Below are 52,610 nucleotides of genomic sequence, written 5' to 3'. Positions count from 1 at the left end.
GCCTAAACTAGGTAGAGAAAGTGATAATGAAGCTGCACATCAAGACTTAGAAGATTTTGTAGACTTAGGCAGTGTGTGGAAATACCGCCATTTAATTTTAGGTGCAGTAGGTATTTTTGTTTATGTGGGTGCTGAAGTTGCTATTGGTAGTTTTTTAGTTGGTTTTTTAACTTTAGATAATATTGCTGGTTTAGCTGAAAAAGAAGCCGCTCACTATATTAGTTATTATTTTGCCGGTGCGATGGTTGGCCGTTTTATTGGCGCTGCTGTGATGCAAAAATTTGATGCGGGCAAAGTGCTTGCGTGTCATGGCTTACTTGCTGTGGTGTTAATTGTGATCGCAATGACAGGTGAAGGCAGCCTGGCTATGTGGGCGATTCTTTTAGTTGGGCTTTGTAACTCAATTATGTTCCCAACTATTTTTAGCCTTGCGCTTCATGGCCTAGGTAAATACACCTCAAAAGGTTCTGGTATTTTGTGCTTAGCGATTGTTGGTGGCGCAATTATTCCATTATTGCAAGGTGTTATGGCTGATGCTATTGGCGTGCAACTGGCGCTCTTTCTACCTATCGCATGCTACTTATACATTACTTATTTTGCGCTAGTTGGCTCAAAAGTATCAACTCAGACTTCAAAGGTGTAAATATGAAATTGAAAAATACATTCACCCTCGGCTCCTTAATGATTGCAAGTATGGGGCTGTTAGGTTGTGCTGAGCAAGAAGTAACAGTTAAAGAAAAAGTGAAACAAGAAATCTGGCCACATATTGAAACCGGGATCGCTGAAGACCCTGAGCTTGAAGCTAAGATTGCGAAGATGTTAGCCGGTATGACGCTTGAGCAAAAAATTGCACAAATGATCCAACCTGAAATTCGCGATATTACCGTTGAAGATATGCGTAAATACGGGTTTGGTTCTTACCTTAATGGCGGTGGTGCATTCCCTAATAATGACAAACATGCCAAGGCGTCTGATTGGATTGATTTGGCTGAAAAAATGTATCAAGCCTCAATTGATGACTCATTAGATGGCAGCAAAATTCCAACCATGTGGGGCACCGATGCAGTACATGGTCACAACAATGTGATTGGCGCTACATTATTTCCTCATAACATTGGTTTAGGGGCAACAAATAACCCTGAGCTAATTGAGAAAATTGCAGCCGCTACTGCACAAGAAGTAATGGTGACGGGCATTGATTGGGTGTTTGCACCAACAGTCGCCGTTGTTCGTGACGATCGTTGGGGCCGTACTTACGAAGGCTACTCTGAAGACCCTGAAATCGTTAAAGCATATTCAGCAGCCATCGTAAAAGGCTTACAAGGAGCTGTTGATAAAGATTTTCTGTCTGATAAACGAGTGATCAGTACTGTTAAACACTTTTTAGGTGATGGCGGTACAGAAGGGGGCGATGACCAAGGTAATAACACCGCGTCTGAACAAGAGTTATTCGAAATTCATGCACAAGGCTATGTTGGTGGTTTAGGTGCAGGTGCACAAACCGTGATGGCGTCATTTAACAGCTGGAATGGCGAAAAAATTCACGGTAGTAAATACCTACTTACTGATGTGCTAAAAGGTAAAATGGGCTTTGATGGCTTTGTCGTCGGCGATTGGAACGGTCATGGTCAAATTCCTGGTTGTAACAATGCAGATTGTGCGCAAGCTGCAAATGCAGGTCTTGATGTGTATATGGTTCCAACAGATGCATGGAAACCATTATATGAAAACTTAATTAAGCAGGTTAATAACGGCGAAATTGCGCAAAGTCGTATTGATGATGCGGTTACCCGTATTCTTCGTGTAAAAATGCGCGCAGGCTTATTTGATAAGCCAAGTCCTGCTAAGCGCCCGCTTTCTGGTAAAACAGAGATCATTGGCAGTGCAGAGCATCGCGCAGTTGCAAAACAAGCGGTACGTGAATCACTGGTTCTTCTGAAAAATAAACAGCAGCTGTTACCATTATCACCAAAAGCCAATGTACTAGTTGCTGGTTTAGGTGCTGATAATATTGGTATGCAGTCAGGTGGTTGGACTATCACATGGCAGGGGACAGGCAATGAAAATAGTGACTTCCCTGGTGGTACTTCAATTTTTGATGGTATTAAAAAGACCGTTGAGCAAGCCGGTGGCCAAGTTCAGTATGATCTAAATGGCGAATTTGAAACTAAGCCAGATGTAGCGATTGTCGTGTTTGGTGAGCAGCCATATGCTGAAGGTAATGGTGATTTAGACAACCTTGAATATCAGCGTGGTAATAAAACAGATCTAGCCCTACTTAAAAAGCTAAAAGAAGCGGGTATTCCCGTGGTATCGCTATTTATTAGTGGTCGCCCAATGTGGGTGAATGCAGAGCTAAATGCCAGTGATGCGTTTGTTGCAACTTGGCTGCCAGGTAGTGAAGGTGACGCCATAAGCGATGTGCTTTTTAAAAATGCAGATGGTTCAATCAATCATGACTTTAAAGGTAAGCTGTCATTCTCATGGCCAAATGATCCAATCGGCAATCAAAACCGTGGCGATAAAGATTACGCGCCACTTCTGCCATACGGCTTTGGTTTAACATATGAAGATGAGAATACCCTAGCTGACAATCTTGATGAAACTTCTCAGGTGACAAGTGAACTTGAAGATCTAGTAATGTTTGAGCGTGCAATTAAGTCGCCTTGGTCACTTCAGTTGCAAAGTGGCAGTGAATTGCAAGCAATGACGAGTAGTCGAGCTGCTGTAAATGCAGTAAGTGTAAAAACCTTTGATAAAGACGTACAAGAAGATGCTCGTGCCATTAGTTTTAACGGTAAAGAGCCTGCATCAGTGCGTTTAGTGGCTGCGTTTCCGTCAGATTTACGCTCGTACGTTGAGAAAAATGGTCAACTTGAGATGTTAATTAAAGTGGATAAAGCGGCTGATGCTCCTTTAATGTTAGGTATGCAATGTGGTGAAAACTGTGAAGGCCAGTTTGATATTCGCGAGCGACTAGCAGGCACGGCCGAATGGCAAACTATCTCTGTAAACTTAGCTTGTTTTGCAGATAAAGGTGTCAATCTAGCGCAGGTATTTTCGCCTTGGCAGTTGGCAACCGACGGAGCATGGCAGGTGTCGATTGCTCATTTAAGCGTTGGTGTGACCGATAACCAAGAATTGACGAATACTTGTAAGTAACAACTCCTCCCTTACGTCCTTTTGGTTAACAGGTGACATACTGCCTGTTAACCACTTTCTCTTTATCAAGAGCTTTACTCTGCTAGATAGTTTAGTACTGTTGTCTTTCATCTTCAGTTAGAATTACTTAATGATATACGTGTTTGCCTAAGTTTTACTTAAAAGGATCTGGTTATGCATTCAGTAAAATTAGCCTCTGAAGAATTTACACCGAGTAAGATAGTCTGCGTTGGACGCAATTACGCCGAGCATATTGCCGAGCTAAATAATGAAACTCCTACCAGCATGGTATTGTTTGTGAAACCTAATAGTGCAATTTCGCAACAGCTCCATGCCGAGCATAATGGTGAAGCTCTACATTATGAAACTGAGCTTTGCTTTCTGATAAAAAATAAACAGTTGGCTGGAGTTGGATTAGGTCTCGATTTAACTAAGCGCTCGTTACAAAGCGCATTAAAAGAAAAGGGATTACCTTGGGAGCGTGCAAAAGCCTTTAATGGCGCAGCGCTATTTACTGAGTTTGTTAGTTGTGATGAAGCTTTGGCGTATCAATTTAATTTGCAAATAGATGGTAAGGAAGTGCAGTTTGGTGATACTCAGCTAATGCTGCATGATGCACAGCAAATTTTATCCGAAATTAGTGAGTTCATGGATTTAGAAGATGGTGACATCATCATGACCGGCACCCCTAAAGGTGTAGGTAAGGTAACCTCAGGCGCTATATTTAAGGTGACTTTGCAGGCGGCTGAGCAGACTCTTTTGAGCCATCAGTGGCAATCACGTTAAGCGGCTCTAATATATAACGCTGATAATGGGACGAAAACTCAGGAAAGCTTTGCTCTAGCCAAATGCGTTGGCTAAGTTGATATTTTTCATCAGCTAAAATCTTATTTTTTAGTACAGTGTTTATTTTTGCTAAAACTTTTTCGGCGTAATTGTTTGGTGCACTAGATGAGCAACCTATTGCACCGAATATCATATTTTTTTCAGGAATATTTACGGCCAATTTTTGAATATTCTTTTGGTTTGTCTGATTGTAGTAATCAGCAACAAAAGGGTATTCAATGGTGTAATCAATATAGCCATGTTCAAGCTGGGAAAGCAGTGCGTAATTAGCATTACTACCAGTACTACTTAGTGCAGCACTCTCGTATAGCTTTGTATTAATTGCAATAGTGTCTATCAGGTTACCGAACTTACGAGCATCATTTTGACCATAAATGAAGTTGGCATCGGTCAGTAAAGAAATTAATGAGACTGGGTTGCCGTGTTTTTGCGTAATCTTTACTGCGGTGTCAGGGGTACTTAAAACACTAAATGGAGGATAGACCGTCGTTGGAATCGAGTAGGTTGCGCGATTGGTCTTTTCCTCACGGTGGATCATACAGGCATAACACGCCATATGGCCTTCATCGAGGTATTTACTGCCTCTTTTTTGCGGCAACATCACCTTGGTGTGTTTAATCTCTGGTAAGGCTTCAATCAACATATCGGTGATTTCGTTGCACAAGCCGCCATACGGGTTAGCTTGGCTTTTCTCTATATAGAATGGTTTACCATCATTTTCAAGCCAAGTAATTGAAAGTTGTTCTGAGGCACAAGTGATTGGGGTAAGCAATATACCAGTAACAATGCATAATACTTGTTTTACGTATTTACTCATCGATAACCCAAATACTAAAGTACTGTTAATAACTATACACTAAAGTATGGATAAATTTGTAGATAAAACTTTAAAACAATAAATAAGTGCTAGTGAGTCTACTGAAGGTAGACTCACTAATATTTTAGAAGATAGCTTAGAATGGCATCGGATAGCGGTTAAATACGTCAGCGATTTTATCGTTAGCTTCATCGCTTAATTGCACCGAGAAAGCATCGATATTTTCTTTTAACTGCGCCATCGATGTTGCACCAATAATCGTTGAACTCACACCATCTACTTGATCACACCAAGCAAGCGCGAGCTGTGAAGGCGTTAAATTAAAGGCGTTAGCAATTTCAACATATTCAGCAATTGCAGCTTGCGATTGTGCTGTGTCTCTAAATAGGCCATTACGTTGTACTAGCGTCCAGCGGCTACCTTCTGGGCGCGCACCATTTAAGTACTTACCACTTAACATGCCACCACCCAGCGGTGACCATGGTAGGTAAGCAATATCTTCATGAATACATTGCTCAATCAAATACGGCCAATCTTTGGCATGCAACAAACTAAACTCGTTTTGAATTGATACCATACGCGGAAGGTTATGTTGTTCACTTAAACGCAGGTACTGGCTAATGCCCCACGGAGTATCATCAGATAAACCACAGTGTTTAATTTTACCTGCTTTAACACAATCATTCAGACCTTCGAGGATATCTAACATGCCAGCGATATTTTGCTCGGTGTCAGCCTCCGAGAAGCGCACTTTACCTGGCCACTGTTTACCAAAGTGTGGCGAAGTACGATTAGGCCAATGTAACTGGTATAAATCGATAACATCAGTTTGTAAGCGTTTGAGTGAAGCATCAACAGCTTCAACTACTGCCTGGCGAGTAATGTCGCCCGCATCGCGTACCCAAGGCAAACCGTTACCTGCAATTTTAGTGGCAATAACAAGGTTATCGCGTTTGTCTTTGTTACGAGCTAACCAGTTACCGATGATCTGTTCTGTTTTACCATAGGTGTCAGGAGAAGGTGGCACTGCATACATTTCTGCAGTATCGATAAAGTTAACGCCTTTATCTAATGCATAGGCGATTTGTTCATCGGCATCGGCTTGGTTGTTTTGCATACCCCATGTCATGCTACCTAAGCAAACACGAGATACATCAATACCACTTCGACCAAGTGGGCTATAAAGCATAATAGATCCTTGTTAATCGCTAGAATGGGCTTTAAGTGCAGCTAATAACTCATCATTTAACAGCGCTTTTTTACCCGTTTTAAAATTAAACATTACCACTTGTGATGAGCCAATGGTTGTTACAGCATCTTGGCTTTCACTAAATACAGTGTAATGCATCATAAAACGATCTTGTTCAATGTCACTAATCTTAACACCAACATGCACTGTATCAGGAAATGTTACCGGGCGTTTATAGCGAGCATTGTTTTCGCTGATCACCGGGCCAACACCTGTTACTTGTAAATCTTTAAGAAAACCTAATTGAGTAAAAAAATCGATACGGGCTGTTTCGAAGTAGCGAAAATACACTACATTGTTGACGTGTTGCAGGGCATCCATTTCACCCCATGCAACATTGATTTTTGTTCTGATAGGATGTTGTTCTATAAACGATTGCATAGTAAATCTTCATTGATTGTGAGATAACTTAGGTTAGCAATATGCAGCTTTTAGCTCAAGGTAATTAGAAAGCTCAGTATATTGTGCTAGATTTATAAGTTCACGCTTACGTAAAGTGTGCACTGGTTTAACACACATTGAAGGATCTTAATTATGCAGCAACTCACTTTGAAAGCGGCTAAGTGGATCGCTCTTTTCATCCTCCTTGCGCTCGCTCTGCTGTGTTACAGCATGGGCACAATGTCAGGATTCATCGTCTTAATTGGTGTAGGGTTGCTACTTGAGGCGGCATTCTGGCTGTTTGGAGCACGTCTTGTTAGCCGGAAAAAATCATCACGGCAAACAAACGAGCAAACAAGTTAAATTACCTAGCTTGCACATTCGGGTCATTTAAATAATAATAACTGTATAAATAAACAGTTGTTGTATGTTAGATGAAAAAATTCATTCATATTGATATGGATTGCTTTTATGCGGCCGTTGAAATGCGTGATAACCCGGCCCTTGCCAATGTGCCACTGGCTATAGGCGGAAATAGTCGTCGCGGGGTTCTTTCTACAGCCAATTATATTGCCCGTAAATATGGTGTGCGTTCGGCGATGTCGAACTATCATGCCAAGCAACTGTGCCCCGATCTGGTTATCGTGCCCGGACGAATGCAGGTTTATAAAGAAATCTCCACGCAAATTCGCGCCATTTTTGCAAAGTACACTGATCTTATTGAGCCGTTATCGTTAGATGAAGCCTACCTAGATGTAACCGACAGTACAGCATGCAAAGGCAGTGCAACACTGATGGCGCAGCAAATTCGCCAAGAAATCTATAACACCACCGGGCTGACAGCCTCCGCAGGTGTTGCTCCGATTAAGTTTATTGCCAAAATTGCCAGTGATGAAAACAAGCCAAATGGACAGTTTGTTGTATTGCCAGAGGAGGTTGATGACTTTTTGGCGAGTTTACCGCTTGGTAAAATTCCTGGTGTAGGTAAGGTGACATTAGAAAAGTTGCAACTGAAAGGGCTTTACACTGGGGCTGATGTGCGCGCGAAAGGGGTTAATTGGATGCAGCAACACATTGGTAATTTTGGCGTGTCTTTATACCAAAAATGTGCAGGTGAATACGTTGGCAAAGTGTCAACTGAGCGAGTACGAAAGTCACTTAGTGTTGAGCATACCTATGAATACAACAAAAATAATTTAGACGAATGTTTAAGCCAGTTACCCCGCTTGATGGAGGAATTAACTCGCCGTCTTGATAAACAGCAATTAAGTAACCGCATCAATAAATTATCGGTAAAAGTAAAGTTTGCCAACTTTGTTGTTACCAGTGCCGATCAAAGCCATCACCAATTAGACGAACGCATTTTTTCTGAGTTAATGAGTAAAGCCTATGAGCGAGGCAACAACCAGCCAGTACGCCTGTTAGGGATAGGTGTCGGAATAAAGAGTCAAGCTCACGAGCATTTTCAGCTAAGTATATTAGACTAAAGGTTAACACCTTGGTGCTTGAAAGTTTGTTAGTGTCTAGTTGGGGTGCTAGGCCTATCTAGTTCAACACCTTAGACAACATTATAACTTAATAAGAGAGATGACTATGCAATCGGTCGTAATCGTGCTGCTCGGAATAGTCGGTATGTTGTTCGGATGGTTCTTTTATTCGAAATTCATCGCCGAAAAAATATTTAAAATGGATGATAATTTTGTCACACCTGCTCATGAACTTGAGGATGGTGTGGATTATGTGCCAACCAACAAAGTTGTGTTATGGGGGCACCATTTCACTTCTGTTGCAGGTGCAGCGCCAATTGTTGGCCCTGCGATTGCCGTATATTGGGGCTGGGTGCCTGCGGTACTTTGGGTGGTATTTGGTACTATCTTTTTTGCTGGTGTTCACGACATGGGGGCTCTATGGGCCAGTGCGCGTAACAAAGGCAAATCAATGGGCGCTTTATCTGAAAGCGTAATTGGTAAACGCACCCGTGCGTTATTTATGATTGTGGTGTTTTTAGTACTGCTGATGGTGAATGCGGTATTTGGTGTGGTAATTGCCAAATCATTTGTATCTCAACCTAACGCTGTTTTTCCTGCTTGGTCAGCGATTGTCGTGGCGTTAGTCATTGGTCAGTTGCTACGCCGTAAAGTGTCGTTAATTCCACTTTGTTTAATTGGTGTGGGGATCCTTTATTACACTATTTATCTTGGTAGTAGCATGCCAATTGCATTACCTGATGAAATGTTTGGCTTAAGTGCTAATGCGAACTGGATCATCATCTTATTTATTTATGCGGCAATTGCTTCATTACTCCCTGTATGGATGCTGTTACAGCCACGTGACTTCATCAACGGTATGCAGCTATTAGTGGGATTAGTACTGCTTTATGGTGCGGTATTTATTTCAATGCCTGATATCACAGCGCCTGCTTTCAATACTCAAACGGCGGTAGATACACCAAGTATTATTCCATTGCTATTTGTGACCATAGCCTGTGGTGCGGTATCTGGCTTCCACGGTATTGTCTCTTCAGGTACTAGCTCTAAGCAGCTTAACAAAGAAACTGATGGCCGCTTTGTTGGTTACTTGGGTGCGGTAGGCGAAGGTATGCTTGCGCTTATTACATTGGTTGCAGTAAGTGGTGTTGCACTTGCGGTATCACCAGAAGAATGGCACGAAATTTATAGCCACTTAGGTGCCGGTAGTGTGAGCGCCTTCATTAATGGTGGCGCTAATCTAATTGAAAACGGCTGGGGTATTTCGCAAGAAGTTGCCTCGACATTACTTGCCGTAATGGTGGTATTGTTTGCGGGCACTACGATGGACTCTGGCGTGCGCCTGCAGCGTTATATCATCCAAGAGTGGGGCGATATTTATAATATCAGCATTATTCGTAACGGTATTGTTGCTACACTCATTGCAGTACTTAGCTGTTTATTGCTTGCCTTTGGTGCTGGTGGCGCTGACGGTAGCGGCGGTATGATCATTTGGCCATTATTCGGTTCGACTAACCAAATCCTTGCAAGCTTAACCTTACTGGTTATATCGGTAATGCTTATTAAAGCGAATCGCCCGGCAAAATACACCTTGATCCCAATGAGCTTCGTATTAGTTATGGCGTTCTTTGCTGGGGTTATTAAACTGGGCGAGTACTACCAACAAGGTAACTGGTTACTGGTGACACTTGATTTGTTAGTGCTGGTAGTGAGCGTACTGGTTATGCTTGAAGCTTGGTCTGTGATTGTTAAGCATCGTAAAGACTCAGCACACATTACAGAGCAGTAAACTTAGCTTGCCAGCCATATCGTAAGCTGTCTTACTTGGCTGGCAATAGCGCTCTAAATCAATGATAATAAGGTCCTATGTTTCTAACAGCAGGACCTTTTTTATGGCATACCCTCATGCAGTTGCAGCCCCTCAATTAGCGGATGCAAATCACGATGCATTGATTATTATCGGTGATGATTTTTCTTCTTTAGCAGACGCAAGCTTAAGCCAAGCTATTAGCGCTCAACAAGCCGTAGACGCACGTATTGGTAAACAAGTGACATTACTTGTCATTGACTCTAAACGCGTGATTTTAGCGCCTACAGGCCCTCTAAATCGTGATTATGATGATGTACGTCGTTACTTTGATGCAGCGAAGCAAGGTGTACTAGAAGCCAAAGCATCGGGGAGCACTCAGCCTGCTATTTTACTTGCTAATATAAATCAAGACAGCCGTTACAAGCATGCCCTTGAAGTGGCGTATTTAGGTGCTTGCCAAGCACTGTGGCAACCACTTGAAGCTCGTGAGTACCATGGTCAGGCGATTGAACCAATTAGCCAAATTAGCCTAGTGGGCGCAGATGCAGCGATGGTTAAAGCAGTGAATGCCATTGCTGCGGGTCAATACGCTGCACGTGACTTATGTGGTACCGAGCCTGAGCGTATGGCACCACCTCGTTTTGCAGATTATTGCGTTGAGTTATTTGCAGGTAGCAAAGTGTCTGTAGAAGTGATTTCAGATATCAACACTATCGATAAAGATTACCCAATGATGAGCACAGTAGCGCGCGCATCTTATGCTGTTGAGCGTCATCATCCGCGTGTTGTAAAACTAGAGTATGTTCCTGAAGGCGACGTTGAGCGCACCTTAATGTTTGTTGGTAAAGGTTTAGTTTACGATACCGGTGGTGCTGACCTTAAAGTGGGTGGCTTTATGGCTGGTATGAGCCGTGATAAAGGCGGTGCAGCTTCGGTTGCTGGCTTTATGAAATCAGTGGCTGACTTTGCACCAAAAGGCGTAAAAGTGATTGCTTATTTAGCCGTAGTTCGTAACTCAATTGGTTCTGATTGTTTTGTTCCTGACGAAATCATTACCAGCCGTGAAGGCGTTCGTGTTCGTATCGGTAACACAGATGCTGAAGGCCGTTTAGCAATGGGTGACTTACTAAGCGAAATGAAAGATCGTGCTTTAAACGAAGTAAATCCAGAGCTATTCACTGTTGCAACACTAACAGGCCACGCAGCACGTGCTATGGGTCCTTACAGCGCATATGTTGAAAATGGTCCAGCTCGCGCAGCGAAAATTTCGCGCCAAATTGCTGACTTAGGCGATTTATGGGCAGATGGCGCCGAAGTATCTCGTAGCCGCCGTGAAGATTATGACTTCATTCGTCCTCGCACGTTAGCTGATGATGTATTATCAAGTAATAATGCAGCTTCTGCAGTGACTGCTCGTGGTCACCAGTTCCCAATGGCATTCTTAGCAATTGTTGGTGGTTTAGATAAACATGGCACTGAATCAGCGCAACCATTACCGTATGTTCATATGGACATCGCAGGTAGCGGCGTAGAAGGCGGTGATTGGCAACATGGTAAGCCTACCGCAGCAACAGTAAGCAGCTTATTCGCTCGTTATTGTTTATAAGCTAAAAGCTATAAGTTTTTAGTTTTAAAAGCCCCGCACAGCAGTGTGGGGCTTTTTTGTGGTGCTTAGTTTTAGTGAGTTAGTTGTTTTTTATTGCCAGGTAAATATAACGCAATAAATTAATCTGTTTTAATGGCTTTTTAATTTTTATCTTTTGTTTTATTTGGTTTTGTCTTGTACGCTAAATTTGTAAATGGATTTTTATATATGGATATGGTCTTGCACTCAAATAAGATTTATTTTCTTTTTATATTTTTTCACTTCTTGTGTAGTTTAAGTTTTCATGTTCTTTATTGATTTATATTTTAAATTCAAGTTTTTAATTTTAATTAATTATCTCTAATTTTTTAAGGGATATATAAAAGGAAGTGATTATGAATAAACTATTTTTTCTATTCATTATAGGGGGTGTTTTTTCTACTAATGCTAAGCAGGTATATGTACCACTTGCCAGCGATGCCAATGGTGAGGTTGTTGTTATTGCTAGTATTCAGCAGACTGATAATTATAGTGGACAAGGCTTACTGACAAAAAAGGCACCAAGTAAAGAGCTGCAAGCACTGCAGCAGTATTATCGTTTTGCAAAAGCTGATAACACAAAACAATTACTGACCACTCTTTTTGAGGGAGATGGTACACGGGCTAACATTAGTAAAGAATTGAAACGCAGGCCCGATAAATTTTCAAACTACAACAAGCTAAGTGCTCTTGAGCTAAATAATAACTACCTATGGGGAGAGTATGCAGTGCTCTCACTTGATTGGGGAATTAATGGTAAAGCAATGAGTTGGTACGATGCAGTCTATTGTAGTCAACAGCGAAGATGTGCAGTAAGCGATATGATGGTAAGGGGAAGTGATAACTCTGGCATGGTATCAAGTGTTATTGCCTTAGCTGAACATAAACCACATTTTAAAAGCACAAAAAGCTTTGATTTTACAGTGGATTACTTTCCTGATTACGGCGTTAATAAAGTAAACCCCGTTACTGTTAAGTTCGATTTAACTCCTTTAGCTTCTAAAGTTACCTTTAGCAAAGGTAGCTCTGCAGAGGTTAATGTAAACAAAGATAAGGGTTTGGCTAATATAAACAAATATATTCAAGCAGTATGGCAACATAGTAAAGATACAACAGAATTTTGGCACAATTATGATCCACAAGTATTAATACCTGTTATGTATGGTGAGCAGGATATGAGTATTAAATATTATACAGCGACAGCGTACATGCAGTTTATTGGTAATATAAGTGAAATAAAATTTGTGACGACACTAAAAACAAAAGAAACAATTTATTATATTGCTAAAGTAAAGCATGCTGAATTTTCAAACTACATGTTGTTTGCAGTAGATAAAAAAAGCCATAAATTAAAACATTCATATGATGAACCTCTATTTAGCTCTGTACTTACTAGCCGCGAATTTTATAACAAGTTAAATGCAACACAATTTTAGAGGGATTTATGTTCAAAGAAGGTGAAGAGGTTTTAACTTTTAGAATGGGGGGGGGAGCTAATTTTAAAGCCGCTTTTTTGCTTGCTTGTAATGAGAAGGTATATGTGAAAAAAACTTTTCTAGGTAGTATGTTTCCTTATTTTTTTTATATTCCACTTATCCTTACTTTTTGTAAAATATCATATGAATTTTTTATTATGGAGGAATATAAACTTATTGTTGTATGTTTTGTTTTTTACTCCTTTCTTGCTAGTTTTTTTATTTTTATTTTTAGAAAATCTCGAGTAAAAAAAGAGTTCGACTTTGAGTCTGGCTATTACAAAGAGGGTGGCAAAAAGCTTGTGCGTATTGAAGATATCAGCCAGTTTTTAGTTATTTCTCACTATTGTTCAAGTAGTAGTGGTTCGCCTTATACAGCTTTTCAGTTTGGCTTTTATTGCAAGGAAAATAAAGGGTATGTGTTAATGGATCATAGTAGCTATTCGAGTATTAAACGTGATGTGCAAATGATTTCTGAACGGTTGAATGTGCCATACGAAATTCTAAATGAGCATGATAAATATAAGCCTAATCCTATAAGAGCTTTTTAATAAGTTAAATGCAACACAATTTTAGAGGGGTTTATGTTTAGAGAAGGTGAAGAGGTTTTGACTTTTGGAATGAGTGGGGGGGCTAACCATAAATCAGCTTATTTGTTTTCTCATAATAATAAAATATATGTGAAAAAAACATTTTTATATAAGATGCTCCCTTATTTTTTTTATAGTCTAATTTTGTTTACTTTTTGTATTGTTTCATATCAACTGCTCAGAAAGGCGGAGTATGTGGGTTTTATTATCACTTTGGTTGTTTATTCTTTATTTTCATACATTGTTGTTTTTATTGTTTTTAGAAAATCACGAATTAAAAAGGAATTCGACTTTAACTCTGGCTATTACAAAGAAGATGGCAAAGAGCTTGTACGTATTGAAGATATCAGCCAGTTTTTAGTTATTTCTCACTATTGCTCTGGCGGTAGTAGTTATCCTTATACCGCTTTTCAGTTTGGGTTTTATAGTAAACAAAGTAAAATGTATGTGTTAATGGTTCATAGCAGCTATTCAAGTATTAAACGTGATGTGCAAATGATTTCAGAGCGGTTGAATGTGCCATACGAAATTCTAAATGAGCATGATAAATATAAGCCTAATCCTATAAGGGCCTTTTAATTAAGGTACTACTATTTATTCAATTAGCAGCAAGCTAATTCATTGTAAAAGCCCCGCACAGCTGTACGGGGCTTTTTTGTGGCGTTAGTCGAGCTTGAAGCGGTTTACGACATCACTTAACGCTTGTGAGCTTTGCTTTAAGTTTTCACTGGCGTTCGAAAGTCCTTCGGTATTCGACAGTGATTGCTCGGTTGATTGTGAAAGCTCATTAATCCGTAAATTAACCTCATCTGCGGCGCTGGTTTGTTGCTCAGTAGCGCGGGCGATTTGGCTGTTCATATCTTTGATAATGGTGACAAGTCGCTCAATCTCACTCAATGAGCTATTTGCTTCACCTGCCTGTGAAACCGTTTCAGTTGATAACTGTTGGCTTGCCGATACAGCATCAACAGCAGCTTGTGCGCCGGTTTGTAATTTACTGATCATGGCTTGAATTTCGTCAGTGCTTTTACCTGTACGACTTGCTAATGTTCGTACTTCGTCAGCTACTACGGCAAAGCCTCGACCTTGCTCGCCAGCACGAGCTGCTTCAATGGCAGCATTGAGTGCCAGTAAGTTGGTCTGCTCAGCAATGCTGCGGATAACATCAAGTACTGAGCCAATGTTGTTACTCTCCGCAGCAAGATCCGCCGTTACCTTACTCACTTGTTCAATATTATGCGACAGTGTCTCAATGGCGGTAATGGTCTTGTTAAGAACCTGCTTGCCCGCTTCGGCATTTTGCGCAGCTTCATTAGCGGCATGCTCAGCTTGATCGGCATTTTGACTAACATCGTGAATTTGATGAGTCATTTGTTCCATTGCGGTTGCTACCTGAGTCGAGCTGTCGTTTTGTAGCTCAATAAAAGAGTGATTTGTTTTACTGGCATCATCAACACTATGGGCAAACTGATTTACTTGCTCGGCATTGTGGGCAACATGTTTCAGTGACTCACGCATTTTTGCGGTGTACAAATTAAAGTAGCGCGATAAACGAGACACTTCATCATTGCCATTTTCATCAAGCTTTTGGGTTAAGTCGCCTTCACCTTGCGAGATGTCTTTCATCATGTCGGCGGCAAGTTGTGTCGGGCGCAAGATGCTATTGGCAATGAGGTAGCTTAGTGCAACTAGTAGGGCAATGATCACTACCGCGATAATAATCACATTGTTACGTAGCGAAGAGAATGCTTCTTCAATAGTATCAATATAGACACCAGAACCAACAATCCATTGCCATTTATCAAAGCCTTTTACGTAGGCAATTTTATCAACCGGCTCGTCTTTACCTGGCTTTGGCCACTTATAAGGAATAAAACCTTCACCTTGTTTTTTGACGATATTAACCATATCGACAAATAACAACACGCCATCTGGATCTTTACTGCCCGCTAGCGATTTACCATTTAATTCGGGCTTAAACGGGTGCATGACCATAACGGGTTGATAATCGTTGATCCAAAAGTAATTGTTGTTGTCGTAACGAAGTGCTGAAATTGTTTCGAGGGCTGCTTGTTTTGCTTGTTGCTCACTCAGCTTACCTTGCTCAAACAACGCATAGTTATGCTCAATGATAGAGTAAGCAGATTCAACAAGGTTTTGGGTTTTAATGTATTGCTCATGTTTTAGCGAGCTGTATTGCTGCGTTAAACTCGAGACGCTTAAAAATATCAGCCCTATCACGACCACACTCACTAACATGGCGAGGCGCTGAAAAATTGTAAAACGGCGTAAATTCATGTGTGTTCCTTCGTCATGCTCATAGGAGCAATGTATTAAGCGTAGCCAAAATAGGTCGAAAATCTAGTTAAATAGTAGAATACATTGAGACAAAAAAAAGGCTGATTTAACAATCAGCCTTTAGTCTAAGTTACCGAAATAAAACGTGATTACTCAACGTTAAAGTGTCGGTTGAAGAAACTTGTGATGGTTTGGTGTAAGTGCGTTTGTACGCTCTTACCACGTAAACTGTGTTTTGAGCCCGGATAAGTCATCATTTCGAACTGTTTTTCTTGATCTTGCAGTTGTTTAAATAACTTAGTGGCATGAGTAAATAACACGTTATCATCAGCCATACCGTGGTAAATCATCAGTGGGCCTTTTAAGCCTTCGGCATATGGGAAAACTGCACTTGCTTCGTAGCCTTTTGCGTTAGTTGCAGGGTGACCTACATAACGCTCAGTGTAGTGAGTGTCGTAAAGTGCCCAATCAGTTACTGGCGCACCAGAAACACCGGCTTTGAAGTAGTCGCCCGCTTTAAACATAGTCATAAGCGCCATGTAACCACCGTAGCTGTGGCCATAAATACCAATACGCTCAGGGTCAACGTAATCAAGGGTGCGTAAGAACTCGACACCTTTAATTTGGTCTGCCACTTCAGCCACACCTAAGTGCTTATAAATCACGTCTTCAAACTTTTTACCACGGTTGTATGAACCACGGTTATCAAGTTGAAAAATAACATAGCCTTGTTGTGCCATGTACTGGAAGTATAAGTTTTTACTACGCCAGCTGTTCGTTACACGCTGGGCATGAGGGCCGCCATAAACGTTAACAATAACTGGGTGCTTTTTACCATCTTGGTAATTAGTTGGCTTGAATAAACGGTAATGCATGATTTGTCCGTCTTCAGCCTTTAACGTGCCGTATTCAGGCGTGATCAAATCAGCTAGGTAAGGCGTTAATGGGTGTGACTTATCTAACTTGTTTTCTTCAAGCCAAGTGATAAATTCGCCATTAATTTTACGTAATGCTGCTGAGCCAGGCTTATTCACTGATGAGCTGTTATCGATAAAGGTTTTGTTATCTTTAGCAATCACCACATTATGGTAAGCACCTAGCTCAGTTACGCGCTTAATTTCACCTTTTTTGAATAGCGGTACACTGTAAAGATGGCTCTCAAGAGCTGTGTCTTTACGACCCGCAAAATAAACAATGCCTTTTTTCTCGTCGATACCTTTTAAACTATCAACAACCCATTCGCCTTGGGTGATTTGACGGATCATTTCACCATTTGTGCGATACAAATACAGGTGTTTAAAGCCGTCGCGCTCAGATGCCCAAACGAAATGTTTCTTATCGTTTAAGAACTGCAAATCAAAGTGCAAGTTAATCCAAGTATCACTGGTTTCTGTTAGGGCAACTGTTTGCTTTTTAGTGTCGCTATTATAAAAACGTAACTCTAAGTTATGTTGCGAACGATCTTGCCACTGGTAAGAGAGCGTTTTGTTATCTTTTAACCATTTTGCACGAGCGATATAGATGTCTTGATCGTCGCCTAAATCAACCCAGTCAGTTTTTTGGTTGTTAATGCTCACAACACCTAACTGAATTTTAACGTTGTCGGTACCTGTAAACGGGTAGCGTTGGTTAAAAAGCTTTACTTCATCCGCGTAAATTTCATTACGGATCGCTTCTTTTACTGGGCTTTCATCAACACGGGTATAAGCGATTTTAGACTCATCACCAGACCACCAGTAACCAGTCATACGGCCCATTTCTTCTTGCGCAACAAACTCGGCCATGCCGTTTTTAATTACGCCGCCGCCATCTTTACTTAATTGGATTTCTTGACCCGTTTTTAAGTTAAGTGCATATAGGTTTTGCTCACGAATAAACGACACATAGTGGCCTTTAGGTGAGAAACGTGCATCGGTTTCGAATGCTTCTGTGTCAGTAAGTTTTCGACTTTTTGCAGAGGCAAGATCATAGTAGTAAAGATCACCATTTAGTGGAAATAAAAGCGCTTTACCATCTTTTGACCATTTATATTCTAAAATCCCTTTACCAAAAATACGCTGGCGTTCACGGCGGGCTTTTTCTTCGTCAGATAAGTTTTCTGGGCCAGAAAATAGTGCTGCAGAGTCAACTAATAAGCGATTTTTGTTATCTTTTAAATTGTATTCCCATAGGTCGTAGCGGTTATAGTCATCCGCTTTCCCCTGCAAGTAAGTAACTCGGCTACCGTCAGGAGAGAATTTAAGTTGTACTGGGGCTTTGCCTGCAAGGCTAGGGTCGTCAAAAATTCGCTCAAGAGACAGTGGTTCAGCGCTTACATTGAGTGCCGTTGCAATGACTGGCAAGGCGAGTGAGAGAGATTTAATTTTTTTTAGCACAAGGGTACCTTCGCTCGAATAAAAACTGCCACGATGGTAATGGTAAGCTTAGGCAACTGCAACAAAATGCTATAAAGTAGGAGATGTTTACCCATTATCAAAGGATTTATTGATGAAAAATGCCGATATGCTGTTTTCTTTGGCCCCAGAACTAGCACGAGACTGTATCGAACTTGCTGATTGGCCGTTATGCAAAGTGTTATTGATGAATGACAGCCAGTATCCGTGGTTCATTTTAGTTCCTAGGCAGGCAGGGTTAAGAGAAATCATTGATCTATCCGAAGAGCTGCAAATCGTTTTTTTACAAGAGTCAGCTAAGCTTAGTAAGTTGATTCAACAGGTATTCACACCAGATAAATTGAATGTGGCTGCACTTGGCAACATGGTGCCACAATTACACATTCACCATATCGCGCGCTTTAAATCTGACCCAGCATGGCCTGCGCCTGTGTGGGGCAAGCTCCCAGCCATCCCTTATACTGATGAGCAAATTAAACAGCTAAAAGCACACTTCTAATTGATGTAAAATAGCTAGGATGAACTAGGATAAATAAATGAAAGAATATAAGAGCACCTCGTAATGAAAATGTATATTTTTGTCGTGCTCTTTGCTTTGAGTTCAGCACCTAGCGTTGCGAAAAGTTATTATTTTGTTGGCAGCCATTTTCCATCGATTTTAGAACATAATGAACAAGGCCAGGTGGTCGGCCTTGGTGCCGATATTGCTCACGAAATATGTCGTCGGTTGGGTCATACGCTAGTTATTGATATTATGCCGTTGAAACGTGCCTTGAAGATGGTTGAACAAGGCCATGCTGATGCCATTATTGGCCCATACAAATCCCATTTGCGTGAACAGTACATGCATTATAGTGCTTTACCATTTTACGAAGACCCGATAGTTTTTTACACCAAACCGGATAGTGAGGTTACGTGGGTAGGTAATTTTGCCAGTTTACGAAAAGATACTATTGGGGTTATTCGCGGTTGGAACTATGGTGATGAGTTTAAACGCAATGCTTCGAGTTTGTCGCTGTCTGAGGTCGCCAGTGTCAGGGCTAGTTTTTTGCAATTAATGTATGACAGGGTCGATGTTATCCTGACTCACCCTCGTGCTGCGAAACCTGTTATAGATAGTTTAAATATTAAAGATAAAGTGGTTATGCTATCGCCAATCGTGACAGTCAATCAAGGCTATTTTGGTTTTAGTAAAAGTCGTGAACTCGATGAATTTATTAATGCTTTTAATGCTGAGTTTCAAAAAATGTTGATCAACGGGGATATTGTTCGTTTGAACAAAAAGTATGAACTCAGCTTTGTCGCTCATCATTAAAAAACGCTGCATCATGGCAGCGTTTTTTATTTGAGTTTTGCTATTAATTACTGCAAGCGAGCGCCTGCAATAAACTTATAGACCCAATACTTCTTTACCTTGTTTAAAGGTAACATCAACAGGAATGTTTGCTTTACTTAGTTTTTCTAAGTCTTTTGCAAGTTCTGCTTTAATTTCACCATGAGTGGCGATTAATTGATCCACTTTTTGATAATCACCGTCACCTTGAATGGTAAGAATTAAGCGAGACAGTTTTTCCATTGCAAGGCTCATTTTCTCCATGTTAACGCTGTATAGGCCGTCAGCATTTTTAGAGAAAGCACCTTCTTCAGCAAAGAAGTTAAAGCGGATCATGTTCGCTTTACCGTGTGCGCTTGATGCACCAAAACGTACAGAGCGGAAGATACCTGCCATAAAGGTGATGTAGTAATCTTCTAATGTACCATCAGTGATTTCGCCTTTCTTAAGTAATTGCTCAACCATGTAAAGACCTAAGATATCGGCTTTACCTTCTTCAAGTGCGCTTGCATGCTCTTGCAATGATTGGCGAACAGTACCTTTATCGGTAATCGTGTTTTTGATACCTAAACCATGCGCTACTTCATGGAACATTGTGTTGGCAAAGAACGCATCAAAGGTAATGTGTTTACGTTGTTCAGGGACAATCAACTGCTCAGAGATAGGCACTAAGATTTTATCGAATTTAGCACGCATAGCGTTTTTAAGTTGCAGACGACGGGTGCCTTTTTCTAGTTGAACTTGCTCATCATTTGGTAGGTTGATAGCAATTGTTTTACTACCTGCATTAGAGTGGCCAGCATAGTAAACTACATCATACGCGTTCAGATCTGCATCAGAGCCAGGGACCTCTTGTTTGTACTTGTCGTCAACAGGTAAGCCTTTTTGCAGTTCAGGTAGAAACGCCGCAAACTTAGCTAGTCGTTCACTCCAGGCAAGATCTTTAACAAGCACATACGACTCATAGGCTGCACGATAACCGAATAGCTGATCTTCGTAAGTTTCAATCGGACCAATAACCACATCGATTGGGTTATTTTTCATATCCATCCATGCAAAATCAGAAGCTCTAAAGTCATCAGTCACAAGCGCATCTGCGCGCATGCTTAAGTAATTTGCAAATTCTTTATCATCAGCAAGCTGGCTTGCTTCGCGCAGTAAGTTGGCCGCTTTTTCAAGCTCTTGTGCGTATTCTACTGAATAAGCAACGCTATAAAGTAAACCTTTTTCGTCACGCTTAATGACAGAGTAAAGCCCTGTTTTATCATCTAAAATTGCTTTGTTTAGCTCTTCTTTGCTCATATCACGAGGATAAAACTCAGCGCCAGCTGCTTTTTCTTCATAGCCAGATAAAAAGACTTCATCGCCATTTAAGCGATCCCAAGGGCCATAGTTGATATCAGCAAATTTTTGTATTTTCTGATCATTAATTTTCGCAAGGAAAGCATCTTTATTCTCGCCAAATGCTTGGCGCCAGAATAGCTCATCCATGATTTTTGATGCATCAATTAACTTACCGATCATTTGTTTTTGGTTGTCGCTTAGATGGCTTAAATCTGATGTAAGGGTAAAGTCAGTGTAAATATCTAAACGATTGCGATCGATATTAATAAGTTGCGGGTTATTTTCTTTAGCACTTTGCTCAGTTGTAGGTTTCGCTTCTGATGATGTTGCTGGTTGTTCAGAACATGCGCCAAGAAAAACAGCGCCAGATAAGATAAGTGCTTGGCTAATTTTATTTAATGTCATTTTTGCCCGTTCCCGATTTTTTGGTGAGAGTGATTGTTTAGAAAACAAAACGAGCACGCATTAAAGCAAAACTGATGCGTACCTGACAAGTTTACTCTATTTAGGGGTGTATTTAGCCTAAAATTATTAGTTAATAATAAAAAATAGATTATTGCTGTGATTTTCTTAACTTTAGCGCTAAGTTAGTCAATACTAAAACTATAATTAATTTAATAATGTCAGTCAGTAGCTTACCTGTAAAGTGAGCTACCCCAAGAGGATGGCACACATATGTCAACAGAAAATGCATTACTGACCATATTGGTCGATAGAATTAATAACGATACATTAGTACTACCTACATTGCCTGAAGTTGCAGTGAAGGTGAGGCAGGCTGCAGATAATCCAAACGTAAACCTAATGGACATGGCTGATGTTATTTCACACGACCCTGCATTATCTGCGCGAATGATAAAGGTAGCTAATAGTGCATTTATGGGGCGCTCAGTAAAAGTGACCAATTTGCATCAAGCGGTAACACGAATAGGCTTACGACAAATAAAAAACATCGCCACAGCAATGGCGATGGAGCAGCTGTTTGTGTCGCACAATGAGTTGATCAAAGGCTATATGGATAAGGCGTGGCAAAAAACCCTTAAAGTCGCGTGTCACTCAATTACTTTAATGGATTTCTTCCTACGCAGAAATAAGCAAACCTCGCTTAATCGCGACACAATTACTTTGGCTGCACTAGTTTATAACATTGGTGTCTTGCCAATTTTAACTGAAGCTGAAAAGCATCCTGAAGTATTCGCAAACCCAAGTTTCCTTGCTCATGCTATCCAAAAGTTGGGCGGTAAAGTAGGTGGTGCAATTATGCGCGCTTGGGGCTTTACTGATGAGTTTGTCGAAGTTGCTGAAAGTTGGGCAAATCCAAACTATCGTCCAGAGCATATATGTTATGTCGACTTCATTCGTATTGGCGCGATATTAGAAGGGATCTTACAGGTTTCTGATAAGTCAGCAGCATTACAAACCTACATGGACAAAGGTGTGATTGAATCTCTTGATATGTTCAACGAAGATGAGTATCACGACATGCTTAATGAAGTAAAAGCAATTTTTACTGAATAACTACAACAAAAAAGCGCGACCAAGTCGCGCTTTTAATATTAACCATTATCTGAGTTAATTTTATAAATCTTCTGCGTCACCTAAGCCTTGGGTCAGATCTTCTAGCAACTGCTTAATTTCTTCTGATGCTAAGATAAAGTCTGCATCAAGTTTTACCGCCATATCTTCTTTTGGAATGTCGGCGTTTTCTTCTTTTAATGTTTCTGAATAGCTTAAGCGCTTAATAGAACCATCGTTTTGCAGCATGAACTTAACGCGCTCTTGCCAATCAAGAGCAAGCTTAGTTACGCGCTTACCATTTTCTAGGTGAGATTTAACTTCATCACAAGATAGGTCATGGCCTTTTAATTTTACCTGAGCGCCACTGTCATCGGCTTCTTCAAGCTCTGCATCGTTACCGATAGAAAAGCCCTCAGGGGTACTGAAATTAGTTAACCAGTCAGTTAAAAATACATCTAAATCGTAGTTGGCAAATGCGGGTACCACAGGCAGTGTGCCAAGAGATTTACGTAGTAGGGCTAAAAGCTCTTCTGCTTTATTAAAGCTTGCGCTGTTAACCACAACCCAGCCATTCTTTTGGTCAATAAATGCAAACTGTAGGCTCGACTTTTTGAACGCTTGAGGCAGTAAAGTATGCAGAATATTTTCTTTTAGTTCGTCTTTTTCTTTTTTCTTTACTGGGCGGTTTTCTTCGGCTTCGATTTGCTCAACTTTTTCTGCCACCATTTCATTGATAACAGCGGCTGGCAGAACTTTTTCTTCACGCTTAGCGCATACTAAAATGCTGTCTTGAGAGAAATGAGACAGAGTTTGACCATGCTTACCGAACGCTTTTGTCCAACCGAAAGTTGAAAGCTCTTGGCCTGTACATGAGCGGAATAGATCTTGCTCTAGGGCTTTGTCGAAGTCTTCTTGAGAGTATGAAACGTCTTGTTTAAAACGGTAACAGATAAGGTTACTAAACCACATAATTAGGCTAATCCTTTCAATAAATTTGCCCAATCATAACAATAAAAAACTGATGCCGAAATGAATCATTTCGGCATTAGCTCTAATTGCTTATGAGTTAAACATTGAAAGTGGTTTTGGCATGTTTTTCGGAAAACTAATATGGTAATGCAAGCCTTTGCCTACTTCGCTTGATACTTCAATATCGCCACTGAGCGTCTGCTTAACGAGGTTAAAGGTAATATGCGTGCCCAAGCCACTACCGCCTTGGTCACGTTTAGTGGTAAAGAACGGGTCAAACAGTTTTTCGAGCTGATCTTTCGAAACGCCATTACCGTTGTCTTTAAAGTCGATAACTACTTCGTCGTCTTCATCTTTGATGATTATGTCAATCACGCCACTTTCGATGCCTTCAAAACCATGGATCAGAGAGTTCATAATCAAATTCGTAAAGATCTGACTAATCGCACCGGCTGGTAAATTTAAGGTCAAATCGCTAGGGCAATCTAAATTGATATGATGAGATGTTTTCTTAAGTTTAGGGTGAAGAGAGCGAATGACTTCACCTAAGTACTCTTTAAAGTTGATAGTGCGCACAGCTTCACTAGCTTGGTCTACTGCGATTTGTTTAAAACTCGCAACCAGTTCCGAGGCTCTATCTAAGTTACTCGTCAATAGGCTGGTGCTTTGTTTAGCATCATTAATAAATTCTTCTAACGCTTTTGGCGAGAGTGTTTTGTCTTTATATGCAGCTTCTATTTGATCAAGGCGCTCTTGTAAAAATGAAGTCGCAGTCACGCCAATGCCAATTGGCGTGTTTACATCATGGGTGATACCAGCAACTAGACCACCAAGTGCAGCCATTTTCTCAGAGCCGACTAAACGCTCTTGTGCCATGTTGAGTTCATCAAGGTAACGCTGCAGCTCGTTTTGTTTAGCAATCAGCTCTTGTTCGGTCTGTTTACGTAAATCGATTTCTTCGGTCAGCGTAAGCTTTTGCTTTTCAAGCTCGTATTTTTGTTCTTGTAAGTCCATCATCGCTTGACTCAAATTAGACGTTTTACGAGCTACTTCTTGTTCTAACTGCAAATTGTGTTGATCGAGTTTTTCATTACTGATTAACAACTCTTTTTGTGTGTGCTCGAGCTCTTCACGATAAAGTACAACTTTGTCGATAAGGCGATTGAATGACTCTTCCATTACTTTGAGCTCATTACGCTCGGTGGTTTTCACTTCAATATGACGACCTTCTAAGTCATTGAGCTCTAAATCTTCGATTTGTTCTGTAAATTGTGAAAGAGGCTCTGTGAGTCTTTTTCTAAAGGCAAGTAAGAATAAAAAGATCAAAAAGGTGGTTTTGATCATTGCATTACCAATCAAGAAGTAGATAGAAATCATGATTCGACTAAAAACGACTTCTCGACTTGAGAACAATGTGACATCACCAACTTGAGTCGTTTTACCTGAAAACTCAAAAATCAGTGGAAATGTATAACCGAACAAACCTGAAGGCGTGTCCTCAATAATGGCTTCTTCTTGCACTAACTGTTGGCTGTAAAGTTCATGTATATCTAAAGAACGGCCAAGTTGCGAAAGAACTTCACCACTATCGTCACGAACAATAATGCCTTCAATCATGGGGATTGCTAATAAACCTTCAGCGGTCGTAATAGTCTGTTTATCATTAAGTTCCCAAATAGCTCGGGTTAAACTGCGACTAAAGGTTTTTTGCAGTGTTGTTAGTTCATCGCGAATGTAATCTTTGGTGTTAACGTATTCAGCAATAACCTGTCCACATGTCACTACAAAAGTAAGTAGAAAGTAGACCGATAGTACATTTGTTAATAACTCTTTTGACAGGCTTTTTTGTAGCATGGAATATCCATAGCTCCTTGGTGACATGATTAATACATTCAGCTAGTTCTAAAGTTAGCTAATAAATGCTTAAAAATAAATAAATATATCCTTTTTTACTGGAAGTTTATTAATTGTTACTAATTTCTTAATAAACTTAGCCTTACTGCACTAATAAAAGTGTGTTATAAATTTGTACCGTATTTAATTTTAGACTTTTTTTACGTTGTAATTGTGACAACGAAGATTTTATTTCATGGATAATCTTAATTTTACCGTGCTGGTCTGTGATGACTCTACAATAGCCAGAAAACAGGTTGTGCGCTGTTTAGATGATTGTCTCAGTGCTGATATTCAACAAGCCTCAAATGGTCGAGAAGCGCTTGCCTTGTTAAGAGAGCAAAGTTTTGACTTGCTGTGCCTAGATTTAACAATGCCAGAAATCGATGGGATCGAAGTGCTCGAATCAATCAAGGCAGAAAAAATAGAATGCTTTGTTATCGTTATTTCGGCTGATATTCAAGCAGAAATGAAGCAAAGAGTAGTAAAGTTGGGTGCAATTGACTTCATTGATAAACCGATAGATATTGTGCGCTTAAAAGCTACTTTGCATAAATTTGGTATTCGTTAACTTTTAAAATTATTTAAATGCATAATTTATCTTTTTTTAAGGGTTGACATCTTGGCTGTTTTTAAGGCAGTCTACAGACTATGAAAACATTTAATCACGCAACGACCATTATTATTACAACCATCATCCTTACGGGATAGTGGCATAGGTCGGTGCAACAAAATTATAGGCCTGTGTTCACTAGAACACAGGCCTTTTTCGTTTATGGAATGAGGAAACATAAATAATGCGAGTATTAAAATTTGGTGGGTCGTCCTTGGCCGACTACGCATGTTTGCAACAGGTAGCTCAGTTAGTCAAAGAAGAACTGAAAGATGAAATGTTATTAGTGCTATCTGCACCGGGTGGCATGACAGACTCTTTGGTTGCATTGGCAAGTACAGCTGAACAAGGTCAAGACTTTAGTGAGCAGTGGCAGAATTTAATCAATCGCTGTGAGCAGCTAAAATCGGCGGTAGAAGCAGACTATGGTCAAGTAGCAAACTGGCCAGACTTAAGTGAGTTAAAAAATAAGCTTGATGGAGTGGCGCTATTAAAATGTTGTCCAGATCAAGTACGCGCTTATGTAATTAGCTTTGGTGAGCGTATTAGTGTTGCTCTAATGGAATGTATGCTCAAACAAAGCAATGCACGTTATTTAGAAGCAACAGAATGTATTGCTTCAGTGGGTGGCTACATTGATGCAGAGGCTGACCTTAATGTAAGCAAATTACGTTTTCAAGAAGCGTTAAAAGCTGCCCCAAGCACTATTTATATTATGCCGGGCTTTACTGCTGCGAATGAGCAAGGTGAATTGACTACTCTTGGTCGTAATGGCTCTGATTATTCTGCTGCAATAGCTGCGGCGTGTTTAGACGCTGATGTATGCCAAATCTGGACTGACGTTGATGGTGTTTACAACGCAGATCCGCGTTATATTAAAAAAGCTTCTAAAGTTGATTCGCTATCTTATAAAGAAGCGATGGAGCTTTCTTATTTTGGTGCGAAAGTATTGCACCCGAAAACGATTTTACCTTGTGCCAAAGCGGGTGTGCCGTGCGAGATTAAAAATACTCATAACCCACGTGCCGAAGGTTCTGTGATCAGTAACGACAGTGTATCTAACGAGCCAGTTAAAGCGTTATCACGTTTACAAAACCTCGCTATGTTGACGGTGTCAGGGCCTGGTATGAAGGGTAAAGTGGGGATGGCATCAAAAGTATTTAATGCCTTGGCTCATGACAATGTCTCAATCGTATTAATTACTCAATCTTCGTGTGAATTTAGTATCAGCTTTTGTGTGCATGAGAGTGATTTATCGTTAGCTCTTGAAGCACTGCAAACAGCCTTTGAATTAGAATCGCAAGCTGGTTTAATCGAGCCAGTACAAGTACAACGTAACCTTGCAATTGTCACTTTAGTGGGTGATAACATGCGTGCTCACAAAGGTTTAGCGGCCAAGTTCTTTGCTTCATTAGCTCAAGCACAAGTGAATATTGTAGCTATTGCACAAGATTCAACTGAAAGTGCTATTTCAGCAGTGATTGACGGTGAGCTATGCAACGACGCAGTAAAAGTGTGTCACGAGAACTTCTTTACTCACATCCCATCAATCGACGTGTTTTTACTTGGTTGTGGTTTAGTTGGGCAAGAGCTTATCCAGCAATTAGAGCGTCAACAAGCGTGGCTCGAAAAGCGTAATATCAAGCTTAATTTATACGGTGTTGCGAATTCAAAACAGTTATACCTAGACAGTGAAGGTATCGCTTTTGATGGTTGGCAGGATAAACTCGCAGCCTCTGAACAAGGCTTCGACCTTAATTTAGTTGAGCAATTTGTAAAACAAAACCACCTTATTAATCCTGTAATTGTTGATTGTAGCTCAGCCGATAAACTTGCTGCGCAATATGTTGATTTCTTAAATGCAGGTTTCCATGTGGTTGCGGCAAACAAAAAAGCCAATACTAGCTCGTATGCGTACTACCAAGATTTAGTTGCAGCGACACAAAAGAATAACCGTAAGTTTTTATACGAAACAAACGTAGGTGCAGGCTTACCGGTACTTGATAATCTCAAATCATTATTTGGTGCAGGTGACGAACTAATTAAGTTCAGCGGTATTCTATCGGGCTCATTATCGTATATGTTTGGTGCGCTTCAGGATGGTTTATCACTTAGCGAAGCAACATTAAAAGCGAAAGAAAGTGGTTTTACTGAGCCAGACCCGCGTGATGACTTATCGGGCACAGATGTAGCCCGCAAGCTGTTGATTATCGCTCGTGAATCAGGTCTTGAGTTAGAACTGAGCGATATCGAAGTAGAGTCTGTATTACCAAAAGGGTTTGCAGAAGGCGACTCTGTTGATGAGTTTATGGCGAAGCTACCTAGTCTAGATGCTGAATTTAACGACCGCATTCAAAGTGCAGCCAGTGAAGGTAAAGTTCTACGTTATGTAGGCACAATTGAAAATGGTCATTGTAAAGTCGGTATTGAGGCTGTCGATAGCAGTCACGCACTTTATGATATTCGCGATGGTGAAAATGCATTAGCAATTTTAAGTCAATACTATCAACCACGTCCGTTCGTGATTCGTGGCTATGGTGCTGGTGCTGAAGTAACAGCAGCAGGTGTATTTGCTGACATCCTCAAAACATTAACACGATAGGAGCAGGTTATGATCCGTGTATATGCACCTGCTTCTATCGGCAATTTTGCAGTTGGGTTTGACGCATTAGGCGCTGCTTTAGCGCCCATCGATGGCACTTTATTAGGTGATGTAGTTGAAGTAAGTCCTGCTGAGCAAGACACTTTTGTATGCTCTGGCGACTATGCCCATAAACTGCCTGCCAATGCAGAAGAAAACCTAGCATATCAATGTTTAATTCACTTTAAAGAACACGTTGCGCCTGCTATGCCAGCGGTAAAACTTGAACTTAAAAAGAATCTACCTATTGGCTCTGGGTTAGGTTCAAGTGCTTGCTCTGTGGTGGCAGCCTTTGCAGCCCTTGATAAATTTGCACAAACCAATTTATCACAAGAGCAACTCATCGAATTGATGGCTGATTTTGAAGCTATGGTTAGTGGCGGCCGTCATTACGATAACATCACACCATGCTACTTAGGTGGCTTGCAATTAACTGGCGAACTCATTCCCAATAAATCAATTTCGTTACCTGTTGATAATCAATGGTATTACGTGGCGGCTTTTCCTGGCTTTTCGCTAAATACCGCAAAAGCACGCTCAGTACTGCCAAAACAATTATCAATGCATGACAGTGTTGAATTTGCACAACGTCTTTCGGCTTTTAGCAGTTTACTGCTAACGGGACGCTTTGATGCTGCGCTATCAATCATGACTGATGAAATAGCCGAGCCGCATCGAGCACCCCTTATTCAAGGTTTTGCCGAAGCGAAACAAGCATTACCAGAGCTTGGTGCCGAAATCGTCAGTATTTCGGGTGCAGGCCCAACATTATTCACCGTGTGTAAAAGTTTAGATGCTGCAGAAAAATGCGCAGCTTGGCTGAACGATAATTACATTAATGAGCAGGGTTTCAGCCACATCTGTCAACTCGATCAGCTTGGCACACGAGAGCTTTAAAGAATTTAAGGAAACAACATGCAATTACATAATTTAAAAGATGAATCACAACAGGTGTCGTTTGTTGAAGCGGTAAAAACGGGGTTAGGGCGTAATCAAGGTGTCTTTTTTCCTGATAGCTTAACGCCTATCAAAGATGTTGATGCGCTACTTGATTTGGACTTTGTTAGCCGTAGCAGCAAAATTTTATCACACCTGATTGGTGATGAGCTGCCTGCCGATACTGTTGCACAGATGGTGCAAAATGCGTTTAACTTTGATGTGAAATTGGTTGAAGTTGAAAAAGACATGTATTGCTTAGAGCTTTTTCATGGTCCAACGCTTGCCTTTAAGGACTTTGGTGGTCGTTTTATGGCTGAGTGTTTGGCGCAGTTTAACCAAGGCGAAAAAGTAACGATTTTAACGGCAACATCGGGTGATACAGGAGCCGCCGTTGCTCATGCGTTTTATAACAAGCCAAATATTGATGTAGTTATTCTGTATCCGAAAGGTAAAATTTCATTAGCGCAGCAAAAACTGTTCACCACACTTGGCAATAACATTCACTGCTATGCAGTTGATGGTAGTTTTGATGACTGTCAAAGCATGGTCAAAAATGCGTTTTTAGACGATGAAGTAAAACAAAAACTTGGCCTTAACTCAGCTAACTCGATCAATATCAGTCGCTTGGTCGCTCAAGTGTGTTATTACTTTGAAGCAATAGCCCAGTTGCCAAAAGAAAAGCGTAGCAAGGCACATATCTCAGTACCAAGTGGTAACTTTGGTAATGTGTGCGCTGCGATGATTGGTGCTGTACTTGGTATGCCTGTCGCAAAATTGAGTGCAACAACCAACCAAAATGACACTGTGCCACGTTTTTTACAAAGCAAAGAGTGGGCACCTAACGAAACGCTTGAGTCATTATCAAACGCAATGGATGTGAGTAAACCGAATAACTGGCCACGTGTTCAATTTATGTTGGATAATAATTGGTTTAGCTATGATGACTTTTACTCAAGTTGTGTTGGCGAAGAAGAAACCAAAGAAGTGATGAAAAAAATTCATCAAACGGGTTATATCGCAGAACCTCATACAGCGATTGCTTATCAAGGCTTAAAAGAAAATTTAGCAGATGGCAGTGCCGGTATATTTTTAGCAACGGCACATCCTGCTAAATTTAAAGAAAGTGTTGAAGATATTTTAGGTATTGAGTTAGCAATGCCTAAGCCTCTAGCAGATGCCCTTGCAAAGCCTTGTTTAGCAGAAGACATCAAGCATGATTATCAACTATTGAGAACAGAGCTTTTAAATAAACTAGCTTAAAGTAATTAAAAGAGCGGCATTGCCGCTCTTTTTTAATGTGATAATGAATGGCTGTGGCGGTTCAATAATCGCATTGCAATTATCACTAACGCACTAAAACATAGCAAAGCGCAGCTTAATAAGATGATCTCGTTTTGCGTCCATTGTGTTAAAGTCAGAGCACTAATGAATAAAATAAAGGGTTTAAATTCATAGTAATAGCGCGCTCTTCTTTGTTTAATTCGCTGACTTTTTTGATCTCGTCTTCGCGCTTCTGAGCGCATTCGCCATATGTTTGCACCCAGCAAAAATAACACAATACCAATGAGTGTGTAGAGCAGCTCATGAGGTATGACGATACAGGCAATACCTAAAAACAAATAGCAGTAGGGAACAAGTTCATAAATGGGCTTGGCTAACATTGACTCAAAACATCCTTGATCTGGGTTTGTATTACAAGCTTAGTTTCATTGTGCCCATATGCAAACGCATGATGAACTTTTTACGCTAAATCATATTTTAAAAATATATGTAATGTTTTAAATTTATAAATTTTTATTATGTATCAATAAAAAAATATCATTATTAAAACACTGTGAAATAAATTCAATCCCTGTTTAAATATGTTCATCTTTACAAGATAGGCAAAAGTGCGTTTTAAGCGTACAATATAGCCTTCAAAAAATACCATACACGTTGCCTTAGGAGACCCCATGTTAGAACGTAGCATGAATATTTCGGATTTCGATCCAGAGTTATTTGCAGCCATCACTAAAGAGACGGCTCGTCAAGAAGAGCACATCGAACTGATCGCGTCTGAAAACTACTGTAGCCCACGCGTACTTGAAGCGCAGGGTTCTCAGCTTACCAACAAATATGCTGAAGGTTACCCAGGCAAACGTTACTATGGCGGTTGTGAACATGTTGATGTTGTTGAGCAGCTAGCAATTGACCGTGCTAATGAATTATTCGGTACTGATTACGCTAACGTTCAACCGCATGCGGGTTCACAAGCAAACGCAGCTGTTTTCCAAGCACTTCTTCAGCCACATGACACAGTACTAGGTATGAGCTTAGCTCATGGTGGTCACTTGACTCACGGTTCACACGTTAACTTTTCTGGTAAAACGTACAATGCAATTCAATACGGCCTAAATGACGAAACAGGCGAAATTGATTACGCTCAAGTTGAAGCGCTAGCATTAGAGCACAAACCAAAAATGATCATCGCTGGTTTCTCAGCATACTCAGGTATCGTTGATTGGGCTAAATTCCGTGAAATCGCTGACAAAGTTGGTGCATACTTATTCGTAGATATGGCTCACGTTGCTGGTCTTATCGCAGCGGGTGTATACCCAAGCCCAATCCCTCACGCACACGTTGTTACTACGACAACTCACAAAACATTAGCGGGCCCTCGTGGCGGTCTAATCGTTTCTGCATGTGGTGATGAAGAAATCTACAAAAAGCTAAACAGCGCAGTATTCCCTGGCGGTCAAGGTGGTCCTTTATGCCACATCATCGCTGCTAAAGCAGTTGCTTTCAAAGAAGCATTACAACCAGAATTTAAAGCGTACCAAGCTCAAGTGGTAAAGAACGCTCAAGCTATGGTTGAAGTTCTTCAAGAGCGTGGCTACAAAGTTGTTTCTGGTAAAACAGACAACCACTTATTCCTTCTTGACCTAATCGATAAAGATATCACAGGTAAAGATGCTGACGCTGCACTAGGTAACGCTAACATCACTGTAAACAAGAACTCAGTTCCTAACGACCCACGTTCACCGTTCGTAACGTCTGGTCTTCGTATTGGTTCTCCAGCTATTACTCGCCGTGGTTTCAAAGAAGCTGAGTCAAAAGAGCTTGCTGGCTGGATCTGTGACGTACTAGACAACATCAATGATGAGTCTGTACAAGCTGAAGTAAAAGAGAAAGTTAAAGCTATCTGTAAAAAATTACCAGTTTACGCTTAATTATTGGTTAAACCGTAATTAAGATAACAATAGCGTTGTTTTTTGCTATTATAAAGGCCGCTTAATAAGCGGCCTTTTTTGTTTTTAATAAACGGAAGCTGAACTCTATGCATTGTCCTTTTTGCACCGCAAAAGATACTAAAGTAATTGATTCTCGACTTGTTGGCGGCGGCCACCAGGTTAGGCGTCGACGTGAATGTAACGAATGTCACGAACGTTTTACCACCTTTGAAGGCGCAGAACTTGTGATGCCAAGAGTCATAAAGCAAGACGGTAGTCGTGAACCATTTAATGAAGACAAATTACTCAATGGCTTGCATCGTGCGCTAGAAAAACGCCCTGTCAGCACCGAGCAGGTCGATGAAGTGGTCAACATTATTAAATCTCAGCTTCGTGCCACGGGTGAACGTGAAATTTCTAGCCATTTAATTGGTGAGTGCATTATGGAGTCACTAAAAAAACTAGATAAAGTGGCTTATGTTCGCTTTGCATCAGTTTACCGTTCTTTTGAAGATATTCGCGAGTTTGGTGAAGAAATCGCTCGTTTAGGTGATTAACTATGTCATTCACAGAACTTGATACGGCTTATATGGCACGCGCCATAGAGCTTGCTAAACAAGGTCGTTTTACTACAACACCAAACCCTAATGTTGGCTGTGTACTGGTTAAAGATGGCGAAATAGTCGGTGAAGGATTTCATCAACTAGCAGGGCAGGGCCATGCTGAAGTTAATGCTCTGGCAGTGGCTGGCGACAATGCAAAAGGTGCCACCGCATATGTGACTTTAGAACCTTGTAGTCATTATGGACGCACACCGCCTTGTGCCGAAGGTTTAAAAGCTGCGGGTGTTAGCAAAGTTATAGCTGCCATGGTCGACCCAAACCCAGCTGTGAGTGGTCGCGGTCTACAGATTTTAGCAGATGCAGGTATCGCTGTAGCATCAGGTTTACTTGAACAACAAGCTCGCGATTTAAACAAAGGCTTTTTAAAGCGCATGGAAACTGGGTTGCCATATGTGATTTGTAAAATGGCTTGCAGTTTAGACGGTAAAACTGCGCTAAATAATGGCCAAAGTAAATGGATCACAGGGCCTAAAGCGCGCCAAAATGTGCAAGCATTTCGTGCCCAAAGTTGCGTGGTACTCACTGGTGCAGATACGGTTATGACTGATAATGCCAAACTCAATGTACGCATTGATGAGCTGCCAATTGATATGCCAACGTCACTGCCTTTGCGTCAACCTACTCGTGTGATTATTGATTCACAAAATAGGTTAACGCCTGAACTTGCATTATTTAGCATTGAAAGTCCGGTGATTATTTTCACTACATCGCTTGATAAACAGCATCAATGGCCTCACTTTGTTAAACACGAAGTTGTACCAGCAGTTAATAATAAAGTTGATCTATCAGCGGTTTTAAAGCGTCTTGCTGAGCTGCAATTTAACCATATTTGGCTCGAAGCAGGTGCGACCCTTGCCGGTGCATTTGCTGAGCAAGATTTAATTGATGAATACATTGTTTATATTGCCCCTAAGTTAATAGGTGATATGGGCAAAAGCTTACTAAACTTTGCAGAAGTTACCATGATGAGTGATATCACTGAACTGACCTTTACTGATACAGTGATGATTGGCGACGATATTCGCTTAACAGCGACAAAAGCAAAGCAAGCCACACACATTGAAAATAAAGAGTAGCACTATGTTTACTGGAATTATTGAAGCAACAGGTAAAATTGTTGAACTAACACAAAAGCAAGGTGACCTAGCTATTCGTATTCAAAGCACTAATTTGGATATGAAAGACGTTAAGCTCGGTGACAGTATTGCCACCAATGGTGTGTGTTTGACGGTTGTCGCTAAACATAGCGATGGTTTTAGTGCTGACTTATCAAACGAAACAATCAGCTTAACGGGCTTTGCTCACTATAAAAAAGGTCAAACAGTTAACCTTGAAAAAGCCATGCAACCACTTTCTCGCTTAGGTGGGCATTTAGTATCTGGTCATGTTGATGGTATTGCGACTGTAGAAAGTATCAGTCCTAATGCTCGTGCAACAGAGTACTGGCTAAGTACTGACAATGATTTAATGAAGTACATTCCTTACAAAGGTTCGGTATGTATTGATGGTATTAGTTTAACGGTCAACGAGGTCGAGCAAAACCGCTTTAAGTTGACTATTGTTCCGCATACCGCAGAGCAAACAACGATTGCAGAATTTCAAGTGGGTACTCAGGTGAACCTAGAAGTTGACCAGATTGCTCGCTATTTAGAGCGCCTAATAAAAGGGGCCGAACAACCTTCCCGTTCAGACATATCAATGAGCTTGTTAGCACAAGCTGGTTTTATTAAATAAGCAAAGATACGTCACTATTAATCATACTCTCATGGGCACATTATGAATCTACACAGCGCGCAAGAAATTATCGATGACATTAAAGCCGGTAAAATGGTTATTTTAATGGACGATGAAGACAGAGAAAATGAAGGCGATTTAATCATCGCAGCAGAGCATATCAGTGCTGATGCTATCAATTTTATGGCAACACACGGTCGTGGTTTAATTTGTTTAACGATGACGCAAGAGCGTTGCCAGCAGTTAGATTTGCCGTTAATGGTTAAAAATAACGGTGCTGCTTTTTCAACTAACTTCACTATGTCGATTGAAGCAGCGAAAGGCGTAACGACAGGTATTTCAGCAGCTGACCGAGCACGTACAGTTCAAGCAGCTATTGCCAAAGGTGCCGTGCCGAGCGATATCGTACAACCTGGGCATATTTTCCCAATTATGGCGCAACCAGGTGGCGTGTTAACACGCGCAGGTCATACCGAAGCCGGTTGTGATTTAGCTCGTTTAGCGGGTCTTGAGCCTTCGTCAGTGATCGTTGAAATCTTAAATGCCGATGGCACCATGGCACGTCGTCCAGATCTTGAAATTTTTGCAAAAGAGCATGGCTTAAAGATTGGCACTATTGCAGATTTAATTGAATACAGAAACCTAAACGAAACCACCATTGAGCGTGTTGCTAAATGTAAACTGCCAACAGATCACGGTGAGTTTGATTTAGTTACCTACAAAGACACCATTGATGGTCAACTTCACTATGTTTTACAAAAAGGTGAAGTATCGAAAGAAGAACCAACGCTTGTTCGTGTTCACTTACAAAGTACTTTCAATGATATTTTATTATCTGATCGTAGTGCTGATCGCAGTTGGGGCTTATCGGATGCGATGGCTTACATTGCAGAACACAATGGCGTGCTGGTGATTTTGGGTAAGCAAGAATCAACTGAAGACCTTGAAGCAATGGTAAAAGCATTTGCTGCCGAAGATGCGGGTGAAAATGTAAATCATCGTAAATTCCAAGGGACATCGCGTACTGTCGGTGTGGGCTCGCAGATTTTGGCTGATTTAGGTATTGAAAAAATGCGCTTAATGAGCCGTCCGAAAAAATACCATGCACTATCAGGTTTCCACTTAGAAGTGGTTGACTACGTTGAGCCGCAATCTTAATTAACGCGTAATTTAATTAAGAGGTTTACTCGTAATTTTATTTAAATTCAATGCGGTTAGCGTTACGAGTGGCCACTAGAGTTAGATTTATTAGCCAGAGTTCAGGTTAACTAGGCTACTTTTATATTTTTGTGGTATTATGCGCCGTAATTTTTGCGCAATCGCAACCGCTTAAACTTATTTTTTAGGGTTATTAAATGAAAATTATTGAAGGTAACAAATACGCACCGGGCAAAAAGTTTGCCATTGTCATTTCTCGCTTTAATGACTTTATTGGTAGCAGCCTATTAGCAGGTGCTGTTGATGAGCTTAAGCGCACAGGTGGCGTATCTGACGACGACATTACTGTTGTTTACGTACCAGGTGCCGTTGAATTACCTTTAGCAGCGAAACGCGTTGCAGCAAAGAAAGAACACGATGCAATCATCGCTCTAGGCGTTGTGATCAGAGGTGGTACACCACACTTTGATTTAGTCGCTGGCGAATCAAACAAAGGTCTTGCACAAGTATCACTTGAGTATGATATCCCGGTTGCATTTGGCGTATTAACCACTGAAAGCATTGAGCAAGCAATTGAGCGCGCAGGTACCAAAATGGGTAACAAAGGTGGCGAAGCTGCTTTAGGTGCGCTTGAAATGGTTAATGTGTTAGACAAAATTTAAGTTTAAGGAATCTCTGTGAAACCAGCAGCAAGACGTAAAGCACGTATCTTAGCACTTCAAGCCGTATACTCTTGGCAGTTAAGCGGTAACCCAATTGCTGATATTGAACAGCAAATGTTAATTGAAAATGATGTGACTAAAATCGACGTCGAATATTTCAAAGACCTAGCACGCGGTGTTGTTGTTAACTGTAAGCAATTAGATGAAATCGTTGCGCCACATTTAGCACGCCCAGCAGATGAGTTAGACATGGTCGAAAAAGCAATTTTACGTCTGTCTGGCTATGAGCTGAAATTCCGTGAAGACGTTCCATACAAAGTAGCAATCAATGAAGGTATTGAGCTTGCTAAAATGTTTGGTGCTGAAGACAGCCATAAGTTTGTCAACGGTGTACTTGATAAAGCAGTTAAAGAGCTGCGTAAGTAAGTAGCCCCGTAAAGGAGAGCCGGCTTGGGCCGGCTTTTTTGTGAATGAAGGAATTTGAATTAATTAACCGTTACTTTAAAGGTCGCGGTATCATCCGTCGTGATGTAAACCTTGGTATAGGTGATGATTGTGCGTTGGTCACTGTGCCAGAAAATTGTCAATTGGCTGTGACAACCGACACATTAGTTGCAGGTGTACACTTTTTTGATGACATTTCTCCTCGCGCCCTTGGGCATAGGGCGTTAGCTGTTAACTTAAGTGATTTGGCTGCAATGGGTGCTGAACCTACCTGGATTTCAGTAGGATTGACCCTGCCTGAAGTGAATATGGAATGGATTGAGCAGTTCACAGAAGGTATGCATGAAATTGCGGAATACTTTAATGTGCAAATCATCGGTGGAGACACTACACAAGGTCCGCTCACAATTACTATTTGTGCCAAAGGTATTGTGCCTGAAGGCAAAGCATTGCGTCGCAGCGGCGCAAAGGTAGGTGATTGGATTTATGTGACCGGTCCACTGGGCGACGCCGGTGTTGCGATCGAAGCACGTAAGCAAGGTTTCGACATCGCGCCTGAGCATTTGAGTTATTTAAACAATCGTTTCGATTACCCGACTCCGCGAGTTGCAGCTGGGCAGGTATTACGAGGTGCGGCTTCTGCTGCCATCGATATCTCTGATGGTTTATTAGCTGATTTAGGTCATGTATTGGCGCTTTCGCAAGTCGGTGCAGTGATCCATGTTGATAAAGTACCTGTGTCTGATGCTGTCAGCGCATCAATTCCACGCCCTGAACAGTTTGACTATATTTTAAATTACGGCGACGATTACGAATTACTTTTTACTGTGCCTGAAAGCAATAAAAGCATGGTTGATATGAAACTTCGTCAATATGGCGTCGAAGCCAGCTGTGTTGGGCAAATAAAAAGTGGCGAAAGTGAAATTGAACTACTACTTGATGGTGAAAAATTTAACTATCAAGGTAAAGGGTTTCAACACTTTGCAAAGGAGCCGGTTTGAGTAGTAACCGATTATTTAATTTAAAACGCCCACATCAATTATTTGGTTTGGGTTTTGGTTTAGGCCTAGCACCTAAAGCACCTGGCACCTTTGGTACTTTTGCTGCATTACCATTTATTTTTACAACCATGTACTTTCCGCTATGGTTACAGATTGTATTTGCAATTGTGATCAGCGTATTTGGTATCTGGGCTTGTGGTAAAACAGCAGATGACTTAGGGGTGCATGATCATCCTGCCATTGTTTGGGATGAAGTTGCTGGTTATTATATCACCATGATTGGTGCTGCACTTAGTTGGCAGTCATTGTTAGTTGGTTTTTTATTGTTCCGCTTTTTTGATATCGCTAAACCAGGCCCTATTCGTATTCTCGATAGGCGTTTACACGGTGGCTTGGGCATCATGGCTGATGATATTTTAGCAGGTATTTTTTCATTAATTTGTGTACAGGCTTTGTTTAAAGCTGGCTATTTACCCTTTTAAACGATTAATACAGTGTTACTTGGTGGCAAGTATATGATGCGATTTTTAGTTGTCTGTTTGTTGGTGTTATGCAGTATGCCTGCGTTTGCATCTATTACTGACTACGTCGTCAAACAATGGAATATCCAAAACGGCTTGCCATCTCAATCTCTTAAGAGCATCGCTCAAGACGAGCAAGGCTACATGTGGCTGGGTACTCAGTTCGGTTTGAGCCGCTTTGATGGTAATACTTTCACCAACTTCAACACACAAAATAGTGATTTCTTGCCAAGTAATGGTATTAACAAGCTATTAGTTGATAGTACGGGGTTACTTTGGGTTGGCACTAAAAACGGGATAGTAACCCTCGATCCAAGAACGATGATGTCGCAAACCTTTAATGTTAAAGGCCCGGTGCGCGACATTCTTGAAGACTCTAAAGGCAGTATCTGGATTGCAGCCAACGGCCTTTATTATGTTGCACGAAATCAAGTCACCCTAAACCAAAACTCTGCGTTAGTCGTGCCAGTATCAAATGCTACGGCAATCACGCAAATAGTTGGTTCAGTGAGCCAAATGGCGTTGTCGCCAGAGGGTATTTGGCTGGTTAACGAGCGTCACTTATTGCGTTTAACTAATACTTCATCTGATTTTGCAAAGCTGCGCTTAGAACTTACCGCAAAAGTCTCTCTCCCTGAGCGCCTAGCGCAAACCATCATTCATGATATGGCGTGGCTTGAGGGTAATTTATACCTTGCCTCTGAGCTTGGTGCCTACTTTCTTGATTTAGATGACGAGCTGCGTCCATTCCCACTTCCTAACGCGAGTAACTCTGCCGTTTACAAGTTTATGAGCGACTCAGATGGAGCGTTGTGGATTTCAACTTATGGCCGTTTACTCTTTAGAGATAACTCTGGGGACTGGCAATGGGTTGAGCCAAGTCAGCTTGATCAAAGTATTTGGTTTGCAGATATTTTCCGTGATAATCAAAATAATATTTGGCTGGCAAGTTTCAGTGAGGGGTTATGGCTTGCTCACGAAGGGCGTATTGAGCGCCACTCAGCTATTTCAAATATGACAGAAGCGGTGATGGCGATTAGCCAAGCACCTGATGGCAAACTATGGGTGGCTAACCGCAGTGGTGTCGGCTACTTCGATTACAATAAGAATTTTGTAAATCAAATACCAAGTAATCAGTTTGGTCGGGCTGCAGTTCACGATTTGCAGTTTGATGGTGATCGCTTATACATTGCTACAGGTCGCGGTGTTTTTTACTATGAGAATCAAACCTTGTATACAGTGCCAGGACGAGCACTGCGCGATAACCCTGTATTCGCAATTAGCCGTTCTAGTAAAGGCGGTTTTTGGCTCGGTACTGGTCGCGGTATGTACCGTTTAAGTTACGGTGGCTTAACACCTTTTGCTTACAATGCGTTCTTGAGCAGTAAATTTATTACCTATGTGCTTGATGAGCAAAATTTTGGCTTAATAGGTACCAGTAAAGGGGCTTATTACTTTACTGACCGTGGTATTGAAAAAATTGGTGACCAAACCAGTTTAGAAAGCGCTTATGTCACCAGTATTTTAAATATTGAAGGGGTGGGGATATTAATTGGCTCTCTTAACGATGGTTTATTTTATCGCAGCACCCAAGGTCAGTGGCGTCAACTTGATGCAACAGACGGCCTACCGTACGGCTCGATTTTCAGCCTTGTTTATGACAAACAGTTAAAACGTATTTGGGTAAGTACCATGAAGGGCGTTTACCGCATGCCGGTAGAGCAATTTGGTACTGATATAGAGAGCTTAAAAGTAGAGCAAGTGATCTCATCATTTGACCGACAATTAGATGGTAAAGCCAGTCAGTGCTGTGCTGGTCTTGGCCATGATGCTGTAGCAGACACAGGTAACTCTATTTGGTACCCAAGCTTACAAGGGGTAGTTGAAATACCTAAGAGTGTTGAGCTTTTTGGTGTGCAAGCGCTTAAGCCGCGTATTGAAAGTATTATTACGCCGCTGCGAAGCTTAAGTACCGCTACTTTAGGTGATAAACCTGAGCTACAAATTGATGAGCGCGATGTGACAATCAAATATACCGCAATTGATTATTTTGCTCCTTCAAGTATTGAGTTTAGATATCGACTGAGTGGTTTAGACAGTGATTGGCGCTATGCAAACACCCGCCGTGAGGCTATTTATACAAATTTACCTCCGGGGGCATTTTTGTTTCAGCTTGAAGCCAAACGTGGTGGTGAAGATTGGCAAAAGGCTCGTCGTACCGAGTACACATTCGTTGTTCCACGTCGCTTTGACGAGACCATTTACTTTAGACTCTTGATCACAAGTAGTTTTATTTTACTGTTCTACCTCGTGTTTTGGGTGTTTAGGGCGCAAGAGAAGCGTAAACAATTAGCACTTGAAAGCTTAGTAACAGAGCGCACCGTAGAGCTTCGTGAAGCCAACGATAAGCTCAATCAAGTAAATTCTCAGCTTAAGTTAGTCAGTCACTCAGATGAGCTAACGGGGCTTCGTAGTCGTCGCTTCTTGTTTGATCAGCTCCCTAAAGATATTGAACATTTCCAACGTAATTCGCAATCATTGCAAGCACAGGGTAAGTCGTTGGTGCTACTGATAATTAACCTTGATAACTTTAGCCGCATCAATGATTCCTATGGACCACTTGCAGGCGATAGTTGTTTACAGCAAATGGCGACATTGTTGAATAGCCGGACACAAGGCTCAGACTATGTCGCACGCTGGAGTGGCGATGAGTTTTTACTCTTATTACGTGATTTCAAACGTACAGCTATAGACAATTATGTTGCTGACTTGTGTGAAGCAATTGCAGCAAACCCATTTAGGCTACCAAATGGGGAATCGACCACCATCACTGCGTCTATTGGCTGGTCTTTCTATCCATTACCTTTATTGGGTGGTCAAGTGATTGGCTGGGAAACGTCTGTTAATTTAGCTGATATCGCGCTACACCAAGTGAAAAAGCGCGGTGGTGATGGCGTTGCAAATATTACCTTTGATGAACAATTAGATGCTTTTGAGTTTGAGCAAAATAATAATGTTGATAAACAACTGGGTGTTCTTCAAGAAACAGGTCTTGCTGATATTAAGGTTTGGATGCGCTAATATAAACGATGACAAAAAAGGAGCCTTAAGGCTCCTTTTTAGTTTTATTAGTGTACGGCTTAGGCCATAAACTCTTTGATGCTAGTTAAGATACCGTTTGCATCTAAGCCCATTTCGGCGTGCATTTCGTCTTGAGTACCATGCTTAATGAATTCATCTGGAATACCTAAGTTCAAGATAGTCACATTTGCTTTAATTGCAGCTAAGTACTCATTCACAGCAGAACCCGCACCGCCAGCAATGGCGTTGTCTTCTAGGGTAACAATTACATCGTGGCTACTCAACAACTCGCTAATAGTCTCTGTATCAAGAGGCTTAATGAAGCGCATATCAATCACTGTTGCATTAAGCTCTTCAGCAGCTGATTTGGCGTTTTCTAGTAGCGTACCAAATGACAAGATTGCCACTTTACTACCTTGTTTGATACTTCGCGCCTTACCAATTTCAATCGCACTCATTGTTGATTCAACATCACAATTGCCTGCGCTACCACGTGGGTATCGTACGGCAACAGGCTGATTGCATTGGTAACCTGTATACAGCATCTGGCGGCACTCATTAGTGTCGCTTGGTGCCATGATAATCATATTAGGAATACAGCGCATAAAGCTTAAATCGTAAGCACCTTGGTGAGTTTCACCATCAGCACCAACAATCCCGGCACGGTCAATAGCAAATAAAACCGGTAGGTTTTGTAATGCCACATCGTGAATAAGTTGGTCGTACGCACGTTGTAAAAAGCTTGAATAAATAGCAACAACAGGCTTCAGTCCTTCACAAGCAAAACCAGCTGCAAGCGTTACAGCATGTTGCTCAGCAATTGCTACATCAAAGTATTGCGCTGGGTACTCTTTAGAAAAACGAACCATGCCTGAGCCTTCACGCATAGCAGGAGTAATCGCCATTAGCTTGTCATCTTGTGCTGCCATATCACAAAGCCAGTCACCGAACACATTTGAGAATGTGGCAGCGCCAGGTTTTGATTTTGGTAATTTAGACATGCTCGGATCAAATTTTGGTACGCCATGGTAACCAATTGGATCCGCTTCAGCAGGTTTATAACCTTTACCTTTTTGCGTTTTAATATGCAGTAGCTGAGGGCCTTTAAGGTTACGCATATTACGTAAGGTATCGACCAACATATTGACATCGTGACCGTCGATTGGGCCGATGTAATTTAGGCCTAATTCTTCAAAGAATGTGCCCGGAATGACCATGCCTTTTAGGTGTTCTTCCATGCGGCTGGCAAGTTCTTTCACTGGCGGTAAACCCGAAAGAAGTTTTTTACTGCCTTCGCGAATATTGGTGTAGAAGCTACCAGACAAAATACGTGCAAAGTGGTTGTTTAGGGCACCTACGTTTTCTGAAATCGACATTTCATTATCGTTTAAGATAATTAACACGTTAGGGTTTACATCGCCCATGTGGTTCATCGCTTCAAATGCCATACCAGCAGTAATTGCGCCATCGCCAATAACAGCAACCGTTTTACGATCTTTACCTTCTTTTTCAGCGGCAATAGCCATGCCGAGCGCTGCAGAAATAGAAGTACTTGAATGACCAACACTGAAGGTGTCGTAAGGGCTTTCTTCACGGAATGGGAAAGGGTGTAAACCGTCTTTTTGACGGATAGTATGCATTTGGTCACGGCGACCCGTTAAGATTTTGTGCGGGTATGCTTGATGACCCACATCCCATACTAAACGATCTTCAGGGGTGTTATAGACATAATGAAGGGCCACTGTTAACTCAACAGTACCTAAACCTGATGCTAAATGACCACTACTTTGCGAAACTGAATTAAGCAGGTATTCGCGTAACTCTTTACTAAACGCAGGTAACTTATCTTGCGCAATATCACGCAGTTGTGCTGGTTCGTCAACCAAACTTAATAATGGATACTTGCTACTATCAAGTGTCATGATTTTATATACATCCTTCGCTAACCAGAGTGCATTATAGCCCATTGCTGCTCTGATTTTTTAGTTATTTTGTCTTTCTTTTTTAGACGTTAATAATTACGCTCAACAATATAGCTAGCAAGGCTTGCCAGCTCGCGGGTGTCGTAATCAATAGCCTCAAGTGCTTTATGAGCCCGAGCCAATAAGTCTTGTGCTTTTTGCTTAGCGCCTGCCATACCTAATAATGCAGGGTAGGTCGCTTTATTGGCCGCAATATCTGAACCTTGCGGTTTGCCTAACGTTTCGGTGTCTGCCTCTACATCGAGAATATCGTCCTGTACCTGAAAAGCCAGACCAATTGCTTGACCAAACAAATTAAGCTGCTTTAACGTTTGCTCATCACATTGCGGCGCGGCCAAAGCCCCCAAGGTAATTGCACAGTTGAGTAATGCGCCAGTTTTAAGTTGATGAATACGTTCTAGTTCTTCGACTGTAATTGCTTTATCAGTAGCTTCAATATCAAGTGCCTGACCACCTACCATACCCTCTATACCTGAGGCTTTGCTTAACGAGGCGATCATTCTTACCTGTTGTGTCGTAGGTACTGCAAACTGATGGTTAGCAATTAAATCAAATGCTAATGTTTGAAGAGCATCACCGGCGAGAATAGCTTGCGCTTCACCATAAACAATATGACAAGTAGGGCGGCCACGTCTTAAGTCATCATCATCCATTGCTGGTAGGTCATCATGAACTAATGAGTAGCTATGAATACACTCAATAGCAGCGGCAAGAATATCAAGGTCAGCTTTGTCAGCTCCCATCATGCGGCCCGTCGCATAAACGAGGTAAGGACGTAAGCGCTTACCACCATTTAAAACGCCGTAATGAGTGGCTTCTTTAATGGTTTTTTCAGTGTTTAGTGGCAGTTCGAAATAGCGATTTAAATGTGCTTCAACGTCTTCTCGAGCGCGTTGTAATTGTTCTTTTAATTGCACTTAATTAGTCCAAGTTTGAGTCAAAGTTGCTAAGAGGAGCTTGGCTATCGTTACCCATTAATATGGCCACTTTTTGTTCGGCTTGTTGTAATTTTCCAGATGAGGCATTCGCAAGCGCTATACCACGCTCAAACTGTTTTAGCGATTGTTCTAAAGACAGTTCACCTTGCTCCATTTGTGCAACAATCTTAGATAATTCATCCAGTGCTTCTTCAAAACTCAAGTTTTCTGGTTTCTTTGTTGCCATAGTGGCCTCGATAGCTAATAGAAAGTGAGGCCAATTTTAGGGGGAATGCTAAACTAGGTCAAAGAATGATGTGTTTTTTTGCGCATAAAAGGAAATCAATATGCTATTTTTACGGTTTTAGAAGTAGCGGCAACTTGTAGCTTAAAAATCTTACATTAAAATAAAATTAATTCATTTAATGATTTAAGTAATTCAATTGCTTGCCGATAAGCAGTTAATAATAAAAATTTGATGCCGTTGGTGTCGTGTATTTGTTCCTCTGGAGGGGTATGTGGATTTAGCAACCATAATAGGTATTCTTGGTGCCATAGGCTTAATTGCTATGTCGATGGTATTAAGTAGTGACGGCCAAGTTGCAATGTTTTATAACACGCCTTCGGTGGTCATTGTATTTGGTGGTTCGATTTTTATCGTGTTATCGAACTTCACTATGGGGCAGTTTTTGGGCATTGGTAAGGTCGCTGCAAAAGCCTTTATGTTCAAAATTGAATCGCCAGAAGAATTAATTGAAAAAGCAGTAGAATTAGCTGACTCAGCACGTAAAGGTGGTTTCTTAGCATTAGAAGAAGCCGAAATCCCTAATGGCTTTATGCGCAAAGGGGTTGATATGTTAGTGGATGGTCATGATGCTGATGTAGTTCGTGCCACACTGCAAAAAGATATTTCCCTCACCGCTACTCGCCATGAACTTGGTGCAGGTTTATTTAAGTCGCTTGCCGATATCGCTCCTGCGATGGGGATGATAGGCACGCTAATTGGCTTGGTTGCAATGTTATCTAACATGGATGACCCAAAAGCAATTGGTCCTGCAATGGCTGTAGCTCTTTTAACAACACTTTATGGTGCTTTTTTGGCAAACGTTGTTGCAATTCCAATTCAGGTAAAACTAGAGCTGCGTAAAGATGAAGAAGCCCTCAACCAACGTTTAATTCTTGATGCGGTACTGGGTATTCAAGATGGTCAAAACCCGAAAGTAATTGAAGGCATCTTGAAAAACTATTTAGCTGAATCAAAACGTAAAGTCGATACCGAGGAGTAGGGCATGTCAGATCAAGAGTGCAAATGTCCACCTCCGGGGTTACCTGCCTGGATGGGAACCTTCGCAGATTTAATGTCGCTATTAATGTGCTTCTTTGTACTCTTGCTTGCTTTCTCGGAAATGGATGTTCTTAAATTTAAGCAGATAGCAGGTTCAATGAAGTTTGCTTTTGGTGTACAAAATAAAATTGAAGTAAAAGATATTCCAAAAGGGACCTCGGTCATTGCAATGGAGTTCACTCCGGGCAAACCTGAACCTACTCCTATCGAGACAATTCAACAACAAACCGTAGAGATGACACAACAAATGCTCGAGTTTCAGGCTGGTGATGAAAGCTCTGCAGGTGGTCGTCAAGAACAGCGTGGTAATAAGCGTGGTGGGGAATCACAAAGCACTGCTCAGCAACAAGCAATGGAGCAGTCAATTTCTGCAGCAGATCAAGAGCAAACGAATGAGCTTGTGAAGAAAATTGCCCAACAGCTTGAGCAGCAAATTATGGATGGCGCGATTGAACTTGAGTCACTAGGTCAGCAAATTATCATTCGCATTCGTGAGAATGGTTCATTCCCTTCAGGCAGTGCTTTCTTACAGCCTAGGTTTAAACCTATCATTCGTGATATTGCTACGCTGTTAAAAGATGTGCCGGGTGAAATAACCGTGTCAGGGCATACAGATGATTTCCAAGTATCGAATGAGCTTTATACAAACAATTGGGATTTGTCGTCAAAACGTGCTGTTGCAGTTGCTAGCGAAATGGAAAAGGCCCCCGGTTTTGATAAATCTCGTATGATGGTTGTAGGTCACGCAGAAACAAGGCCACTTGTACCGAATGTTACCGATGAAGATCGTAGGCGTAACCGACGAGTCGAGATCTCTATTATGCAAGGTAAGGCGCATGAATCTGAGCCTATTGATGTGAGGCAATAAATCAATTAAAGTGAAACTTCATTAACAGATGTAATGGAGTATACAAATGAAAAAAGTTGATAAATATAGCTATATGCCAGGCAATGGTGATGGCGGTGATGACGATAAAACTGATTAAGGCGCTACATTTTGCCTGACTGGTTTGTAGAAATTAGAGTTATCTTAAGCAATAGCTGGGTGTTCATTTTGAGCCCAGCTATTATTATTTTTTATCTTCGTAAAGATTGGCCTGCTTTTTATTTCTCTGTTATTACTGCTGCTTTTTTCCTTTATGGAACTCTTATTTATTCTGCTTTAAAAGAATTTGATGACATTTATATCTGGCGCTATGTAGTCTGGGCTTTTAATGATATTGCTTGGATGGCAATCATTGCTTATTTAGGTATTAAAGACAAAGTCTACTTATGGCAAAGTGTGTTGGGACAACTTGTTGTTATTATGGCGCCAATTTTACAACTGTTCCGTTTGGTCGACCGCCATCTTTGGGATTTATCATACAGTACCTACATGTATAAGACCCTGCTACCGCTAATCAATATTGGTACTGTGGTCGTTTGTTACCTACCACTTATCTATCTCTTTACTCGACGAAGTCAGCAAGCTTAAGCGATTCCTAAGTTAAAAATCCTGTGCTAGACTACTGTTTATAAAAACAGTATTTAGTGTTGCTTTATGAAACTTTACATTGCCGAAAAACCCTCCCTAGCACGGGCCATTGCAGATGCGCTGCCAAAACCACAGAAAAAACAGGATGGTTATATAGAGCTTGCTAATGGTGATTGTGTTTCTTGGTGTGTAGGGCATTTGCTTGAACAAGCTGAGCCCGATGATTACGATGCAAGTTTTAAAAAGTGGCGATTTGAGCACTTACCTATCGTGCCAGAACAATGGCAATTAAAACCTAAAGCAAAAACCCGTAAACAACTCACTGTATTAAAAAAGCTGATCAAGCAAGCAAGTATCATAGTTCATGCAGGTGACCCTGACCGTGAAGGCCAGCTATTGGTTGATGAAGTAATTGATCAGGTCAAACTAAGCCAAGCTAAAAAACAGCAAATTCAACGACTCTTGATCAGCGATTTAAACTTAAGTGCAGTTAAAAAAGCACTTAATAATTTAAAATCGAATCGTGATTTTATTCCCTTGAGTGTATCTGCTTTAGCTCGCTCGCGTGCTGATTGGCTATTTGGTATGAATTTAACGCGAGCTTATACACTAGCGGGGCAAAAAGCTGGATTTGGTAATGTGTTATCTGTTGGGCGGGTACAAACTCCTATTTTAGGTTTAGTTGTAAATCGTGATAATGAAATAGCGAACTTTGTAGCAAAACCTTTTTATGAAGTATTAGCTCATCTTGAAACTGAGCAGCAGCAAACTTTTTCTGCTAAATGGCAGCCAAGCAAAGCATGCGAACCTTATCAAGATGAAGAAGGGCGGGTATTACATAAAGGACTTGCTGAAAATGTTGTGTCACGCATAACTAATCAGCCAGCTAAAGTAGTTGAGCTTGAGCAGAAGCAAAAAAAGCAACAAGCGCCGCTACCTTATAACTTATCAGCTTTACAAATCGATGCGGCAAAAGCGTTTTCAATGCCTGCGCAAAAGGTGCTCGATACCTGTCAAAGTTTATATGAACGTCATAAGTTAATTACTTATCCTCGATCAGATAATCGCTATTTACCAAAAGAGCATCATAAAGATGCAGCTAAAATTATTGCTGCTATTGCTAATAATGAAGGGCAAGCAAGTGAAGCTTGTAAGCAAGCTGATACGAGCAAGCGTAGTAAATGTTTTAATGACAGCAAAGTTGCAGCTCACCACGCGATAGTACCTACCGAAAAACAACTTCGCTCAGCAACATTAAATAGTGATGAACAAAAAGTCTATCGGTTGATCTGTCGTCATTATTTAATCCAGTTTTATCCAGACTATATATTTAACGAAACCAAAGTAACGGTTGAAATTGCAGGTGGGCTTTTTAAAGCAGCTGCTAAGCAAGATGTTAGCCTAGGCTTTAAAACATTGATGGGCAAAACAGAGTTAAAAGATGAGCAAACCTTGCCTGCTCTTGAAAAAGGTCAGTTGCTGCATTGCAATCAAGGCGAAGTGATAGACAAAATGACGACACCGCCAGCGCATTTTACTGATGCTACCTTATTAAGTGCTATGACAGGCATCAGCCGGTATGTGAAAGATCCTGAAATTAAAAAGATCCTTAAAGAAACCGATGGCTTAGGCACTGAGGCTACACGGGCAGGTATTCTTGAGCTTTTATTTAAGCGCCGCTTTTTAGAGCGTCAGGGTAAAAACATTTTAGCAACGGCAACAGGAAAAGCACTCATTAGTACATTACCAGAGCAGCTTGCTAGCCCTGATTTAACAGCTAAGTGGGAAGCATCATTAGGGAATATAGCTGAGCAACACATGAGTTATCAGCAGTTTTTAACGCCATTACTGGCAGAGCTGCATGCTTTAGTTGAGCAAGCGAAGCAGTGCGACAGTCAAGTATTTTCCCAATTACCAAAAACGCCGCAAAAGCGACGTTTTAAAAGAAAAGCTAAGCCTAGAGCTAAGTCAGCCTAAACTATTTTTTATTGAACAGGGCAACTGCGGCGTTACTCATAGCTGTTATGCCTGTAGGAAGCGCCTTTTTGTAATCAGGTGCAAACTTACTTGAGTGTAAAGAAGGTAATGTTGCACCAGATTTCATCGCTTCATCATATTGACTCGGCTCAACACCGCCTAACCAAAACAAAGTAATAGGCACGTGCTGCTCTGTACGACCATAAAGACCAAAGTCTTCACCAGCCATGACAGCTTCAGTTTCAAGTACATTGTCTTCACCAATAGCGTTAGCAATTGCTGAACGCACTAGGTTGGTTTGAGCTGGATTATTATAAGTTGAAGGAATTGATTCGTCTTCATGTACATAGACTTCAGGTGCTAAGCTTTCATCAAGTCCGGCACTTAATGCGATGCCTTGAGAAATTCGTTTAATCGCAGCGATTTGTTGCAAGCGTACTTCAGGGTTATAGCTACGCAGTGTTAATTGCAGTTTTACTTCATCTGAAATGACATTGTGTTTAGAGCCCCCGTGAATAGAACCTACAGTGATAACCGATGGTTCAAGTGGTGACAATTCGCGACTAGTAATAGTTTGCAGCGCCAACACAATACGTGAAGCAATTACAACAGGGTCTATTGTTGTGTGTGGGTAGGCACCGTGACCGCCTTTACCTTTTACTGTAATATCAACAGAGTCAACGCTTGCCATCGTATATTCTGTTTTCATGCTAACTTTGCCAGCAGGAACACTGGCACTAACATGTAAACCAATAACATGGTCTGGAGTAGGGTACTTAGTAAATAGCCCCTCTTTCAGCATGGCTTTTGCACCGCCTCCTACTTCTTCTGCTGGTTGTGCCACCATCATTAAAGTGCCTTGCCACTGATCTTTGTGTGTCATTAACTGTTGGGCTGTGCCAATAAATGAACTCATGTGAATATCATGACCACAGCCATGCATTACGCCAACGGTTGCACCAGCATCATTAGTAACAGTTACTTTAGAGGCGTATGGCTTACCAGTTTGTTCAACAATTGGTAAGCCGTCAGTATCAGTGCGGATCATGACCGTAGGGCCATCACCGTTCTTATATATCCCAACAACGCCGTAACCACCCACATTATCTGTAACAGTAAAGCCCAGTTGTTTTAATTGCTTTGCTAACTTTTGGCCCGTTTTCTTTTCGTGGTATGACAACTCAGGAGATTGATGCAAATCTAAATAGAGATCTTCAATCTCAGGCATGGTTTTTTGAAGATTTAAATCGAGCGTTGTTGCTTGCGCGAATGGACTAAGAAGTAATAAAGCTGCAGAAATAGCAGATAATTTCATAATGACCTCGACCCGTAGGACTTGTAATTGTTATGTTTGCCACTATATCAAAACTTAAATACTTATATAGTGCAATCAATCAAATGAATAATATGATAAATCTTACCCCGCGAAATTTGCAGCAAGCACTGGGTGAAACGTCCGCTGAAAAATTAGTGTTACTTACTTTTTACTCTGCACAAAATCCAGAGTGTCATCAACAAGCTGCTATTTTAGAGAAGATCGCACACGAATATGGTGAGCATTTATTAGTAGCAACGTTAGATTGTGATGTTGAGCAGGCACTTGCAAGTCAACTTGCACAGCAAATAGGTTTGCAAGCACTACCCACTCTTGTGATGTTAAAAGACTCAGCGCCTGTTGATATGTTCCCTGGTGCTCAAACTGAACAGCAAATTCGTGATGCCTTAGCAAAGCATTTACCCGCACAACATGAATTATTACTTGAGCAAGCTAAACAAGCGTTAATTAATCAGGATTTAAATAATGCATTTAGTTATGCAAAGCAGGCATACGAGCTAGATCCAAACCATACTCGTGTAAAGTTAGTGTTAGCTGATATCTGTATTCAAATTCATAAGCTAGATGATGCGCAAGCATTATTAGATTCGGTTGCAGAAAATGAACGTGATGCGTATTTCACAAATATCCAAGCTAAATGTGAACAAGCGTTAGCAGCAACAGATTCACCAGAAATAAAAGCACTACAAGCGAAAGTAGAAAAATATCCAAATGATCTTGAGATAAAACTAGAGCTAAGCAATGCCTTAAACATTGCAGGTCGCAAAGAAGAAGCACTTGAGATGTTATTTACTGTGCTTAAAAAAGATCTAAATTATGCGGATGCAAAACCAACATACCTAGAAATCATTGCCTCTTTACCTGATGGTGATGCACTTGCTTCTAAGTATCGCCGTAAATTATATAGTATCTTGTACTAAATCTAGTGTTGATTGATAAAAGCGCCACTTAAATACAGGCGCTTTTTATTTAAAAAAACTTGCGTATTACCTAATTTCGATAATACTTAAGATCCTCTCGAGAAAAGTTGGCTGTATTTTATACAGTAAACTATGTTTTTTACTGCCTTTAGCTTGTTTTTTGCGCGAAAGGTAAGTTTTTAGTAGTTTTCTACAAAAAGTGCTTGCGTTAATTCTTCGCATCCCTATAATGCGCATCCACTGACACGGCGGGCAGCAATGAAAAGCGCTGAACAAACTGACAGAGAGTCAAGTAAAACTTCGGTTTAAAACGGTCTAAAAAGAAAGTTTAAAATTAAGTGTTGACTCAAAAATCTAAGGATGTATTATACGCATCCCTCGAGACGCGAAAGCAACTCGAAACGTTCTTTAACAATATAAAGCAATCATCTGTGTGGGCACTCGTACAGGTTGAGTTCTAACAGCAGATTCTAGTTCGCTAGATGACGCAAATAAATTTAGAGTCTCAATTGAACTGAGTGACCAACGGAAACAAGTTTACTTGTTTCAGCACAGTCAATTCGATATCGAAAGATATCAAAATTCAGAATTCATTGAGCAAGTCCTTCGGGACAGAAAAAACTTTTAATTGAAGAGTTTGATCATGGCTCAGATTGAACGCTGGCGGCAGGCCTAACACATGCAAGTCGAGCGGTAACAGAGAGTAGCTTGCTACTCTGCTGACGAGCGGCGGACGGGTGAGTAATGCTTGGGAATATGCCTTATGGTGGGGGACAACAGTTGGAAACGACTGCTAATACCGCATGATGTCTACGGACCAAAGTGGGGGACCTTCGGGCCTCAC

Annotated in this window: 45 protein-coding genes and 1 rRNA gene; 33 read left to right on the top strand and 13 right to left on the bottom strand. The window is 41.1% G+C overall.

Annotated features, from left to right (window positions below):
* From gluP to L1264_RS15585, 3 genes are all read left to right on the top strand, one after another.
* The coding region (gene gluP / locus L1264_RS15595; protein ID WP_235404204.1) for a glucose/galactose MFS transporter at positions 1-643 on the top strand (643 nt) is incomplete at its 5' end.
* Positions 644-645: 2 nt separating this feature from the next.
* On the top strand, positions 646-3,162 hold the full coding sequence (locus tag L1264_RS15590; protein WP_235404202.1) for a glycoside hydrolase family 3 protein: 2,517 nt from the start codon (positions 646-648) through the stop codon (positions 3,160-3,162).
* 174 nt (positions 3,163-3,336) lie between these two features.
* Entirely contained in the window at positions 3,337-3,948 is a 612-nt protein-coding gene (locus L1264_RS15585; RefSeq protein WP_135923662.1) for a fumarylacetoacetate hydrolase family protein, read from the top strand.
* On the opposite strand, the gene L1264_RS15580 is transcribed toward L1264_RS15585, so the two are convergent.
* From L1264_RS15580 to L1264_RS15570, 3 genes are all read right to left on the bottom strand, one after another.
* The gene (locus L1264_RS15580; RefSeq protein WP_199526862.1) at positions 3,887-4,825 is read right to left on the bottom strand and encodes an ABC transporter substrate-binding protein; all 939 of its coding nucleotides are present in this window, start codon (positions 4,823-4,825) and stop codon (positions 3,887-3,889) included. The two genes, L1264_RS15585 and L1264_RS15580, sit on opposite strands and share 62 nt — an antisense overlap.
* Positions 4,826-4,961: 136 nt before the next feature.
* The gene (locus L1264_RS15575; RefSeq protein WP_199526863.1) at positions 4,962-6,014 is read right to left on the bottom strand and encodes an aldo/keto reductase; all 1,053 of its coding nucleotides are present in this window, start codon (positions 6,012-6,014) and stop codon (positions 4,962-4,964) included.
* A gap of 12 nt (positions 6,015-6,026) precedes the next feature.
* Positions 6,027-6,455 carry an acyl-CoA thioesterase gene (locus L1264_RS15570; RefSeq protein WP_199526864.1) on the bottom strand — a complete coding sequence of 143 codons (429 nt, stop codon included), beginning with the start codon at positions 6,453-6,455 and terminating at the stop codon, positions 6,027-6,029.
* 153 nt (positions 6,456-6,608) lie between these two features.
* Between L1264_RS15570 and L1264_RS15565 the strand changes: the two genes are divergently transcribed.
* From L1264_RS15565 to L1264_RS15535, 7 genes are all read left to right on the top strand, one after another.
* Positions 6,609-6,818, top strand: coding sequence for a hypothetical protein (locus L1264_RS15565; protein WP_199526865.1), 210 nt, complete (start codon positions 6,609-6,611; stop codon positions 6,816-6,818).
* A 71-nt stretch (positions 6,819-6,889) separates the two neighbouring features.
* Positions 6,890-7,942: a DNA polymerase IV gene (dinB, locus tag L1264_RS15560; RefSeq protein ID WP_199526866.1), complete on the top strand. Its 1,053-nt coding sequence runs from the start codon at positions 6,890-6,892 to the stop codon at positions 7,940-7,942.
* Between the two features lie 106 nt (positions 7,943-8,048).
* Positions 8,049-9,731, top strand: coding sequence for a carbon starvation CstA family protein (locus tag L1264_RS15555; protein WP_135923668.1), 1,683 nt, complete (start codon positions 8,049-8,051; stop codon positions 9,729-9,731).
* Between the two features lie 103 nt (positions 9,732-9,834).
* On the top strand, positions 9,835-11,358 hold the full coding sequence (locus L1264_RS15550) for a M17 family metallopeptidase (RefSeq protein WP_199526867.1): 1,524 nt from the start codon (positions 9,835-9,837) through the stop codon (positions 11,356-11,358).
* A gap of 374 nt (positions 11,359-11,732) precedes the next feature.
* Positions 11,733-12,812, top strand: coding sequence for a hypothetical protein (locus L1264_RS15545; protein WP_199526868.1), 1,080 nt, complete (start codon positions 11,733-11,735; stop codon positions 12,810-12,812).
* Positions 12,813-12,820: 8 nt separating this feature from the next.
* The gene (locus tag L1264_RS15540) at positions 12,821-13,402 is read left to right on the top strand and encodes a hypothetical protein (RefSeq protein WP_235404201.1); all 582 of its coding nucleotides are present in this window, start codon (positions 12,821-12,823) and stop codon (positions 13,400-13,402) included.
* Between the two features lie 33 nt (positions 13,403-13,435).
* Entirely contained in the window at positions 13,436-14,020 is a 585-nt protein-coding gene (locus tag L1264_RS15535) for a hypothetical protein (protein WP_199526870.1), read from the top strand.
* An 84-nt stretch (positions 14,021-14,104) separates the two neighbouring features.
* Here L1264_RS15535 and L1264_RS15530 read toward each other — a convergent pair whose 3' ends face one another.
* Positions 14,105-15,739 carry a methyl-accepting chemotaxis protein gene (locus L1264_RS15530; protein WP_138558318.1) on the bottom strand — a complete coding sequence of 545 codons (1,635 nt, stop codon included), beginning with the start codon at positions 15,737-15,739 and terminating at the stop codon, positions 14,105-14,107.
* A 149-nt stretch (positions 15,740-15,888) separates the two neighbouring features.
* On the bottom strand, positions 15,889-18,114 hold the full coding sequence (locus L1264_RS15525; RefSeq protein WP_199526871.1) for a S9 family peptidase: 2,226 nt from the start codon (positions 18,112-18,114) through the stop codon (positions 15,889-15,891).
* A 112-nt stretch (positions 18,115-18,226) separates the two neighbouring features.
* Between L1264_RS15525 and L1264_RS15520 the strand changes: the two genes are divergently transcribed.
* Both L1264_RS15520 and L1264_RS15515 read left to right on the top strand, forming a co-directional pair.
* A complete protein-coding gene (locus tag L1264_RS15520) occupies positions 18,227-18,631 on the top strand; it encodes an HIT domain-containing protein (RefSeq protein ID WP_135923675.1) in 405 nt (134 codons plus the stop codon).
* A 63-nt stretch (positions 18,632-18,694) separates the two neighbouring features.
* Positions 18,695-19,447 carry a substrate-binding periplasmic protein gene (locus L1264_RS15515; RefSeq protein ID WP_235404199.1) on the top strand — a complete coding sequence of 251 codons (753 nt, stop codon included), beginning with the start codon at positions 18,695-18,697 and terminating at the stop codon, positions 19,445-19,447.
* A 75-nt stretch (positions 19,448-19,522) separates the two neighbouring features.
* Here L1264_RS15515 and L1264_RS15510 read toward each other — a convergent pair whose 3' ends face one another.
* Positions 19,523-21,214: a dipeptidyl-peptidase 3 family protein gene (locus tag L1264_RS15510; RefSeq protein ID WP_135923677.1), complete on the bottom strand. Its 1,692-nt coding sequence runs from the start codon at positions 21,212-21,214 to the stop codon at positions 19,523-19,525.
* Positions 21,215-21,484: 270 nt separating this feature from the next.
* Between L1264_RS15510 and L1264_RS15505 the strand changes: the two genes are divergently transcribed.
* Positions 21,485-22,327 (top strand): HDOD domain-containing protein, encoded by an 843-nt coding sequence (locus L1264_RS15505; protein WP_135923678.1) that lies wholly within the window; start codon positions 21,485-21,487, stop codon positions 22,325-22,327.
* Between the two features lie 60 nt (positions 22,328-22,387).
* On the opposite strand, the gene rdgC is transcribed toward L1264_RS15505, so the two are convergent.
* Together rdgC and L1264_RS15495 are read right to left on the bottom strand one after the other, a co-directional pair.
* Positions 22,388-23,296 (bottom strand): recombination-associated protein RdgC, encoded by a 909-nt coding sequence (gene rdgC, locus L1264_RS15500; protein WP_135923679.1) that lies wholly within the window; start codon positions 23,294-23,296, stop codon positions 22,388-22,390.
* Between the two features lie 90 nt (positions 23,297-23,386).
* Positions 23,387-25,150: a sensor histidine kinase gene (locus L1264_RS15495; protein ID WP_135923680.1), complete on the bottom strand. Its 1,764-nt coding sequence runs from the start codon at positions 25,148-25,150 to the stop codon at positions 23,387-23,389.
* A gap of 235 nt (positions 25,151-25,385) precedes the next feature.
* Here L1264_RS15495 and L1264_RS15490 point away from each other — a divergent pair, with 235 nt between their 5' ends.
* The 4 genes from L1264_RS15490 (at position 25,386) to thrC (ending at position 30,642) form a co-directional block, all read left to right on the top strand.
* On the top strand, positions 25,386-25,760 hold the full coding sequence (locus L1264_RS15490; RefSeq protein ID WP_199526873.1) for a response regulator: 375 nt from the start codon (positions 25,386-25,388) through the stop codon (positions 25,758-25,760).
* Between the two features lie 226 nt (positions 25,761-25,986).
* Positions 25,987-28,404 (top strand): bifunctional aspartate kinase/homoserine dehydrogenase I, encoded by a 2,418-nt coding sequence (gene thrA, locus L1264_RS15485; protein ID WP_235404198.1) that lies wholly within the window; start codon positions 25,987-25,989, stop codon positions 28,402-28,404.
* Positions 28,405-28,413: 9 nt separating this feature from the next.
* Positions 28,414-29,340 (top strand): homoserine kinase, encoded by a 927-nt coding sequence (gene thrB / locus L1264_RS15480; protein ID WP_135923683.1) that lies wholly within the window; start codon positions 28,414-28,416, stop codon positions 29,338-29,340.
* Positions 29,341-29,358: 18 nt separating this feature from the next.
* Positions 29,359-30,642 carry a threonine synthase gene (gene thrC / locus L1264_RS15475; RefSeq protein ID WP_199526874.1) on the top strand — a complete coding sequence of 428 codons (1,284 nt, stop codon included), beginning with the start codon at positions 29,359-29,361 and terminating at the stop codon, positions 30,640-30,642.
* A 32-nt stretch (positions 30,643-30,674) separates the two neighbouring features.
* Here the strand turns inward: thrC and L1264_RS15470 are convergent, their stop codons facing one another.
* Complete coding sequence (locus tag L1264_RS15470) at positions 30,675-31,043, bottom strand: hypothetical protein (RefSeq protein WP_135923685.1); 369 nt, start codon at positions 31,041-31,043, stop codon at positions 30,675-30,677.
* Between the two features lie 291 nt (positions 31,044-31,334).
* Here L1264_RS15470 and glyA point away from each other — a divergent pair, with 291 nt between their 5' ends.
* The 10 genes from glyA to L1264_RS15420 all read left to right on the top strand — a co-directional run bounded on the left by glyA (position 31,335) and on the right by L1264_RS15420 (position 41,815).
* Positions 31,335-32,591 carry a serine hydroxymethyltransferase gene (gene glyA / locus L1264_RS15465; protein WP_135923686.1) on the top strand — a complete coding sequence of 419 codons (1,257 nt, stop codon included), beginning with the start codon at positions 31,335-31,337 and terminating at the stop codon, positions 32,589-32,591.
* Positions 32,592-32,698: 107 nt separating this feature from the next.
* Positions 32,699-33,148, top strand: coding sequence for a transcriptional regulator NrdR (gene nrdR / locus L1264_RS15460; RefSeq protein ID WP_054552576.1), 450 nt, complete (start codon positions 32,699-32,701; stop codon positions 33,146-33,148).
* Positions 33,149-33,150: 2 nt separating this feature from the next.
* Complete coding sequence (gene ribD / locus L1264_RS15455) at positions 33,151-34,290, top strand: bifunctional diaminohydroxyphosphoribosylaminopyrimidine deaminase/5-amino-6-(5-phosphoribosylamino)uracil reductase RibD (RefSeq protein ID WP_199526875.1); 1,140 nt, start codon at positions 33,151-33,153, stop codon at positions 34,288-34,290.
* 4 nt (positions 34,291-34,294) lie between these two features.
* Positions 34,295-34,948: a riboflavin synthase gene (locus L1264_RS15450; protein ID WP_135923688.1), complete on the top strand. Its 654-nt coding sequence runs from the start codon at positions 34,295-34,297 to the stop codon at positions 34,946-34,948.
* Between the two features lie 42 nt (positions 34,949-34,990).
* Positions 34,991-36,106, top strand: a complete 1,116-nt coding sequence (ribBA, locus tag L1264_RS15445) for a bifunctional 3,4-dihydroxy-2-butanone-4-phosphate synthase/GTP cyclohydrolase II (RefSeq protein WP_135923689.1) — start codon at positions 34,991-34,993, stop codon at positions 36,104-36,106.
* A 197-nt stretch (positions 36,107-36,303) separates the two neighbouring features.
* Positions 36,304-36,768: a 6,7-dimethyl-8-ribityllumazine synthase gene (ribH, locus tag L1264_RS15440; protein ID WP_036966328.1), complete on the top strand. Its 465-nt coding sequence runs from the start codon at positions 36,304-36,306 to the stop codon at positions 36,766-36,768.
* Between the two features lie 15 nt (positions 36,769-36,783).
* Complete coding sequence (gene nusB, locus L1264_RS15435; RefSeq protein WP_054552571.1) at positions 36,784-37,194, top strand: transcription antitermination factor NusB; 411 nt, start codon at positions 36,784-36,786, stop codon at positions 37,192-37,194.
* Positions 37,195-37,238: 44 nt separating this feature from the next.
* Positions 37,239-38,213 (top strand): thiamine-phosphate kinase, encoded by a 975-nt coding sequence (thiL, locus tag L1264_RS15430; protein WP_135923690.1) that lies wholly within the window; start codon positions 37,239-37,241, stop codon positions 38,211-38,213.
* Entirely contained in the window at positions 38,210-38,695 is a 486-nt protein-coding gene (locus tag L1264_RS15425) for a phosphatidylglycerophosphatase A family protein (RefSeq protein ID WP_135923691.1), read from the top strand. Before thiL ends, L1264_RS15425 begins: the two co-directional genes overlap by 4 nt.
* 33 nt (positions 38,696-38,728) lie before the next feature.
* Positions 38,729-41,815, top strand: a complete 3,087-nt coding sequence (locus L1264_RS15420) for a ligand-binding sensor domain-containing diguanylate cyclase (RefSeq protein WP_135923692.1) — start codon at positions 38,729-38,731, stop codon at positions 41,813-41,815.
* Between the two features lie 59 nt (positions 41,816-41,874).
* Here L1264_RS15420 and dxs read toward each other — a convergent pair whose 3' ends face one another.
* From dxs to L1264_RS15405, 3 genes are all read right to left on the bottom strand, one after another.
* Positions 41,875-43,737 (bottom strand): 1-deoxy-D-xylulose-5-phosphate synthase, encoded by a 1,863-nt coding sequence (dxs, locus tag L1264_RS15415; protein WP_135923693.1) that lies wholly within the window; start codon positions 43,735-43,737, stop codon positions 41,875-41,877.
* An 89-nt stretch (positions 43,738-43,826) separates the two neighbouring features.
* Positions 43,827-44,714: a (2E,6E)-farnesyl diphosphate synthase gene (gene ispA, locus L1264_RS15410; protein WP_199526877.1), complete on the bottom strand. Its 888-nt coding sequence runs from the start codon at positions 44,712-44,714 to the stop codon at positions 43,827-43,829.
* Between the two features lie 4 nt (positions 44,715-44,718).
* Positions 44,719-44,961, bottom strand: coding sequence for an exodeoxyribonuclease VII small subunit (locus L1264_RS15405; RefSeq protein ID WP_199526878.1), 243 nt, complete (start codon positions 44,959-44,961; stop codon positions 44,719-44,721).
* 271 nt (positions 44,962-45,232) lie between these two features.
* Between L1264_RS15405 and pomA the strand changes: the two genes are divergently transcribed.
* The 4 genes from pomA to L1264_RS15385 all read left to right on the top strand — a co-directional run bounded on the left by pomA (position 45,233) and on the right by L1264_RS15385 (position 49,510).
* Positions 45,233-46,000 carry a flagellar motor protein PomA gene (gene pomA, locus L1264_RS15400; RefSeq protein WP_135923695.1) on the top strand — a complete coding sequence of 256 codons (768 nt, stop codon included), beginning with the start codon at positions 45,233-45,235 and terminating at the stop codon, positions 45,998-46,000.
* A gap of 3 nt (positions 46,001-46,003) precedes the next feature.
* Positions 46,004-46,927 (top strand): flagellar motor protein MotB, encoded by a 924-nt coding sequence (locus L1264_RS15395; protein WP_135923696.1) that lies wholly within the window; start codon positions 46,004-46,006, stop codon positions 46,925-46,927.
* A gap of 129 nt (positions 46,928-47,056) precedes the next feature.
* Positions 47,057-47,533 (top strand): hypothetical protein, encoded by a 477-nt coding sequence (locus L1264_RS15390; RefSeq protein ID WP_135923697.1) that lies wholly within the window; start codon positions 47,057-47,059, stop codon positions 47,531-47,533.
* A 66-nt stretch (positions 47,534-47,599) separates the two neighbouring features.
* On the top strand, positions 47,600-49,510 hold the full coding sequence (locus L1264_RS15385) for a DNA topoisomerase III (RefSeq protein WP_199526879.1): 1,911 nt from the start codon (positions 47,600-47,602) through the stop codon (positions 49,508-49,510).
* 1 nt (position 49,511) lies between these two features.
* Here the strand turns inward: L1264_RS15385 and L1264_RS15380 are convergent, their stop codons facing one another.
* A complete protein-coding gene (locus L1264_RS15380; protein WP_199526880.1) occupies positions 49,512-50,825 on the bottom strand; it encodes a M20 metallopeptidase family protein in 1,314 nt (437 codons plus the stop codon).
* 83 nt (positions 50,826-50,908) lie between these two features.
* Between L1264_RS15380 and L1264_RS15375 the strand changes: the two genes are divergently transcribed.
* Positions 50,909-51,766 carry a tetratricopeptide repeat protein gene (locus tag L1264_RS15375; protein WP_199526881.1) on the top strand — a complete coding sequence of 286 codons (858 nt, stop codon included), beginning with the start codon at positions 50,909-50,911 and terminating at the stop codon, positions 51,764-51,766.
* Positions 51,767-52,391: 625 nt separating this feature from the next.
* Positions 52,392-52,610: ribosomal RNA gene (locus L1264_RS15370) — 16S ribosomal RNA — on the top strand; the annotation flags it as partial.

The sequence above is a fragment of the Pseudoalteromonas sp. APAL1 genome, assembly GCF_021532475.1.
GTDB classification, from domain to species: domain Bacteria; phylum Pseudomonadota; class Gammaproteobacteria; order Enterobacterales; family Alteromonadaceae; genus Pseudoalteromonas; species Pseudoalteromonas lipolytica_C.
This window is presented reverse-complemented; position numbering and strand designations above follow the sequence as displayed.

Bases quoted from the DNA above. Each gene is read 5' to 3' on its own strand.
- L1264_RS15590 (WP_235404202.1), top strand. From the start codon at position 646: ATGAAATTGAAAAATACATTCACCCTCGGCTCCTTAATGATTGCAAGT.
- L1264_RS15585 (WP_135923662.1), top strand. From the start codon at position 3,337: ATGCATTCAGTAAAATTAGCCTCTGAAGAATTTACACCGAGTAAGATA.
- L1264_RS15580 (WP_199526862.1), bottom strand. From the start codon at position 4,825: ATGAGTAAATACGTAAAACAAGTATTATGCATTGTTACTGGTATATTG.
- L1264_RS15575 (WP_199526863.1), bottom strand. From the start codon at position 6,014: ATGCTTTATAGCCCACTTGGTCGAAGTGGTATTGATGTATCTCGTGTT.
- L1264_RS15570 (WP_199526864.1), bottom strand. From the start codon at position 6,455: ATGCAATCGTTTATAGAACAACATCCTATCAGAACAAAAATCAATGTT.
- L1264_RS15565 (WP_199526865.1), top strand. From the start codon at position 6,609: ATGCAGCAACTCACTTTGAAAGCGGCTAAGTGGATCGCTCTTTTCATC.
- dinB (WP_199526866.1), top strand. From the start codon at position 6,890: ATGAAAAAATTCATTCATATTGATATGGATTGCTTTTATGCGGCCGTT.
- L1264_RS15555 (WP_135923668.1), top strand. From the start codon at position 8,049: ATGCAATCGGTCGTAATCGTGCTGCTCGGAATAGTCGGTATGTTGTTC.
- L1264_RS15550 (WP_199526867.1), top strand. From the start codon at position 9,835: ATGGCATACCCTCATGCAGTTGCAGCCCCTCAATTAGCGGATGCAAAT.
- L1264_RS15545 (WP_199526868.1), top strand. From the start codon at position 11,733: ATGAATAAACTATTTTTTCTATTCATTATAGGGGGTGTTTTTTCTACT.
- L1264_RS15540 (WP_235404201.1), top strand. From the start codon at position 12,821: ATGTTCAAAGAAGGTGAAGAGGTTTTAACTTTTAGAATGGGGGGGGGA.
- L1264_RS15535 (WP_199526870.1), top strand. From the start codon at position 13,436: ATGTTTAGAGAAGGTGAAGAGGTTTTGACTTTTGGAATGAGTGGGGGG.
- L1264_RS15530 (WP_138558318.1), bottom strand. From the start codon at position 15,739: ATGAATTTACGCCGTTTTACAATTTTTCAGCGCCTCGCCATGTTAGTG.
- L1264_RS15520 (WP_135923675.1), top strand. From the start codon at position 18,227: ATGAAAAATGCCGATATGCTGTTTTCTTTGGCCCCAGAACTAGCACGA.
- L1264_RS15515 (WP_235404199.1), top strand. From the start codon at position 18,695: ATGAAAATGTATATTTTTGTCGTGCTCTTTGCTTTGAGTTCAGCACCT.
- L1264_RS15510 (WP_135923677.1), bottom strand. From the start codon at position 21,214: ATGACATTAAATAAAATTAGCCAAGCACTTATCTTATCTGGCGCTGTT.
- L1264_RS15505 (WP_135923678.1), top strand. From the start codon at position 21,485: ATGTCAACAGAAAATGCATTACTGACCATATTGGTCGATAGAATTAAT.
- rdgC (WP_135923679.1), bottom strand. From the start codon at position 23,296: ATGTGGTTTAGTAACCTTATCTGTTACCGTTTTAAACAAGACGTTTCA.
- L1264_RS15495 (WP_135923680.1), bottom strand. From the start codon at position 25,150: ATGCTACAAAAAAGCCTGTCAAAAGAGTTATTAACAAATGTACTATCG.
- L1264_RS15490 (WP_199526873.1), top strand. From the start codon at position 25,386: ATGGATAATCTTAATTTTACCGTGCTGGTCTGTGATGACTCTACAATA.
- thrA (WP_235404198.1), top strand. From the start codon at position 25,987: ATGCGAGTATTAAAATTTGGTGGGTCGTCCTTGGCCGACTACGCATGT.
- thrB (WP_135923683.1), top strand. From the start codon at position 28,414: ATGATCCGTGTATATGCACCTGCTTCTATCGGCAATTTTGCAGTTGGG.
- thrC (WP_199526874.1), top strand. From the start codon at position 29,359: ATGCAATTACATAATTTAAAAGATGAATCACAACAGGTGTCGTTTGTT.
- L1264_RS15470 (WP_135923685.1), bottom strand. From the start codon at position 31,043: ATGTTAGCCAAGCCCATTTATGAACTTGTTCCCTACTGCTATTTGTTT.
- glyA (WP_135923686.1), top strand. From the start codon at position 31,335: ATGTTAGAACGTAGCATGAATATTTCGGATTTCGATCCAGAGTTATTT.
- nrdR (WP_054552576.1), top strand. From the start codon at position 32,699: ATGCATTGTCCTTTTTGCACCGCAAAAGATACTAAAGTAATTGATTCT.
- ribD (WP_199526875.1), top strand. From the start codon at position 33,151: ATGTCATTCACAGAACTTGATACGGCTTATATGGCACGCGCCATAGAG.
- L1264_RS15450 (WP_135923688.1), top strand. From the start codon at position 34,295: ATGTTTACTGGAATTATTGAAGCAACAGGTAAAATTGTTGAACTAACA.
- ribBA (WP_135923689.1), top strand. From the start codon at position 34,991: ATGAATCTACACAGCGCGCAAGAAATTATCGATGACATTAAAGCCGGT.
- ribH (WP_036966328.1), top strand. From the start codon at position 36,304: ATGAAAATTATTGAAGGTAACAAATACGCACCGGGCAAAAAGTTTGCC.
- thiL (WP_135923690.1), top strand. From the start codon at position 37,239: ATGAAGGAATTTGAATTAATTAACCGTTACTTTAAAGGTCGCGGTATC.
- L1264_RS15420 (WP_135923692.1), top strand. From the start codon at position 38,729: ATGATGCGATTTTTAGTTGTCTGTTTGTTGGTGTTATGCAGTATGCCT.
- dxs (WP_135923693.1), bottom strand. From the start codon at position 43,737: ATGACACTTGATAGTAGCAAGTATCCATTATTAAGTTTGGTTGACGAA.
- L1264_RS15405 (WP_199526878.1), bottom strand. From the start codon at position 44,961: ATGGCAACAAAGAAACCAGAAAACTTGAGTTTTGAAGAAGCACTGGAT.
- L1264_RS15395 (WP_135923696.1), top strand. From the start codon at position 46,004: ATGTCAGATCAAGAGTGCAAATGTCCACCTCCGGGGTTACCTGCCTGG.
- L1264_RS15385 (WP_199526879.1), top strand. From the start codon at position 47,600: ATGAAACTTTACATTGCCGAAAAACCCTCCCTAGCACGGGCCATTGCA.
- L1264_RS15380 (WP_199526880.1), bottom strand. From the start codon at position 50,825: ATGAAATTATCTGCTATTTCTGCAGCTTTATTACTTCTTAGTCCATTC.
- L1264_RS15375 (WP_199526881.1), top strand. From the start codon at position 50,909: ATGAATAATATGATAAATCTTACCCCGCGAAATTTGCAGCAAGCACTG.